General features: G+C 65.5%; 49 protein-coding genes and 1 tRNA gene (2 of these 50 cut by a window edge). 16 read left to right on the top strand and 34 right to left on the bottom strand.

Annotated features, from left to right (window positions below):
• From CFP68_RS08705 to CFP68_RS08665, 9 genes are all read right to left on the bottom strand, one after another.
• Positions 1–179: the start of a MarR family winged helix-turn-helix transcriptional regulator gene (locus CFP68_RS08705; protein ID WP_099826514.1), read on the bottom strand. 295 nt of this gene lie to the left of the window's left edge; the window shows 179 of its 474 coding nt (coding positions 1–179); it begins with the start codon at positions 177–179; its stop codon lies off the left edge, out of view.
• Positions 180–330: 151 nt separating this feature from the next.
• A complete protein-coding gene (locus CFP68_RS08700; RefSeq protein ID WP_158234149.1) occupies positions 331–1,869 on the bottom strand; it encodes a DNA recombination protein RmuC in 1,539 nt (512 codons plus the stop codon).
• A 106-nt stretch (positions 1,870–1,975) separates the two neighbouring features.
• Positions 1,976–5,026 (bottom strand): efflux RND transporter permease subunit, encoded by a 3,051-nt coding sequence (locus CFP68_RS08695; protein ID WP_099826512.1) that lies wholly within the window; start codon positions 5,024–5,026, stop codon positions 1,976–1,978.
• Positions 5,023–6,090: an efflux RND transporter periplasmic adaptor subunit gene (locus CFP68_RS08690; protein WP_099826511.1), complete on the bottom strand. Its 1,068-nt coding sequence runs from the start codon at positions 6,088–6,090 to the stop codon at positions 5,023–5,025. The genes CFP68_RS08695 and CFP68_RS08690 overlap by 4 nt, the downstream gene beginning before the upstream one ends.
• Positions 6,087–7,226, bottom strand: coding sequence for an efflux RND transporter periplasmic adaptor subunit (locus tag CFP68_RS08685; RefSeq protein WP_158234148.1), 1,140 nt, complete (start codon positions 7,224–7,226; stop codon positions 6,087–6,089). Before CFP68_RS08685 ends, CFP68_RS08690 begins: the two co-directional genes overlap by 4 nt.
• Positions 7,227–7,351: 125 nt before the next feature.
• On the bottom strand, positions 7,352–8,893 hold the full coding sequence (locus CFP68_RS08680) for a phospholipase D family protein (RefSeq protein WP_099826509.1): 1,542 nt from the start codon (positions 8,891–8,893) through the stop codon (positions 7,352–7,354).
• A 194-nt stretch (positions 8,894–9,087) separates the two neighbouring features.
• On the bottom strand, positions 9,088–10,059 hold the full coding sequence (locus CFP68_RS08675) for a DMT family transporter (protein WP_241524005.1): 972 nt from the start codon (positions 10,057–10,059) through the stop codon (positions 9,088–9,090).
• Between the two features lie 278 nt (positions 10,060–10,337).
• Positions 10,338–10,517, bottom strand: coding sequence for a hypothetical protein (locus CFP68_RS08670; protein ID WP_099826578.1), 180 nt, complete (start codon positions 10,515–10,517; stop codon positions 10,338–10,340).
• A gap of 571 nt (positions 10,518–11,088) precedes the next feature.
• A tRNA-Val gene (locus CFP68_RS08665) sits at positions 11,089–11,164 on the bottom strand.
• Between the two features lie 163 nt (positions 11,165–11,327).
• Between CFP68_RS08665 and CFP68_RS08660 the strand changes: the two genes are divergently transcribed.
• Together CFP68_RS08660 and CFP68_RS08655 are read left to right on the top strand one after the other, a co-directional pair.
• The gene (locus CFP68_RS08660; protein ID WP_099826508.1) at positions 11,328–12,230 is read left to right on the top strand and encodes a 5'-methylthioadenosine/S-adenosylhomocysteine nucleosidase; all 903 of its coding nucleotides are present in this window, start codon (positions 11,328–11,330) and stop codon (positions 12,228–12,230) included.
• 385 nt (positions 12,231–12,615) lie between these two features.
• Entirely contained in the window at positions 12,616–14,370 is a 1,755-nt protein-coding gene (locus CFP68_RS08655) for an acetolactate synthase 3 large subunit (protein ID WP_099826507.1), read from the top strand.
• A gap of 59 nt (positions 14,371–14,429) precedes the next feature.
• On the opposite strand, the gene CFP68_RS08650 is transcribed toward CFP68_RS08655, so the two are convergent.
• Positions 14,430–16,538 carry an ATP-binding protein gene (locus tag CFP68_RS08650; RefSeq protein WP_099826506.1) on the bottom strand — a complete coding sequence of 703 codons (2,109 nt, stop codon included), beginning with the start codon at positions 16,536–16,538 and terminating at the stop codon, positions 14,430–14,432.
• Between the two features lie 106 nt (positions 16,539–16,644).
• On the opposite strand from CFP68_RS08650, the gene ilvN reads away from it, so the two are divergent.
• Positions 16,645–17,208, top strand: a complete 564-nt coding sequence (gene ilvN, locus CFP68_RS08645; RefSeq protein WP_099826505.1) for an acetolactate synthase small subunit — start codon at positions 16,645–16,647, stop codon at positions 17,206–17,208.
• 58 nt (positions 17,209–17,266) lie between these two features.
• On the opposite strand, the gene CFP68_RS08640 is transcribed toward ilvN, so the two are convergent.
• Positions 17,267–17,590, bottom strand: coding sequence for a 2Fe-2S iron-sulfur cluster-binding protein (locus CFP68_RS08640; protein WP_099826504.1), 324 nt, complete (start codon positions 17,588–17,590; stop codon positions 17,267–17,269).
• Between the two features lie 235 nt (positions 17,591–17,825).
• Here CFP68_RS08640 and CFP68_RS08635 point away from each other — a divergent pair, with 235 nt between their 5' ends.
• The gene (locus tag CFP68_RS08635) at positions 17,826–18,410 is read left to right on the top strand and encodes a peptidoglycan-binding domain-containing protein (protein WP_099826503.1); all 585 of its coding nucleotides are present in this window, start codon (positions 17,826–17,828) and stop codon (positions 18,408–18,410) included.
• Positions 18,411–18,738: 328 nt separating this feature from the next.
• Here CFP68_RS08635 and CFP68_RS08630 read toward each other — a convergent pair whose 3' ends face one another.
• From CFP68_RS08630 to CFP68_RS08610, 5 genes are all read right to left on the bottom strand, one after another.
• Entirely contained in the window at positions 18,739–20,226 is a 1,488-nt protein-coding gene (locus CFP68_RS08630; RefSeq protein WP_099826502.1) for a DegQ family serine endoprotease, read from the bottom strand.
• Positions 20,227–20,566: 340 nt separating this feature from the next.
• Positions 20,567–21,337: an SH3 domain-containing protein gene (locus CFP68_RS08625; protein WP_099826501.1), complete on the bottom strand. Its 771-nt coding sequence runs from the start codon at positions 21,335–21,337 to the stop codon at positions 20,567–20,569.
• Positions 21,334–23,349: a VWA domain-containing protein gene (locus CFP68_RS08620; RefSeq protein ID WP_099826500.1), complete on the bottom strand. Its 2,016-nt coding sequence runs from the start codon at positions 23,347–23,349 to the stop codon at positions 21,334–21,336. Before CFP68_RS08620 ends, CFP68_RS08625 begins: the two co-directional genes overlap by 4 nt.
• Positions 23,350–23,449: 100 nt before the next feature.
• Positions 23,450–24,433 carry a hypothetical protein gene (locus CFP68_RS08615; RefSeq protein ID WP_099826499.1) on the bottom strand — a complete coding sequence of 328 codons (984 nt, stop codon included), beginning with the start codon at positions 24,431–24,433 and terminating at the stop codon, positions 23,450–23,452.
• 53 nt (positions 24,434–24,486) lie between these two features.
• The gene (locus tag CFP68_RS08610; RefSeq protein ID WP_145953419.1) at positions 24,487–24,870 is read right to left on the bottom strand and encodes a hypothetical protein; all 384 of its coding nucleotides are present in this window, start codon (positions 24,868–24,870) and stop codon (positions 24,487–24,489) included.
• Between the two features lie 158 nt (positions 24,871–25,028).
• Between CFP68_RS08610 and CFP68_RS08605 the strand changes: the two genes are divergently transcribed.
• From CFP68_RS08605 to CFP68_RS08595, 3 genes are read left to right on the top strand one after another with little or no spacing between them, the layout of a single operon-like run.
• The gene (locus CFP68_RS08605) at positions 25,029–25,505 is read left to right on the top strand and encodes a putative pterin-binding protein (protein ID WP_099826497.1); all 477 of its coding nucleotides are present in this window, start codon (positions 25,029–25,031) and stop codon (positions 25,503–25,505) included.
• Positions 25,502–27,268, top strand: coding sequence for a sensor histidine kinase (locus tag CFP68_RS08600; RefSeq protein WP_099826496.1), 1,767 nt, complete (start codon positions 25,502–25,504; stop codon positions 27,266–27,268). The genes CFP68_RS08605 and CFP68_RS08600 overlap by 4 nt, the downstream gene beginning before the upstream one ends.
• Positions 27,265–28,314: a response regulator gene (locus CFP68_RS08595; protein ID WP_099826495.1), complete on the top strand. Its 1,050-nt coding sequence runs from the start codon at positions 27,265–27,267 to the stop codon at positions 28,312–28,314. Before CFP68_RS08600 ends, CFP68_RS08595 begins: the two co-directional genes overlap by 4 nt.
• A gap of 267 nt (positions 28,315–28,581) precedes the next feature.
• Here CFP68_RS08595 and CFP68_RS08590 read toward each other — a convergent pair whose 3' ends face one another.
• Positions 28,582–30,045, bottom strand: coding sequence for a PRC-barrel domain-containing protein (locus CFP68_RS08590; protein WP_099826494.1), 1,464 nt, complete (start codon positions 30,043–30,045; stop codon positions 28,582–28,584).
• A 288-nt stretch (positions 30,046–30,333) separates the two neighbouring features.
• Here CFP68_RS08590 and mgtE point away from each other — a divergent pair, with 288 nt between their 5' ends.
• The gene (mgtE, locus tag CFP68_RS08585) at positions 30,334–31,662 is read left to right on the top strand and encodes a magnesium transporter (RefSeq protein WP_099826577.1); all 1,329 of its coding nucleotides are present in this window, start codon (positions 30,334–30,336) and stop codon (positions 31,660–31,662) included.
• 36 nt (positions 31,663–31,698) lie between these two features.
• Here mgtE and CFP68_RS08580 read toward each other — a convergent pair whose 3' ends face one another.
• Positions 31,699–32,544, bottom strand: a complete 846-nt coding sequence (locus tag CFP68_RS08580; RefSeq protein ID WP_099826493.1) for a universal stress protein — start codon at positions 32,542–32,544, stop codon at positions 31,699–31,701.
• A gap of 137 nt (positions 32,545–32,681) precedes the next feature.
• On the bottom strand, positions 32,682–32,996 hold the full coding sequence (locus CFP68_RS08575; protein ID WP_206601899.1) for a DUF1127 domain-containing protein: 315 nt from the start codon (positions 32,994–32,996) through the stop codon (positions 32,682–32,684).
• Between the two features lie 556 nt (positions 32,997–33,552).
• On the opposite strand from CFP68_RS08575, the gene CFP68_RS08570 reads away from it, so the two are divergent.
• Positions 33,553–33,957 carry a GreA/GreB family elongation factor gene (locus tag CFP68_RS08570; protein ID WP_099826492.1) on the top strand — a complete coding sequence of 135 codons (405 nt, stop codon included), beginning with the start codon at positions 33,553–33,555 and terminating at the stop codon, positions 33,955–33,957.
• A gap of 76 nt (positions 33,958–34,033) precedes the next feature.
• Positions 34,034–34,480 carry a nucleoside diphosphate kinase regulator gene (gene rnk / locus CFP68_RS08565; RefSeq protein WP_099826491.1) on the top strand — a complete coding sequence of 149 codons (447 nt, stop codon included), beginning with the start codon at positions 34,034–34,036 and terminating at the stop codon, positions 34,478–34,480.
• Positions 34,481–34,565: 85 nt separating this feature from the next.
• On the opposite strand, the gene CFP68_RS08560 is transcribed toward rnk, so the two are convergent.
• The 4 genes from CFP68_RS08560 to CFP68_RS08545 all read right to left on the bottom strand — a co-directional run bounded on the left by CFP68_RS08560 (position 34,566) and on the right by CFP68_RS08545 (position 39,209).
• Positions 34,566–35,324, bottom strand: coding sequence for a MauE/DoxX family redox-associated membrane protein (locus tag CFP68_RS08560; protein WP_099826490.1), 759 nt, complete (start codon positions 35,322–35,324; stop codon positions 34,566–34,568).
• A 19-nt stretch (positions 35,325–35,343) separates the two neighbouring features.
• The gene (locus CFP68_RS08555) at positions 35,344–36,219 is read right to left on the bottom strand and encodes a DUF305 domain-containing protein (protein ID WP_099826489.1); all 876 of its coding nucleotides are present in this window, start codon (positions 36,217–36,219) and stop codon (positions 35,344–35,346) included.
• 79 nt (positions 36,220–36,298) lie between these two features.
• Positions 36,299–36,694, bottom strand: coding sequence for a Cu(I)-responsive transcriptional regulator (gene cueR / locus CFP68_RS08550; protein ID WP_099826488.1), 396 nt, complete (start codon positions 36,692–36,694; stop codon positions 36,299–36,301).
• Between the two features lies 1 nt (position 36,695).
• Positions 36,696–39,209 carry a heavy metal translocating P-type ATPase gene (locus CFP68_RS08545; RefSeq protein WP_099826487.1) on the bottom strand — a complete coding sequence of 838 codons (2,514 nt, stop codon included), beginning with the start codon at positions 39,207–39,209 and terminating at the stop codon, positions 36,696–36,698.
• A gap of 169 nt (positions 39,210–39,378) precedes the next feature.
• Between CFP68_RS08545 and CFP68_RS08540 the strand changes: the two genes are divergently transcribed.
• On the top strand, positions 39,379–39,579 hold the full coding sequence (locus tag CFP68_RS08540) for a heavy-metal-associated domain-containing protein (protein ID WP_099826486.1): 201 nt from the start codon (positions 39,379–39,381) through the stop codon (positions 39,577–39,579).
• A gap of 105 nt (positions 39,580–39,684) precedes the next feature.
• Here the strand turns inward: CFP68_RS08540 and CFP68_RS08535 are convergent, their stop codons facing one another.
• From CFP68_RS08535 to deoC, 8 genes are all read right to left on the bottom strand, one after another.
• Positions 39,685–40,095 carry a putative quinol monooxygenase gene (locus CFP68_RS08535; RefSeq protein ID WP_099826485.1) on the bottom strand — a complete coding sequence of 137 codons (411 nt, stop codon included), beginning with the start codon at positions 40,093–40,095 and terminating at the stop codon, positions 39,685–39,687.
• A 13-nt stretch (positions 40,096–40,108) separates the two neighbouring features.
• Entirely contained in the window at positions 40,109–41,197 is a 1,089-nt protein-coding gene (locus tag CFP68_RS08530) for an ABC transporter ATP-binding protein (RefSeq protein WP_099826484.1), read from the bottom strand.
• Between the two features lie 83 nt (positions 41,198–41,280).
• On the bottom strand, positions 41,281–42,732 hold the full coding sequence (locus tag CFP68_RS08525; protein WP_099826483.1) for an extracellular solute-binding protein: 1,452 nt from the start codon (positions 42,730–42,732) through the stop codon (positions 41,281–41,283).
• Positions 42,733–42,781: 49 nt separating this feature from the next.
• Positions 42,782–43,810 (bottom strand): carbohydrate ABC transporter permease, encoded by a 1,029-nt coding sequence (locus tag CFP68_RS08520; RefSeq protein ID WP_099826482.1) that lies wholly within the window; start codon positions 43,808–43,810, stop codon positions 42,782–42,784.
• Entirely contained in the window at positions 43,807–44,682 is an 876-nt protein-coding gene (locus CFP68_RS08515; protein ID WP_099826481.1) for a carbohydrate ABC transporter permease, read from the bottom strand. The genes CFP68_RS08520 and CFP68_RS08515 overlap by 4 nt, the downstream gene beginning before the upstream one ends.
• On the bottom strand, positions 44,679–45,620 hold the full coding sequence (locus CFP68_RS08510) for a ribokinase (protein ID WP_099826480.1): 942 nt from the start codon (positions 45,618–45,620) through the stop codon (positions 44,679–44,681). Before CFP68_RS08510 ends, CFP68_RS08515 begins: the two co-directional genes overlap by 4 nt.
• 27 nt (positions 45,621–45,647) lie before the next feature.
• Positions 45,648–48,011: an aldehyde dehydrogenase family protein gene (locus CFP68_RS08505; RefSeq protein ID WP_099826575.1), complete on the bottom strand. Its 2,364-nt coding sequence runs from the start codon at positions 48,009–48,011 to the stop codon at positions 45,648–45,650.
• 5 nt (positions 48,012–48,016) lie between these two features.
• Positions 48,017–49,021 carry a deoxyribose-phosphate aldolase gene (gene deoC / locus CFP68_RS08500; protein WP_099826479.1) on the bottom strand — a complete coding sequence of 335 codons (1,005 nt, stop codon included), beginning with the start codon at positions 49,019–49,021 and terminating at the stop codon, positions 48,017–48,019.
• 184 nt (positions 49,022–49,205) lie between these two features.
• Here deoC and CFP68_RS08495 point away from each other — a divergent pair, with 184 nt between their 5' ends.
• Positions 49,206–49,919 carry a DeoR/GlpR family DNA-binding transcription regulator gene (locus CFP68_RS08495; protein ID WP_099826574.1) on the top strand — a complete coding sequence of 238 codons (714 nt, stop codon included), beginning with the start codon at positions 49,206–49,208 and terminating at the stop codon, positions 49,917–49,919.
• A 150-nt stretch (positions 49,920–50,069) separates the two neighbouring features.
• Here the strand turns inward: CFP68_RS08495 and CFP68_RS08490 are convergent, their stop codons facing one another.
• Together CFP68_RS08490 and CFP68_RS08485 are read right to left on the bottom strand one after the other, a co-directional pair.
• Positions 50,070–51,899 (bottom strand): ABCB family ABC transporter ATP-binding protein/permease, encoded by a 1,830-nt coding sequence (locus CFP68_RS08490; protein ID WP_099826478.1) that lies wholly within the window; start codon positions 51,897–51,899, stop codon positions 50,070–50,072.
• 87 nt (positions 51,900–51,986) lie between these two features.
• Complete coding sequence (locus CFP68_RS08485) at positions 51,987–53,744, bottom strand: LysM peptidoglycan-binding domain-containing protein (protein ID WP_145953418.1); 1,758 nt, start codon at positions 53,742–53,744, stop codon at positions 51,987–51,989.
• 341 nt (positions 53,745–54,085) lie between these two features.
• On the opposite strand from CFP68_RS08485, the gene CFP68_RS08480 reads away from it, so the two are divergent.
• From CFP68_RS08480 to argE, 4 genes are all read left to right on the top strand, one after another.
• Complete coding sequence (locus CFP68_RS08480; RefSeq protein WP_099826476.1) at positions 54,086–54,349, top strand: DUF3303 family protein; 264 nt, start codon at positions 54,086–54,088, stop codon at positions 54,347–54,349.
• 12 nt (positions 54,350–54,361) lie between these two features.
• On the top strand, positions 54,362–54,757 hold the full coding sequence (locus tag CFP68_RS08475; RefSeq protein WP_099826475.1) for an MAPEG family protein: 396 nt from the start codon (positions 54,362–54,364) through the stop codon (positions 54,755–54,757).
• Between the two features lie 70 nt (positions 54,758–54,827).
• Positions 54,828–56,216: a dihydrolipoyl dehydrogenase gene (gene lpdA, locus CFP68_RS08470; protein WP_099826474.1), complete on the top strand. Its 1,389-nt coding sequence runs from the start codon at positions 54,828–54,830 to the stop codon at positions 56,214–56,216.
• Positions 56,217–56,331: 115 nt separating this feature from the next.
• The gene (argE, locus tag CFP68_RS08465) at positions 56,332–57,504 is read left to right on the top strand and encodes an acetylornithine deacetylase (protein ID WP_241524004.1); all 1,173 of its coding nucleotides are present in this window, start codon (positions 56,332–56,334) and stop codon (positions 57,502–57,504) included.
• On the opposite strand, the gene CFP68_RS08460 is transcribed toward argE, so the two are convergent.
• Positions 57,487–57,671, bottom strand: the 3' portion of a protein-coding gene (locus CFP68_RS08460; RefSeq protein ID WP_158234147.1) for a LysR family transcriptional regulator. The gene runs 757 nt beyond the window's last position; only the last 185 of its 942 coding nucleotides appear in the window; its start codon lies off the right edge, out of view; the stop codon is at positions 57,487–57,489. The genes argE and CFP68_RS08460 overlap by 18 nt on opposite strands.

The raw sequence follows: 57,671 nt of genomic DNA, 5'->3' as shown, positions 1-57,671 counted from the left end.
GCCAGGCAGGATTGGCGTTGCGGACCGTAGAGCGACATATAGCCCAGCACCCGTGCCTCTGCGGTGGTGACGCCCAGGTCATGTTCCAGCGTCAGCTTTTCAAAGGTCGCGCGGAACAGGCGTGACAGATCGCCGACGAGAAACGCGATATGATCGGTGTCGACGCCGTTGTTGGTCATGGGTCTGCCGGTTGCTAAGTGTGACTTATAATAACGGGCACATAGCAAAATCGGCGGCGTTGTCCACCCCCTTCACGGCGGCGGGCGCACCGCGGCCGCGCCAAGGGGCGCGCAACAGGTGAGATGCGGGCGGCATTCGTCCCCGGCCAACTCAGCCGGCCGGTTCGGCAACCTCGTCGTCTGCATTGGCGAGAAGGTGTTCGGGGATGTTCTTCTTGCTCTTGGCCCCCATCACGCGAAGCTGATCGACCTGGCGCAGCACGTTCCCGGTGCCGCTGGACATGCGCCGGATCGCCTCAGCCTGGCTGTCGCTGGCTTTCCTGAGGTGTTTTCCGATGTCGTCGATGCTTTCGACCACCGACGCGAACTTGTCATGCAGCCGTCCGGCCCGGTCGACGATCTCGTCGACGTTGCGATTGCGGCTGTCGATGGTCCAGAGGTGATCGACGATCTTCAGGATGGGCATCAGGGTGCTGGGTGTCATTATGTGAATGCGCTTTTCCGCCGCTTCCAGAACAAGATCCGGCTCGCGCGAGAGGGCGGCAGACAAGGCACCTTCGACCGGCAGGAACATCATCACGCTGTCCACGCTGTCATAGCCGATCCCGTCATAGGATTTCTTTGATAGCGACTGCATGTGCGCCTTCATGGCCAGGATATGGCGCTTCAACGCCGCCTCTTCCCGGTCGCGGTCTTGCCCCGCCTGCACCATGTCCTGATAGGCCACCAGCGTCACCTTGGAATCGATGATGACGTCGCGCTGGCCGGGCAGATGCACGACAACGTCGGGGATCAGCCGCTTGCCGTGTTCGTCGGTGGTGGTGGCCTGTTTGGTGAAATGTGTGCCCTCGACAAGGCCGGCGGATTCCAGGATCCGTTCGAGGATGGTTTCACCCCAGTTGCCCTGCCGCTTCCGATCACCCCGCAACGCCAGCGTCAGACTGTTGGCCTCGGCCGACAGTTCGCTGGCCTTGGCCTGCATCAGCTGGATCTGCTGGCCCAGGGATTGGCGTTCCTTGTCGGCCTTCTCGCTCATGTCCTTGATGCCGGTCTTGAGGAACCCAAGCTCCTGCTTGAACGGGGTCAGCAGTTTTTCAAGCTCGGCCTTTTGCACCTCGGTCGTGGCGCGCCCCTGATTTTGCAGCAATTCGGACGATATCGTCTTGAACTGATTCACGAAATGGGTCCGGTTCGCTTCGATTTCGGCCTTCAGCTCCTCATGCTTGATACGCTGCGTCTCGAGCGTTTGTGAAAGAACGCGGTTTTCGGTCTGCAAAGCGCTCTTTTCATCCCGAAGCCGCTCGGCGGCCTTGCGTTCGGCGCTCAACGCTTCATCCAGCTTGGCGATGCTGTCGCGTCCGCGGCGTTCCACGGCATCAAGCGTCTGATCATGCTCGGACTTCAGCGCCTCGATACGCGCCTTCAGCGTGTCACGATCGGTTTCCAGCCGTGCGGATTGCACCTGTTCCCGCGAGAGGCTGTGTCGCAGGCTGTCGCGCTCGTCACAGGTGTCGGCCAGCGTCTTTTCCAGACGCTGCACATCGGCCTGCGCCCGCGAGACCGCATCGGCCAATTCGGGGTCCTTCTGCACTGCGGGCGGCTTGCGGAACAGCAGAACCAGAACCGCCAGACCGATGATGACCAGAACCGGCAGTATCAACTGTTCCGGATTACTCAGAAGCGTTTCCAAATCGACCCTCATTTTCAGATACAAACCATAAACACTCGAAAAAGGGACGGGCTGTCAATGGGATGGGGCACGCGCCCGAAGGCCCGATCTGAGCGTCGCTGCCGCCTCAGGGCGCGGGATCGTCGTCGCGCCGCACCCGGAAGACCGCGAGATAGAGCGCCGGCACGAACACCAGCGTCACGATCGTGCCGACGATGATGCCGCCGATCATCGCATAGGCCATGGGCCCCCAGAAGATCTGGCGCGAGATCGGGATCAACGCGAGGCTCGCCGCCGCCGCCGTCAGCAGGATCGGGCGCGCCCGGCTGTCGGCGCCTTCGAAAACCGCCGCCCAGCGGCTGCGCCCCCGGTCGTGCAGCACCTCGATCTTGTGCACCAGGATGATCGAATTGCGGATCAGGATTCCCAGCAGCGCCAGGATCCCCAGGATCGCCACAAAGCCCAGCGGCGCGCCCGACAGCAGCAGCGCCACGACCACACCGATGATTCCCAATGGTCCGGCACACAGCACGATGAAGGTCAGCCGGAAACTCTGCATCTGGATCATGGTCAGCGTCACGATCAGGAACAGCATCAGCGGCACGACGGCAGCGATCGGCCCCTGCGATTCGGCGCTGGATTCGACGGTGCCGCCGATTTCGACGCGATAGCCCGCCGGCAGGGCGTCCGAGAATGCGGCCACCCGTGCGGCGATGTCGGTGGTGATCGTGGCGGGCTGTGCATCGGTCAGGATCGCCGCCTTCAGCGTGATCGTCGGCACCCGGCTGCGTTGGCTGATCTGCGGCAGTTCGGTGCCGTAATCGAAGGTCGCAAGACTGCTGAGCGGGATCGTCCGCCCGCCCGACACCGACAGTTGCAGACCGGTCAGCGCCCGGATCGACTGGCGCGACGACGCATCGCCGCGCGCGACGATATCGACAAGATAGACGTCATCGCGCAACTGCGTCACCGTCTGCCCGTCGAAGATCGAGTTCAGCCCCGTGGCGATGATGGTGGGCGACACGCCCAACTGGCGCACCTTGTCCTGAAGGATGTTCACCCGCACCAGCCGCGCGGGTTCGTTCCAGTCCATCACCACGGTGCCGAGGCGGGCGTCGCTGGCCATCAGCGCGGCGAAATCCCGCGCCCGGTCGCGCAGGATGTCGGGGTCGGGCCCCGAGATGCGGTATTGCACCGGACGCCCCACGGGCGGCCCGACGTCCAGCAGTTTGACATAAACGTCGATACCGGGAAATTCCTCGGCGGTGCGGCGGGTCAGATCGGCGCGCAGGGCGTCGCGGGCCGCAACCGATGGTGTCACGATCACGATCTGGCCGATGTTGGCGTTCGGCGTCAGCGTGTCGAAGGCCAGGATGAACCGCGGCGCGCCGCGCCCGACATAGGACGACCAGCCGCTGACCCTGTCATCGCCGGCCAGCATTTCTTCTATGCGCTCGATCCGAGCTTCGGTCGCGGTGATCGACGCGTTCTGCGGCAGGGTCACATCGACGATCAGTTCGACCCGGTCGGACGCCGGGAAAAACTGGTTCTCGACCAGGCGCATGCCATAGACCGACACTGCGAACAGGATCAGCGTCGCGGCGATGGTCAGCCAGCGAAACCGCATGGCGACCCGCAACACCACATGGAACGCGCGCCGGAAGATGCCAGGTTTGCCGTGCGTGTGCTTCATGTTGCGCGACAGGAACGTGACCCCCAGCAGCGGCGCGAACAGCACCGCCACAACCCAGCTGAGCACCAGCGACACCGCGATCACCACGAACAGCGAGAAGGTGAATTCACCGGCAGCGGACGAGTTCAGCCCGATGGGCACGAACCCCGCCACCGTCACCAGCGTGCCGGTCAGCATTGGAAAGGCGATGGAGGTCCACGCATAGGAGGCGGATTTTTCCAGCGTCTCGCCCCGCTCCAGCCGCGAGATCATCGTCTCGATGGCGATCATCGCATCGTCCACCAGCAGGCCCAGCGCGATGATCAGCGCGCCCAGCGATATGCGCTGAAGGGTGATGCCGAAATAGGCCAGCACCACGAAGGTCATCGCAAGGACCAGAGGGATGGTCATCGACACCACCAATCCGGCGCGCACCCCGAGGCTGATGAAGCTGACGCCAAGGACGATCGCCACCGCCTCGATCAGCGCCTTGACGAAATGGTTCACGGATTCTTCGACCACCACCGGCTGGTCCGCGACCTTGTGGATTTCGATGCCCGTGGGCAATTCAGCCTCGAAATCGCGCATCAGCGCCTCGAGTTCGGCACCGAAGTCCAGGATGTTGGCACCGTCGCGCTGGCCCACGCCGATGCCGATGGCGTCCTGCCCGTTGACGCGGAACAGCGCCTCGGGCGGATCGACATACCCGCGCCGGATCTCGGCGACGTCGGACAGGCGGAAGAACCGGTCGCCGACGCGCAGGTTGATGTCCTCCAGGCTTTCGACGCCGGAAAACTGGCCGCCCACGCGCACGCTGATCCGTTCGGCGCCGGTGTCGATGGCGCCCGAAGGAACGATGGCGTTCTGGGCGGCCAGCGTGTCCTGCACCGCCTGCTGATCCAGCCCCAGGGCCGACAGGCGGGCGGTGTTGTATTCAAGGTATATCACCTCATCGCGGGTGCCGAAAATCTCGACCTTGCCGGCATCGTCCAGCCCCTGGATGCCACGCCGGATCCGTTCGGCATGATCGCGGATCTCGCGCGGGGTGAACCCGTCGGACGTCAGCGCATAGATGTTGCCGAACACGTCACCGAAACTGTCGTTGAACCCGAAGCCCTGAAATTCGCTCGGGAAATCGCCCCGGATATCGGCCATGTAGTTGCGCACCCTCTGCCAGATCTCGGGCAAGGCGGGCGCGCGCACGGTGTCGCGCAGGTTGACATAGACGACGGTGCGCCCCGGCACGGTGACCGAACGGGTGAAGTCCAGCTCGCTCAGGTCGGCCAGCTTGCGTTCGATGCGGTCGGTGACCTGCGTCACCGTTTCCTCGACCGTGGCGCCGGGCAGCGCGCCGGTGACGATCATCGTCTTGATGGCAAAGTTGGGGTCTTCCTCGCGCCCCATCGAGGTATAGGCCATGGCCCCGGCCAGCATCGACACGAGGATCAGGAACCACAGGAACGAGCGGTGGCGCAGCGCCCATTCCGACAGGTTGAACGTCTTCATTGCGCCACCTGCCGGCCGACGGCCTGTCCCTCGCTCAGCATGCCGACCCCCTTGACCACGATTTCATCGCCTTCGGAAATTCCGTCGCGGATCAGCACCCGGCCGGCGAAGGTTTCGCCGGTCTGCACCGGCACCGACCGCACGATGCCCGCGGGCCGTTCGACCCGCCAGACCGTGCCATCGTCGCGCAACGCGGTCTGCGGCACCGATACGTCGCCCGCCCCGGCGCGGGCGGCGGTGACCCGCACCAGCGCCCCCAGCCGGAATCCGACCGGCGGCGCGTCGATGCGCAGATGCACCCGGCGGGTGCGCGTGGCGCTTTCCAGCACCGGATCGACCGACGCCAGCACACCGCGCGCCACCACGTCGCGGTTCGCGTCCAGCACCAGAACAAAGGCGTCGCCTTCGGAAAACCGCGCCAGTTGCGCATCGGTCATGTCGATCAGCACCTCGCGGTCGTCGGTTCCCGACAGCCGCAAGATCGGCTGGCCCGCCGTCACCGCCGCGCCGGGTTCCTGGTAAACCATGCTGACGACGCCGTCCTGCGGCGCGCGCAGGGTCGCATCTTCCAGGGTCTTTCGGGCATCCACCCCGTCGGCGTCGGCCTGATCGACCGCCGCGCGGGCGGCTGCGACGTTCTGATCGGCGCGTTCCAGATCCTGGGCGGAATCGACGCCGCGATCGACCAGGGTACGGGTGCGTTCGCGCGCATCGGTCGCGGTCTTCAAGCGGGCCCGCGCCACCACAAGGGCGGCTTCGGCAATCCGCACGCTCGATTCGAACTCGGACGGATCCAGCATGGCCAGCACCGCGCCCGCCGTCACCAAGGCGCCGGCATCCACCGGGCGTTCGGCCAGCGTGCCGGGCACCGGAAAGGCCAGGTCGGCCTCCTTGCGCGAACTGACCTCGCCCAGGAACGTCCGGCCGAACCCGTTGGGCCCCTTGACGTTTTCCGACACCACGGGGCGCGGGGCGGTGGGGACCGGTTCGGTTTCGTCCTGGCAACCGGCCAGAAACACGGCGGCGGCACACAGGACGGCGGCGGTTGCGCGGACGGCTTTCATTGCGCGTCACCCGGTTCGACGCGCGCCGCGCGCACCTTTTGACCTTCGAACAGAAGCTGACCGCCCGCGGTCACGACGGTTTCCCCCTCGGACAACCCCTCGCGGATCAGCACCCGGTCGGTTTCGTGGCGCAACACATCGACCTGGCGCAAGGACACCGTTGCGTCGTCCGGGTCCATGATCCAGACCGCGGCACCCTGTGCCGTCGCGCCGAGGGCCGAAAACGGCAACGCGACCACCGGCGGCTCGCCCAGGTTGACGGTGCCGCGCACCGTCTCACCGATCGACACGGCGCGGGGCGGATTATGGATCGCGACCTTGACCTGCACGGTGCCGAGATCGGGATCGACCAGCGGCGACACCTCGCGGATCGTGCCGGCGAACGGCACGGTATCGACCTCCAGCAGTTCCAGGCGCACGGGTGGTGCGTCCCGCGGCACGCTCAGCAACCCTTCGGGCACGTCGATCACCGCGTCATATTCAGCCCCCAGCGCCAGTTCGATCACGGTTTCGGCGGCGCCGACGACCTGGCCGACCTCTGCCGCGCGCGCGGTCACCAGCGCATCGCCGGGACTGACCAGAACGGTATCGGCCAAATCCTTTTCGGCCAGATCCAGCGCCGCGCGCGTCTCGGCCATCGAGGCTTCGGCAGAGCGCAACGCATCGTCCGCCGCGTCGCGGGCGGCGCGCGTCGTCGCGCCACGCTCCAGCAAGGCATCCTGGCGGCGGAAATCGCTTTCGGCGCGGGTCAGGTTGGCCTTCGCGGTGGTCAGCGCCGCCTGCCGCGATCGCAGGTTCTGTTCCTGCGACACCGCATCGATGCGCGCCAGCTCCTGCCCCGCGACGACCCGGTCGCCCTCTTCGATCCGCACGGCGGCGATCCGCCCGGCGGTGGGAAACGAGGCGTTCAACGTATTGCGCGCCGCGATTTCGCCAATCAGCGACACGGTAAGCCGGCCGGGCTGCATCCGCGCCTGCACCGTTTCGACCAGAAGCCTTTCGGAATGACTCACGTCCTGCGCTGCGGCCGGGGCGGCCCCGATCAGCGCCACGGACACCGCAATCGCCGCGCCCAGCCGTCGTGCCGGACCGGCCGAGGGCGCGAATCCGCCGGGATCGAAGGGGGATATTGTCACGGTCTGCCTTCTTCGTCCGGTCACCGGTTTCGCGGACGCATGATGTCCGGCCCCGTCATTACATCGCGCTCGATCCCGGAACAATATGCTGCGGCGTTTCGTCAACCCGGCGTCCCACCCGCCGCTCAGAGCAGCCATTCCACGGGAAGCCAGCCCACAACCGTCAGCGCAATGCGCTTGGGCGCGCTGGTGCCCGGTTCGTCGATGGTTTTCTCGCCCGTTTCGGGATCGACCCAGAACAGGCGATCGGCCTGTTTTTCGATCCGCCAGGCCTGACCGCCCAGGCCACGGTCGAATGCGTCATGCAGACCCTCGGCCATTTGCGCGCTGTCGATCAGCAGGCCCATTTCCGTGTTCAGCGTTGTCGAGCGTGGATCGAAGTTGAACGATCCGACGAAAATCCGCGCGCCGTCCACGGCAAAGGTCTTGGCATGAAGGCTGGCCCCGGACGATCCGAACGGGCCCAGCGTATCGGTCGGCGCGCCGGGCGCGGCCTGACGGCGCAATTCGAACAGGCCGACCCCCGAACGCAGCATGGATTTGCGCCGCTTGGCATACCCTGCATGCACCGGCAACACGTCCGTCGCCTCAAGCGAATTGGTCAGCATACGCACGGCAACACCGTGCCGCACAAGCGTGGCGAAAGCCCGGACCCCCGCTTTGCCCGGCACGAGATAGGGCGAGACACCGTCGAATTTCGTGTGGATCTCGCCCACCGCGCCCAGCAGGCGAACGGCCAGAAGATCCTCGCGCGGGACGGCCCCCTGCCCCTTGATCGGGTCGTCACTGACCAGAACGGCCCTGGTCCATTCAAGACCCAGATCGCCGCGCCCGAGACGCCCGACGATTTCGGATCGATTGATGATCTCGCCGTATTCGCGGATCTGCGCGGTGCCGCGATAGCGTTCGATGCTGGCCTCGATCGGATCGCCGGCGGGTGCGGGGCCGACAATCGGGCCAGCCGGGTGGGCCGAGGGTGTGTTCCAATACCTGTCGAAATCGGCCGACACCGCCGGCAACACCCCGCCGACCGCCAGCACATCCAGATCGACGAACAGGGCGTTCGGCCCGGTGCCGAAGTATTCGTCGCCGATGTTGCGCCCGCCCAGAATGGTCACGTGACCATCGATCGTGAACGACTTGTTGTGCATCCGCCGGTTCAGGCGAAAAAAGTCGAAACCATAGGACAACACCTTGAGCCGCCTGAGGTTGAACGGATTGTAAAGCCGCACCTCGATGTTCTCATGGGCGTCGAGGGTCGCAAGCTCGGCGTCGATCCCCGCCGTGCCGTTGTCGTCCAGCAACAGCCGGACCCGCACCCCCCGGTCGGCCGCACGCCGCAGCGCGTCCAGCATCAGATAGCCGGTCAGATCGCCGTGCCAGATGTAATATTGCGCATCGATGGACGAGACCGCGGCATCGGCCAGGATGACCCGCGCGGCAAAGGCGTCGGCGCCGTCGCGCAACGATGCGATGCCGGTCAGCCCCTGCTGATCGGCGCCGCGGCGGCGCAGTGCATCGGCCAGCGGGCCGGTATCCACCGGCGGCAACGCCGTCGGCATCCCGGTGCCGCCCGCCGAGGGGAGTGCGAACAGAACCCGCGCCAACAGGATCGACGCGACGACAGTCACGATCACGACCGCAAGTGCGCCGAACACCCAGATCATGCGATGCGACCCATCGACCGGCCGGCGATCGGGGCGTCGAGACAACCGTGTTCAGCCATTGCCCTGCGATCCTTTCGGGATTCGGTCTTGCCATCCGTACCCGATTGTCCTGCGCGCAAAGCCCTTGCACAAGCCCATGAACCCGCGCCCGCGAAATGACCGGGGCGGCGCCCGCAGCCGGTTCGCGCGGGACGCTAGCGCGCGGCGCGCCGGCGCCGGGGGGCGCTGGTGTCGGTATCGTCGTGCCCCTCGCGGTGAAACACATAGATCCCCGAGGCCAGGATGATCGCAATGCCCAGCCAGGTCAGCGCGTCCGGAAAATTGTCGAAGACAAGGTAGCCGGCAATCGTCGCCCCCAGGATTTCGAGATACTGGAACGGCGCAAGGCTGCTGGCCTCGGCGTCACGGAACGCCTCGGCGATCAGCACGAAACTGCCGGCGGCAAGCGCGCCGGCGGCCAGGATCGCGCCCCAAACCCAGGGCGGCATCGCGGCGGGCGCCAGGGTCAAACCTCCGCCCGCGTGCATCGCCAGCGTCAGCGCCAGGACGATCACGGCGGCATAGATCGTCGCGCCGCATTGCACCGTCAACGCCGAGCGTGTCCGGCTGGCATGGCGCAGCACGATCATGTTCAGCGCATAGGCCAGCGCCGCAACAACCGGCAACAGCGTGGCCCAGCCATAAACGCCGAACCCCGGCCGGATCACCACCAATGCGCCCAACAGCCCGACACCGACGGCCACCAGACGGCGCGGACCCGGCCGCTCGCCCAGAAGCGGGCCGGCCAGAAGCGTCAGCAACAAGGGCTCGACGAAAAAGATCGCGATGGCCGTGGCGATCGGCATCACCGCAAAGGCCGAGATCAGCGATACCAGCGACGTGGCGACCAGCGCGCCGGACAGCGCGACCACGGGCGAAAACAGAGATCCGCGCAGCCGGCGGCGCATCACGAAGGCGATCGGCAGCAGGAACAGACCCTGCGCCAGCAACCGCCACAGGGTCACTTCGATCGGGTTCTGCACCGTGGTCAGGATCTTGGAAAACGTATCGCCCATCGGCAACAAGAGCATCGCGCCGATCATGCACACCATCGCGCGAACCGGCTTGTCGAACGTCGGCAGTGCCGGATCCCGCGCAGTCTGGATGGTCGTGTCGGATTGCATCATGGCGCCACCTCGTCATCTGTGGATCACGGCAGGCCGCGATCCGGGTCCGGGCGTTCAGGACGAATGAAATGCGTGGTTGCGACAGCGGGGCACGACGCCATCGTGCCTCCGGTCAACCCCTGACCTAGGGGCGACGCGCGCGCCTGTCAATCGCCGTGGCCGGGACGCGGCACCGCCACGGGGTTCGATGAGCCGGGGGGCGTTTCGCACGCTCGGGTCTCAGTTTGGATCACCTGTATTCAACAGAGAAGGGGGCGACCGAAGCCGCCCCCGATCCGTCATCTCATCTTTCGGGCGACCGCTTCGCTTCCAGTATGAAGCTTACCTGCCAGAACTTCGCTGATCCGGCCTTGGTTGACCGCGAAGTGTGGAGCAATGTCGTGCTGATACATTCCCGACCAACGCATCAACCACACATGCACGGCATCATCGAAGGTTAGTCTGATAGTTTTGCCCATATTTAATGGCTCCTTAGAGCCGTTGACGGAGCGCTTGACGAGACTCAACCCCTGTGCGAAACACATGAGGTGATATCACAACAACCGCCAGTCAACGGCGGGTTTGCTTTAACCGCAGGGTGTGCAACCACCCTGCGGTTTCTTTTTAGACCATCGATGGCGAATCGCAACAGGCTCACACAGAATGTTGTGTCAATAGTTTTCTTGACGGCGCCCGGTTCTCCTATTAGAACCCCGCGCTTCCGGATTCATGTAAGCGGACGCGCGAGGCTAGAAGTGAATGCCAAGCCGCGTTCTGAGCCGCCCCGGTTTTCGGCGGCGCTGATTAGGTACCGCTGATCAACTCCACCCCGACCCATCATAGTCGTCCGGCGGCTCAATACCTGGCCACCGTTCTGCAACCTCGCTGCAGAAATCAGTGACGTTTTACAGGAAACATGTTTGCGATACGCTCGCGTTCAAAAGACTTGTAGCCGCTGGGTCGACAGCACGGCATGGCCTACACAACGGCGCCATTTGACCACCATCCACCGCATCAGGTAGGAGGCCGGACGTCTCTGCAAGTTCTTTATGGTGGGTCGTGACGGGTTCGAACCGCCGACATTTTCGGTGTAAACGAAACGCTCTACCAACTGAGCTAACGACCCCACGGGCGGCTTTTAATCCGGGCTTGCGGGGTCTGGCAAGGGGGAAGTGACGGCGGATCGCGGCGCGAAGGTGCGCACCGGCGATCCGGCCCCGTGGCGTGCCCCATTGACAGCCACGCGCCGGCGCTTTCTGCTTGAGCGATCCCAACGAAAGGTCTTATCCATGTCCCGCATCGCACTTGTCTCAACGCTGGCGGCGCTGCTGCCGATCACTGCCCTGGCCCAGGTGGTCGACGATACGCCGCGCACCGCGTTGATGTCGGCCTTTCCGCCCGAATGGCAGGCGCTTCAGGTAGGGTTGGAGAACGCGCAGTCGCAAACCCTGAAGGGCATCACCTTCGTCACCGGCGAAATGGAGGGCGAGCCGGTCGTGCTGTTCCTGTCTGGCGTCTCCATGGTGAACGCGGCGATGAGCGCACAGATCGCGCTGGACCGTTTCACCATCGAGCGGATCGTGTTTTCCGGCATCGCCGGCGGGGTCGATCCGAGCCTGAACATCGGCGACGTCGTGGTGCCTGCCCAGTGGGGCAAGTATCTGGAAGGCGTCATGGGGCGCGAAACCGATGGCACCTTCGCGATGCCGCCATGGATGTCATCGCCCTTTCCCAATTTCGGCATGATCTTCACCCGCGACTTCGGCGTCTCGACCGACCGCTCGGACGAGGTCGAGGAGCGGTTCTGGTTCCCCGTCGATCCCGACCTTCTGGCCATCGCCGAAACGGTCGCGGGCGACGTCACCCTGCCCGATTGTTCCGCCGATGGCGCGTGCCTGTCGCAGGCACCGCAGATCGTGACCGGCGGCAACGGCGTGTCGGGCGCGTTCTTCGTCGACAATGCCGCCCTGCGCGAACACGCGTTCTCGACCTTCGACGCGCAGGTGCTGGACATGGAAAGCGCGGCCGTCGCCCACGTCGCCTATGTCAACGAGGTGCCGTTCATCGCCTTCCGCTCGCTGTCCGATCTTGCCGGCGGCGGCGAAGGGGCCAACGAGATGGGCACGTTCATGTCCATCGCCGCCTCGAATTCGGCGCAGGTCATGCGCGCCTTCGTGGCGGCGCTGAACTGAACACCTGTTCTGCCCCGGCGCACGGCGTTGCACCGGGGCAAACGGCCGCTGTTTCCTGTCGCTTGGGGTGCATTTTGTTTCTATTAGTTGCCGAGCAAGCCCCCCTGGACGAAAGAAATGGAAATCTTCTGCGACACTGCGACAGTTTTTCTTGCCATGTGCCATTGACGCCCGTGGCAGCCGTGCATAATGTCGCCGCATTGACAAGGGGATCGATGATGTTCGACCTGATCGTAATCGTGGACAAAAGGTGCATGGGCCGGTAACGGACACCCTTTCGGTTCCCCATGCGCCCCCGCTGAAAACCGGGGGTTTTTTTATGCCCGCCCGCCACAGAGACGAAAAAGACCCGGACCGACGCGGCCGGGCACAACGGAGAAAGACGATGAAGAAGTCCATGACCGGCGCAAAGATGGTTGTTCAGGCCCTCAAGGACCAGGGGGTCGAGGTGATCTTCGGCTATCCCGGTGGTGCCGTGCTGCCGATCTATGACGAAATCTTCCAGCAGTCCGATATCCGGCATATCCTGGTGCGCCATGAACAGGCGGCCGTCCATGCTGCCGAAGGCTATGCCCGTTCGACCGGCAAGCCCGGCGTGTGCCTTGTCACATCGGGCCCCGGCGCGACGAACGCCGTCACCGGTCTGACCGACGCGTTGATGGATTCGATCCCGGTGGTCGTGCTCTCGGGCCAGGTTCCGACCTTCATGATCGGCAACGACGCCTTTCAGGAGGCCGATACCGTCGGCATCACCCGCCCCTGCACCAAGCACAACTGGCTGGTGAAGGAAACCGACACCCTGCCCAAGGTCATCCACGAGGCGTTTCACGTCTGTACCTCGGGCCGCCCCGGCCCGGTTCTGGTGGACATCCCGAAGGACATCCAGTTCGCCACCGGCGCCTATACCACCAAGGACAAGGTCAAGCTGAGCCATTACCAGCCCCGTGTGAAGGGCGACATGGACGCGATCACAGAACTGGCGAACGCCATCGCCAAAGCCGAACGCCCGATCCTCTATACCGGCGGCGGCGTCATCAACTCGGGCGACCGGGCCACCGCATTGCTGCGCGAGCTGGCCGACGCCACCGGGTTTCCCGTGACCTCGACCCTGATGGGTCTGGGCGCCTATCCCGCGTCGGGCGATCAATGGCTGGGCATGCTGGGGATGCACGGGCTGTACCAGGCGAACATGGCGATGCACGGCTGCGATCTGATGATCAACATCGGCGCGCGGTTCGACGACCGGATCACCGGACGGGTGCAGGATTTCAGCCCCCATTCGATGAAGGCCCATATCGACATCGACCCCAGCTCGATCAACAAGGTCATCCACGTCGACATCCCGATCATCGGGGACGTCGCCCATGTGCTCGAGGATCTGCTGACCGTCTGGAAGGCGCAGGGATCCAAGGTGAACAGCGCGGGCCTGTCGAAGTGGTGGAAGAAGATCGACGAGTGGCGCGCGATCGACTGCCTGAAGTTCGACCAGAGCGGCCCGACGATCAAACCGCAATACGCGCTGGAACGGCTCGAGGCGCTGACCAAGGGGCACGACCGTTATGTCTGCACCGAGGTCGGCCAGCACCAGATGTGGGCGGCGCAATACCTGGGCTTTGACGCGCCGAACCGCTGGATGACGTCGGGCGGTCTGGGCACCATGGGATACGGGCATCCGGCGTCGATCGGTGTTCAGGTGGCGCATCCCGAGGCCCTGGTCATCAACATCGCCGGCGAAGCGTCGTGGTTGATGAACATGCAGGAGATGGGAACGGCGATCCAATACGGCCTGCCCGTCAAGCAGTTCATCCTGAACAACGAACGCCTGGGCATGGTGCGCCAGTGGCAGGAGCTTCTGCACGGCGAGCGGTATTCGCAATCCTGGTCCGAAGCCCTGCCCGATTTCGTGAAATTGGCCGAGGCGTTCGGCGCCAAGGGGATCAAATGCTCGGACCCCGCCGATCTGGACGATGCGATCATGGAGATGATCAATTACGACGGGCCGGTGATTTTCGACTGCCTGGTGGAAAAGCACGAGAACTGCTTCCCGATGATCCCCTCGGGCGAGGCGCACAACAAGATGCTTCTGGGCGCCGCCAGCACCAAGAACGCGATCGGATCCAAGGGCGCAGTCATGGTGTGAACCACAACACCGCCGCCGGATCATCCCGGCGGCGGTGTCACAGAGGCCCGTGCGTCTTTTCATGACGAACGTCCGCCACGGCCGCAGCGTGCGCCCGTCTGGCCATCGTCGGGCATGATTCGCGCGATTTCGCCGAACAATGCGGCCTTGCGGACGGGTTTTGACAGGAACCCGTCCATCCCCGCCGCAAGGCAATCGGCACGATCCTGCGCCAGCGCGTTCCCCGTCAACGCCAGGATCGGACAACGCGCCCCGGTTTCGATGCGGCGCATCTCGCGGGCGGCGTCGGTGCCCGACAGCCGCGGCATCGACATGTCCATGATGACCAGATCGGGGCGCGTGGCGGTGAACGCGGCAACCGCCTCGACCCCGTCGGTGGCGAACCGCAATATCGCCCCAAGCGGCGTCAACATGTGTCGTATGACAAGCTGGTTCGTGCGATTGTCTTCCGCGACGAGGATGTTCTTGCCCCGCAGGTGCACGCGGGCTTCCGATGCGCGATCCGGCACTGCACCTTGGGGCACATCCGCGGGGTGAACACGCAACAGTGGCAAGTCCACCGAAAACAACGTGCCTTCGCCCACCGTCGAACGGGCCCCCAGCGCCCCCCCCATGAGGGTGACAAGCCGCCGCGTGATCGCCAAGCCCAGGCCTGTCCCCTCGTATTGTCGATCACCGAGGTGGTCGACCTGTTCGAAGGCGTCGAAGATCAGGTTCAGCTTGTCGGGTGGAATGCCGATGCCCGAATCCTCGACCTCGATCCGAAGGCCGCCCGCCGCCTCGGACCGCAGGCGCAGCACGATATGACCCTCATGGGTGAACTTGATCGCGTTGCCGATCAGGTTCAACAGGATCTGGCGCAATCGCGTGGCGTCGCCGCACCACCAGACCGGCAGATCGGGCGCCAGATCCCGCGTCAGGCGCAAACCCGCCGCATCGGCGCGGGGTTGCAGAAGGGCGCATACCTCGGACGACAGGGCCGCAATATCGACGGGGGCCATGTTCAGCGTCATCTTCCCCGCCTCGATCTTCGAAAAGTCCAGCACATCGCCGATCACATCCAGCAAGGCCGCGCCGGATTCCAGAATCGTGCGGGCGAACAGCGCCGACTTGGGGTCCAGATCGGAATCGCACAGCAGTTCCGCCATGCCGATGATGCCGTTCATGGGGGTGCGGATTTCATGGCTCATCGCGGCCAGGAAGGCGGATTTCGCATGGCTTGCATCGATGGCGGCGATGCGGGCTTCCTCGACGCTGCGCTTGCGCCGCTCGATCGTTGTCACATCCGTAAAGGTCACGACGCCGCCGCCAAAAGACGTGGGCATCACCGCCAGGCGGATGTGGCGTTGGCCGTCACCGGGCGTCAGCAGAAACGGGACCGAGTCGCGCGCGGCCAGCCTGAGCGCGCGCAACCCCTGGTCCTGATTGCGGAAATCGCCCCGCCGCACGCAATGGCGCAGCATTTCGGTGAGGTTCGCGCCAGGCTGGCAAAGATCCGGCGGCAGATCCATCAGGCGCGCGCACCGGGCGTTGCACAACACGATGTCGTTCTGGCCGTCCGGTTGCGTATCATAGACCAGCAGACCCTGATCCATCGCCTCAAGCACTTCGGCAAGCAGCAGATACGACCGGTCCAGCGCATCGGTGCGTGCATCCACCGCCCGTTCCAGTTCGACAGACCGGCGCAACAGCCGCTCTTCCGATCTGGCGACTTCACCGGCGTTCAGTATCGACGAGGACACCGCCATGGCCGCGCCCTGATGGCCCAGATAATCGCCCCCCGGTCCGAAGATCGCATCGCCGCCCGAGGTCACCCAGTGCAGATCGTCGCCAAAGACGTGGCGATAGGTGAAGCCGCGAAACGCCTCGTGCGCCAGGATCGCGCGGCGGTGTTCATCCGCTTCGGGTGTCTGGGCGATACGGCCATCGCAGAGTGACAGCCGCGAGGCCCCCAGATACGAGTCGGGCGTCATGCCGGTTGCCTTGAACAGCCCGCGCGAGATGTCGTTCAGGCGGTGATCGCGACCTGTGGACCAGAACCAGATCGGCAGTGTCTCGAGCAGGCTGCGCAACCGCGGGTCGGCCGCGGCCAGCAACGCGTCCAGCCCCATGGCGTTGTCGCAGGCCGTTATCGTGTCGTCTTTCACCTGCACCGTCCTGTCTGTCATGCGCGTTCACTCTGGCAAAGGTCGGTTAAAACATGTTTAAGTCGGCATCGGTCCGGTCCATTCCGTGACGCCACATCAATTCTCGAAAACACGAAGGACAGTTCCCATGGCGCCCCTGAAGATCAAGAAAGGCACATCGCGTCATTCGGCCTATGACCTGCGCGACCCCCATTCCGAAGTGGTCGAACGTCATACCCTGGCCGTTGTGGTCGATAACGAAGCGGGCGTTCTGGCGCGCGTGATCGGTTTGTTTTCCGGTCGCGGCTACAACATCGAAAGCCTGACGGTGGCCGAGATCGACCACCTGGGGCACCGGTCGCGAATCACGGTCGTCACCACGGGAACACCGGCAATCATCGAACAGATCAAGGCACAGCTGGGCCGTATCGTGCCGGTGCACGAAGTCCACGACCTGACCGTGGAGGGCGCCAGCGTCGAGCGTGAGTTGGCCCTGTTCAAGGTCGCCGGCACCGGCGAGCGGCGGGTCGAGGCGCTGCGCCTCGCCGACATCTTCCGCGCCAACGTGGTGGATTCAACACTGGAGAGCTTTGTCTTCGAAATCACCGGAACGCCCGAGAAGGTCGACGCATTCGCCGACCTCATGCGCCCGCTCGGCCTGGTCGAAGTGGCCCGCACCGGCGTGGCCGCCCTGGGACGCGGCGAAAGCTGAACGCAAGGGCGATCCGGCGCACCAAGGGCGGTGCGCCTGCCCGACGCCGGCCCGTTGATCAGATCTGTTTTTCCGGCATCTGCACGACCAAGCCGTCCAGCGCGTCCGTCACCTTGAGCTGACAGGTCAGGCGCGAGCGGACGGGGTCGGGCTCGAACGCGAAGTCCAGCATGTCTTCTTCCATGCTTTCCCGCTCGGGCAGTTTGGCGACCCAATCCTCGGCGACATAGACGTGGCAGGTGGAACAGGCACAGGCGCCGCCGCAATCCGCCTCGATCCCCGGAATTCCGTTGTCGCGCGCGCCTTCCATCACGGTCAGTCCGCTGGCGACGTCAACCACGTGTTCCTTGCCGCCGTGTTCGATATAGGTGATCTTGGCCATGTCCGGTTCCTTCGTCTCGGGTGTTGGCTGTGTACCTAATGGCTGACGCAGGGCGGCACCAGCGGGTTTTCACCCCACGAAGCCGGACGAGCCGTGCGGTGAAAATCGGGGGCGGTCGCGCACGTCGGGCGCTGTGACGTAAATGGCAGATCCGCCTGCCTTTGCGCGCCACATGCTTTGCACGATGCCCGCGATACGCTAATCTGCGCCCAACCGCCCAAAGAGGCCGAGCAGAATGACCAGAACGATCCGCCGCATGCGATTTGCCGCGCGCCCGGTCCGGGTAACGGGGCCCCTGTTGCTGATCGCCGGTCTTGCCGGATGCAACGCGATGCAGATACCCGAGGTATCGCGGTTCGTCGAACCCGAGCTGGCAGTGAGCGATGCCGGCGACGCCTTGCAAACCGCGGCCGTGTCGGGTGGATGTTTCGCCACGGATTCCACGCCGGCCGTGATCGAAACCCGGACCGAACAGGTTCAGGTCACGCAACCCGTTCTGGCCGAGGACGGCGCGGTCATCACGCCGGCGACCTACAACACCGTGACCGACACCCGGATCGTCAAGGACCGCCAAGATGTCATCGTGCAGACGGTCTGTCCCGGCGAGATGTCGCCGCAGTTCATCGCCTCGCTGCAGCGCGCGCTGCACGTGCGGGGATTTTACGCGGGCGCCATCACCGCCGAGCTGGATCGACCGACCCGCGCTGCCGTGCGGAAGTTCCAGGGCGCCGAGGGTCTGCCGACCACCGCGCTGAGCCTTGCGGCCGCGAAACGTCTGGGGCTTGCGGTATATTCGCGGGAAGAGGCGACCGGCGGCTGATCAGCGGATGGTGCAGGGCCGAGAGGCCAGCGCGGGCGGCAGCGGTGGAATTGAGTATTTGAAGCAAGAAAAAGCGCAAGGTGGGATCAGCATCGATGGAGCCACTGCGGCGGGTCGGGGGTGAGGGCGCGAAGGCGACTTCCTGTGGCACGCGGCCGACGGACCTGGTTCCGACGTCAGGCACACGGGTTGTGGCGCTGGAGAGCGCTGGACCGACGCATGAAACAAAACAGCCTGTCGCGTTTCTGCGACAGGCTGGATGCCGTTTCACGCGTCGCTTGGCGGTGAGGTCAGGCGGGCTTGCGCCCGCTGACCTCGCCGTTGCGGATCAGTCGAGCGAGAGGGCCACGAAGCGCGGCTCGCCTTCTCGGCGCACCAACAGCAGAAGCGATTTGCGTCCTGCGTCGCGGGCGTCGTCAATGCGTGCTTGCAGATCCTCGGGCGACGTCACCTGTTTCTGACCGGCCTCGGTAATCACGTCGCCGGCGCGGATGTTCTTTTCATAGGCTTCGCTGTCACCATCGACATCGGTGACGACCAACCCTTGCGCGCCGTCATCCAGCCCCAGTTCGCCGCGCAGTTGATCCGTGATCGGGGATACGGTCAGGCCCAGCATTTCCTGGCGATCGGGCGCCTCTTGGGACGGCGCGGTGTCGTCCCCGGCACCGTTGGCGGATTCGCGACGCCCGAGCGTGATGCGCAGCGTTTCGGTCTTGCCGTCGCGGTAGACGACGACGCGCACCGTCTTGCCCACGGCCGTGTTGCCGACCGTGCGCACCAGCGCACGCGTGTCGGCCACATCGACGCCGTCAAAGGACATGATGACATCGCCCGCCATCATGCCGGCCTCTTTCGCCGGACCTTCGGGAACATCGGTGACCAGCGCGCCGCCGGCAGAGGTCAGGCCCATGGATTCGGCGATATCCTCGCTGACATCCTGGATCCTGACGCCGAGCCAGCCGCGCCGGGTTTCGCCGAACTGCTTGAGTTGCGCGACCACCTTGCCGACCACGTTCGACGACATGGCGAAGCCGATCCCGATCGAGCCGCCGTTGGGCGACAGGATGGCGGTGTTCACGCCGATCACCTCGCCCGACATGTTGAACAACGGGCCACCCGAATTGCCCCGGTTGATGGCCGCATCCGTCTGGATGTAATCGTCATAGGTGCCCGACAGCGCGCGGTTGCGCGCCGAGACGATGCCCGCAGATACCGAAAACCCCTGGCCCAGCGGGTTGCCCATGGCCATGACCCAGTCGCCGGTGCGCATCACGTCGCTGTCGCCGAAGGTGACGAACGGCAGCGCGACGTCCGCCTCGACCTTCAGCAGGGCGATGTCGGTGTTCGGGTCGGTGCCGACCAGCGTCGCGGGAAGCTCCTTGCCCGAGAAGAACTCGATCTGGATTTCATCCGCGCCGTCGATGACGTGGTTGTTCGTCACGATGAAGCCATCCTCGGAAATCACGAAACCCGAGCCCAGGGCCTGGCTGCGGCGCGGTCGCCCGTTCGGCCCCCCGGGGTTCATCCGGTCGTTGAATTCGCGGAAGAAATCCTCGAACGGGGATCCTTCGGGCACGATCGGCCCCGGGCCGCTGCGCGAGGCCACGGTGGTCGAGGTGGTTATGTTGACCACCGAGGGGCTGATCTTGTCGGCGAGATCGGCGAAACTTTCAGGGGCCGCGCGGGCCTCGACCGCCAGCGTTTGCGCAAGGAATAATGCGGCGCCGAGGATCAGCATCCACACGGCGCGCAGGGGATCGGTTGCAGGACGTGCCAGGGTCTTGGTCCGGGATATCACTTGATGCTCCTTCGACATTTCGGGTCAGGGAAGCGACCGTTTCGTCGCATGCCTCCTGCGCAAAGATAGGGGGGATGGCGCCCAAGACCAACAGATAAGGTGCGCCGTCACCGTGGCGTGAAGAGAAGTTTTTCCGGCATGGCTGTGGACTGCGGATCGTCGCGCCCGTGGCAGCGCCGTATTTCGAGTATTTCGGGCAAGAAAAAGCCGACGGTAACGGCAAGTCGGCGCCCGGGCGAGAGGCACAAGGTGTTTTTCCGTCTGCGGCCAGGGGGTATGTCACGGTCGATACCGAGTTGGCGTCGGCGCGCGTGGGGGGTGAGGGTCGTGAAGCGTGGCAATGCGGCGGCGGCCGCGCTTAGTCCGGAAAGGTCCAGTCAGCGTGTTCGATGCGAAAGATGCGCAGCGGCGCGCCGGGTTGCGACGTGTCGGCACACAGGCGATAGGTTACGCGCCCGTTCGCGCCGAAATTCACGAAATCCACGTGGATCGTGATCATGCCGCGCATCATCGGGCGATCGCCGTCGGGCGCGATGCGGGTTATCCGGCCCTGAAAGTCCTGCGCGCCATACAGCACGTCGTCGCCGTGCCCCGACAGATGCGGCACGATATCGGCAACGAAGTACTGCCCCCCGTTTGCGGGGGTGAACGGGTGGTCGGCGGGGCCGTGCGAGCGTGCCGCCGTGACATAGAGTGCGCGCACCACGAAGGCGGCGCCATCGATCAGCGGATCGCCGATGGTCCGGACCGCGGGCATGACATCGGCACCTGCGCCGGTATCTTCGGTGATGAAACGTTGTGCGACCCAGCCGGCCTTGCGGAAATCGGAGGTTCGCATCAGGCACCAGCGTTGTGGCAGGTCGGCGCGCTGGGCATCGGTCAGCTTGTGACGGATCATCGGGGTCAGCAGCGGCACACAGGTGATCTGTTCCAGCCCGCGGGCCGTCGGCGCAAGGCTGTCGATCACCAGGTATCTCGTGCCCGGCCCCATCCGCATGTTCAGCACGTCATCGCCCGCCACACCCGTCACCCGCCAGGCATCCGGCCCATGACCATCGATTTCCGCCTGTGCCGAGGGCGCCGCCAGCGCCCAGAGGCAAGCCGCCATGGCGATGAGGGATCGCATCATTCCACCTCGACCACCGAACGGCCAAGCACTGCGCGCCCCGTGATATCCAGAAAGCGGACCTCGTAGGTGCCGGGCTCATCCGGCAGGGCCAGCTCCATCGACGTCTGCGCGCCGATCTTGTGGACCGATATCCAGCTGAAATCGGGCTGGTCCTTGCGTGCGATGCTCAACCGCTGATCGTCGCTGTCGCTGCCGCCCGTCCAGGTCACCGTGATCGTGGCGCCCGGTGCAGCCCTCTCAGGCACCGACAGCGCGGCGCCCTGATCCAGCGGAGCGTCCGCATCGACCACCTCGAGCGGTGCACTGGCCAGCGTGCGGCGTCCGTTTTCTAGAACATAGCGGATCTCATAGATACCGGGCGTGTCGGGTGCCGTCAGGCGACCCGTGGTGGCGTCGCCCGCGCGGATATGGGTTTCTATCCGGCTTTCGTCCGTCCCCGCCGGAACGATGGTGATGAAATCACTGCTGTTGATCGTCGACGACCACGTGACATCGACCGTCTCGCCCGCGCGCACGGTGCCGGGGCTGGTGATTCCGACCTCGCTCTCGACCACCTCGATCGCGGCGCGGGCCAGCGTGCGGCGGCCGTTCTCGAGCACGTAGCGCAGCTCGTAAAGGCCGGGGGTGCCGGGGGCGGTCAGGCTGGCGGTGGTGGTGTCCCTGGCGCGCACATGGTCGCCGATCTTGTTGTCGTCGGCATCGGCCGCGACGATGGTCAAGAAGTCCTGGGCGTTGATCGTGCCGTCCCAGCCGAAATCGAACGCGGCGCCGGTGACGACCTCGGCGGGAGCGGTGACCGTCACCTCGCTCTCGACTACCTCGATCACGGCGCGGGCCAGCGTGCGGCGGCCGTTCTCGAGCACGTAGCGCAGCTCGTAAAGACCGGGGGTGCCGGGGGCGGTCAGGCTGCCGGTCGTGTTGCCCCTGGCGCGCACATGGTCGCCGATCTTGTTGTCGTCGGCGTCGGCCGCGACGATGGTCAGGAAATCCTGGGCGTTGATCGTGCCGTCCCAGCCGAAATCGAACGCGGCGCCGGTGACGACCTCGGCGGGTGCGGTGACCGTCACCTCGCTCTCGACCACTTCGATGGCAGCGCGCGCAAGGGTGCGGCGGCCGTTCTCGAGCACGTAGCGCAGCTCGTAAAGGCCGGGGGTGCCGGGAGCGGTCAGGCTGGCGGTGGTGTTGTCCCGGGCGCGCACATGGTCGCCGATCTTGTTGTCGTCGGCGTCGGCCGCGACGATGGTCAGGAAATCCTGGGCGTTGATCGTGCCGTCCCAGCCGAAATCGAACGCGGCGCCGGTGACGACCTCGGCGGGGGCGCTCAGCGTGACCTGGGGCAGTTCGGGCTCCGGCTCCGGCTCGGGTTCCGTCACCATGGCTGTCTGCACCTGCTCCAGGGCCGCGTGCAACTCGTCCGCGTTGCCGGCGGGCACGAAGACGCCGCCGGTGTTTTCGGCGATGCAGGACAGGCTGGCGTGGGCGTCATCCTTCAGATCGAAGCCGACGACATGGACGGTGAACCCGATCCCCTGCTTGGCAAGCTGCGCCGACAAGGCACAGGGATCGGCATTGCAGGTCTCGACCCCGTCCGAGATCAGCACCACCGTGGCCGGCGTATCGCGATAGGACAGCAGGTCGGCGGCGTGCTGGACGGCAGCCGAGATCGGCGTCTTTCCGACCGGCTTGATCGCGTTGACGGTGCCGATGAACCCGGCCTTGTCCAGCTGCCCGGGGGCAACCAGCGTTTCGATATCCGTGCAATCGCCCTGCCGGCGGTGACCATAGGCCACCAGCCCCAGGTTGGTCCCGCTGTCCCAGCCGTCGGCCAGGTCGGCCATGACGTCGCGGGCGATTTCGATCTTGGAGGTGCCATCGATCTGGCCCCACATGGACCCGGACGCATCATAGACGATCACCACGTCCTCGGCGGCGCGGGCCGGCGCGGTGCCGGCCAGACCTGCGGCCAGTGCAAGTGTGCCCAGAGCCGTCAATCCCGATGTGATCATCCTCATGTCCGTCGTCCTTTCATGTCGGTTCCGGCACGCGCGCCGCGTGACATCGTCTCATGGTGTGCGCGCCGAGACGGGGCGCGCCGGTCTCATGTGGCCCTGCTCAGGCGGGGCGTGGCGCCTGGGCCCCGGGGTGCGGCGCGGCGCCGTCGCCCAGCGCGCGGTCCTTCAGCTTGCGGAACTTGCCCGACATCTGCTCGAGCCGCGCATCCCATTCGGGGTTGGGCCGCTGGCCTTCGATGGTGGAAAAGAAGACCTGCATCATGCAGGCAATGGCGAAGGGTTCGAGCAACGCGGCCTTGACGCTCCAGGCGAACAGCAGCGCGAAGACGACGCCGCCCGCCGCCCAGGCCCCCGGCATCAGATAGACCACCAGCGCCGCGGGGGGGAGCATGACCAGAAACACCAGAAAGCCGATGCCATAGACGATGATCGCCAGCCACGCCGCGTTCTTCAGCATGACCTTCCAGTTCTGGCCGTAAAGCACCAGCGCCTCGCGCGCCGCGCCCCACGCGTTGTCCGAGCGGGTGCGGATCGCATGGGCCAGGATCACCTCGTCCACGAAGCCGACGGCGACGCGCAGAAACGCCGACACGACGCCGGCCAGGGGCTGTGCCCCCGGAATCGGCAGCACCGTCAGGATTCCGCGCACTAAACCGGAAATGGCCCGGATCACGCCGCGGATCAGCTGATCCATCACGAACAGGACGCTGGCCTGGGGTAAACGCTGTTTGACCACCGTCGTGGCATGGCTGATCTGTCCGCGCCCCTGGGGCATCGGTTTGCCGTCGATCAGTTCGACCAGCACAGCAATGTGGCCGGCCTTGACGATATAAAGGATGTATTCGCGCGCCCAGTACATGAAGACACCGAAAATGCCGAACCCCGCGAACCCGCCCCACATGGTGGTGGTTGCACGGAAATCGGCGTCACCGAAGCCACCGATGCCCCAGCCGACACCGGCGCCCACGCCGGTGATCAGGATGTAACCCAGGGTGATGCCGAAATAAACGGCGATGCGCATGAGAATGAATGGAAGCGTTCGCCCCATCATCCCCAGCGCACCGCCGATGCTGAAATCCCACATTGCAAATCACTTTCTGAAATTTCGGTGTTCCCGAACTGCAGCGACGCCCATGATCAAGCCTCGCATTTGCTGTTGCCGTATTTCGCCGAACAGGCCCGCGCCGCGCAGGCCCGGATCTGCGGATCTCGCTGGGCCTTGCGGATATCGACCGTCTCGAGCGCCGTATAGGGAACCGAGACCGTCTCGAAGACGGGCTGGCACAGGGTGGTGGTGCCTGTGGCCTCGCATTTCGTCTCGCCGGTCGGGCGGCGTTCGCTGCGGTATTTCGTGACCGGTTCGCGGCGATAGACCGGCGGGATCTTCAGCATCCACGCCGCTTCGCACTGCGTGCGTTCGGCACGATATTCCGGTGTGCCGCAACCGGACAGAAACAACAGCACCGCAACCCCTCCGGCAAGCGCGACCCTTGCGGTTTGAAACTGTCGGCTCTGGCGCATCCTCGGCTCCGGCTTGGTAGTCCGGCCCTTCCTTCGCACGGAACGCGCCCCCGCGCCCCGTTCGTTTGCAGGGGGTCGGGCGGATATTTGAAAGCCGGGGTGTTTGCTGCTTAGGTAAGCCGGGCCGGGCATCCCGGACTCAATCAGGAGAACCCGACATGCGGAACAGATGGGCAGCAGGGCTGGCCGTGATCCTTCTGACGGCGCCCCATGGCGCGGCCGGTGACGGCGACGCGATCCTGCGGATCACCGGGAACGTCACAGGCGGCGCCGTGGCGTTCGATCTTGATGACCTGCACGATCTGCCCCGTGTCACCCTCGAGACCTCGACGGTGGTGACCGACGGCATCCATCGGTTCACCGGCGTTCTGATGCGCGATCTGCTGGCGGGGGTCGAGGCGGACGGAGACACCGTCACGGCCACGGCGCTGAACGATTACGCGGTGGACATTCCGGTCGCCGATTTCCGCGACTACGATGTGATCGTCGCCTATGCCATGGATGGAACGCCGCTTGACCGGGCCGACAAGGGGCCGCTTTGGATCGTCTATCCACGGGACGATCACACCGCCCTTCAGGATATCCGCTATGATTATCGGTGGGTCTGGCAGCTTGCGCGGCTTGATATCCGATGACACGCCTGCCCCGCCCCGCCATCCGGCTTGTGCTGCCGTTTCTTGCCGTGGTGATCTTCGCGGGGTTGCTGGCGTTTTCGCTGGTGCGGATGACGCGGGTCGAATCCGACATGCGGGTCGATGCCGAACAGAACATGCTGTGGGTCATGCACCAGGCCGCGTCGGCCGCGCGGCGCGTGACCGAAACGACACTGCGCGCCGAACTTGGCGAGGCGGAGCCGGCAGAGATCGCCCTGCGCCTTGATATCCTGCGCAGCCGCGTCGCGCTGCTGAACGCCGGTCCCCAGCGCCGTTTCGTCGAACGCATCGGGCTGGGCAAGGAGCTGGACCGGCTGACCGACACATTGGCCGAGATCGCACCGATGGTGGAGGATCCGGGCGACGGCCGGCTGGCCGAATTGCGCGCGGCACTAGCCCCCTTCCCTCCCTTTTTCGCGCGGGCCGCCAACAAGACGATGATCGCGGAATGGGATGACCTTGGCGCGCGACTGGGGACGTATCGCGCCGAATTGCAGACGACCATCGTCGCACTGATCGGGATCCTCGCCGCGGGCGGTGTCCTGGCGGCGACACTGGTGGTGGCCCTGCGCGATTCGCGGCACCGCAACCGGATGCTGCGCCAGGCCCGCGACTTCTCGGGGCTTCTGATTGCCTCAAGCGGCGAAGGCATCGCGGCGGTGGACCGGACCGGACGCTGCACCCTTTGGAACGGCGCCATGGCCGACATGGTCGGGCGACCGGCCGAACACGCGGTGGGCCGCCCCCTTAACGAGGTTTCGGGGTTCTTCGCCGTCACCGCCATTCGCGACGGAATCGCCCGCGCGCTGGCAGGCGAAAACGCCCGGTTCCGGCTTCAGCCGCTGTTCCGCAACCAGGACGACACACCGCTGCACGTCGATCTGCGGCTTTTCCCGATGCGCGATGAAACCGGCATCGTGGGCGCCATCGCTTTCATGCATGACGCAAGCGACCGCCACGCCGCCGAACGCAAGGACGCGGAAAACCGCGCGCGGCTGGAACAGCTGGTGGCGGAACGCACCCGGAAACTGGACGATGCGCTGCGCCGCGAACGCTCGGCCGCCGATCTCTATCGCAACTTCGCCGCGATGATCTCGCACCAGTTCCGCACGCCGCTGGCGGTGGCGGATTCGGCGCTGCAACGGCTGATCCGGCGCGCCGGCCGTGCCGACACACGCGAGGTGGGCGAACGCGCCGCCCGCGCCCGGGACGCCATCGCCGGGCTGACACGGCTGGTGGACAGCACGCTGGACGCGGCCCGGATCGAGACCGGGCAAATGGACGCCCGCCGCGAAAGATGCGATCTGGCCGCCATGCTGCACGATATCCGCGAACAACAGCGCGCCGCCGCACCCGATGCCCAAATCGAAATCACGACCAGCGGCGACACGGTCGCGCTCTGCGATCCGGCACATGCCGAACAGGTGCTGAAAAACCTTGTGGCCAACGCCGTGACCTACGGCGCGCCGGGATCGCCGATCACGGTGGCCCTGAGCGACCACGGCGACACCCTGCGTTGCGACATCAGCAATATCGGACCGGGCATTGCCGACGCCGAACGCGCGCGCATCTTCGAGCGCAACGTTCGCGGCACCAACAGCGTCGGCAAACCCGGCACCGGCGTCGGCCTGTTCATCGGCCGCACCCTTGCGCGGATGCAGGGCGGCGACATCGCGCTCTTGACGGGCGACGGCACCACGACCTTCCGCCTGTCGCTGCCGCGCCCCACGGAGGCGACGCCATGACCCCTGCTGAAGCCCCCCTGATCCTGGTGGTCGAGGACGAATCGGCGCTGCGGACCGACATCGCCGATGAATTGCACGAAGCCGGGTATCGCACGGCGGTTGCCGCGGACGGTCGTCAGGCACTGAACCTGCTGGCGGGAATAACGCCCGACATGGTGCTTTGCGACATCACGATGCCGGGGCTCGACGGCTATGGCCTGTTGCAGACCCTGCGCGACAAGCGCCCCGATCTTGCCACCACGCCTTTCGTCTTTCTCACCGCGCTGTCCGAGCCGCGCCATGTGGTCGAAGGCAAGCTGATGGGCGCCGACGATTACCTTGTGAAACCGGTGGATTACGACCTGATGCTGGCCACCGTTGCCGCGCGCCTGCGTCAGGTCGACCGGATCCGCCAGCATCACGGTGGCGAAATCCGCGATCTGCGCCACGCCCTGACCAATCTGTCCGATGGCGGGGCCGCGCAGGCGCTGGATCTGATCGCGCTGGGTGTCGTGCTGCTGGACGATCGCCTGTGCCTGCTGCACGCCAATCGCGCGGCGCGCGCCATGGCCGCCGAGGGCCAGTTCATCGCCTGGCACCGCAACACCATCTCGGCCTCCGAGCCGACCTGTGATCGCGCGCTGCGGCGTGCGGTGGCCGACGCGGCTGCGGCGGCGGCAACGGGCGCGGAACGGGTGATCGGTGTGACGTTGCAGCGCGCAACCGACACGCTGAGCGTTTCGGCCCTTGTGTGTGCCTTGCCACGCCCGCCCGACAATCCCGCGGTGCCGCCCCGCGTTGCCGTTTTCCTGTCGCCGCCCGCCCACAACAGGCGGGTGTCGGAACCCTTGTTGGCGGACCTGTTCGGCCTGACGCCGACAGAAACCCGCGTTGCCGCCGCCCTTGCGGGGGGCGCACGCCCGGCCGACGTGGCACGCGACCTTGGCATCTCGCAAACCACCATCGCCTTTCACATGCGCAACCTGTTCCAGAAAACTGGCACCAACCGCCAGACCGACCTTGTTGCGCTGATCCTTGCGGGGCCGATGATGATCGACGCAAGATAACGCGGGCCAAGCCGGCGGTGGCGGGCGATCGCATCGGTCACGGCCGCGACGCGATCATTGCAGGAAGTTGTCGCGCAGCAGCGACACCGGTTCTTTCACGCGACTGCTGGCGGCGGCCGTCCCGGTGCCGGCGTCAGCGGACTCACCGGGCAGGGACCGATCCGTCAATCACCGAAAAACAGGACACGCCACACATCTGGCCCCCACCGTCGTATCGGACGGTGGGGGCCAGGTCGTGATCAGATCGAAATGCGGCGTAACGCGCGATCAGTTGCCGATCAGTGTGATCTGCTCTTCATCATCCAACACGACGTTGCGGTCGAACTCGAAGTCGTTGGCCGCTTCGATGTCCTGCTCGGTCATCGCGTCCAGGATCAGCTGGTCGTTCTGGACCGTGACACGCGACATGGCGACAGGCACTTCCTTTTCACCGATGCCCAGGAAACCACCGCTGGCCAGAACCACATGCGGTTCGCCATTGATGCGGATGAAGGCCGAGGGCGAGCCCAGATCTTCACCGTCCGCCGTCACGACGTCCATGTTTCTCAGGTCGGCTACGGTCATGGTCATGCCATTGCCGGCGGTCGAAGTCGCAGCCTGATCGCCAACGATCGACTCGTTTTCGACCTGGTCGGTCGCAACCTCATCGGTCGCAACCTCATCGGTCGCCACCTCTTCCGTCGTCAGCACGCCTTCGGTCTGGGGCGCCTCCGCAGTGGTGCGCGGCGCTTCCTCGGCTGCGGGTGCGTTGGCCTGCATGCGCTCGGCTTCCTCGGCGCGGCGCTGACGGCGCTGTTCACGTTCCTCGACGGTTTCGATCGTGACGCTCGGCTCACCGGACTGGTTGACTTCGATCGTCGGACGCTCGGCCATCATGACGGTCACGTTCGGCTCGACGCTGTCGAACGAAACGGTCGGATCGCTGGTGCGCAGATCGACCACCGGCTCGCCTTCGGCCTGCACGTATTCCACGACCGGTTGATCGTCGGCAATCGCGACATCACCATCGACGGATTTCACGCCATCGTCATCGGTTTCACGGGCCATAGCCTGATCGGTGCCTTCGGCATCGGCATCGACATCAAGATCGATGGCCAGTTCCGGGTCGGCTTGGGTGACGCTGACCCGTGGTTCGCCCTGCTCGACCTCGACCTGGGGGTCGTCCGCGCTGACGCTGACCTGCATCTCGGAGTTCAGCACATAAACCTTGGGGGCCGGAATATCGACACGCACGATGATCTCGGGGATCTCGACCGAGATGGTCGGCTGCGCCTGCTCAAGCTCGATCTGGGCCGGCTCCTGCGACACGGTCACCTGCGGCTGCTGGCTGGTCACGCGGACGTTGGGGGCTGGAACCTGCACATCGACGTTCGGTTCCGGCACCGTGACGCGCGCCTGACCTTCGATGGTGGCGTCCTGTGACAGTTCGACCTCTTCGGTGACTTCTTCGCGCTCGGTGCGGTCGGTCTCGACGACCATGACTTCGCGGCGCAGTGTCACGCAGCGCTCGACGTCATCTTCGTTGATCGCCATGACAACGTCATCGGCGGATACGGTCAGTGCCGAGGCGTCGACACCCTCGGCGGCTTCTGCAAGGGCGACGCATTCCGTGCTCTTGCCGGCCAGCTGGCTTTCGTCGATCACGATTTCCTGGGCAAAGGCGACGCCACCCAAGGGCAGGGTCAGCGCGGTGCCGAGAAGAAGATTGCGGGTTCTGTTGCGGTTCATCATGTGATACCTCCATCTTACGACGACAGTGTCTTGCCGGGCAAAACCCGCGACGTCGTTGTTGCGTTCATGGAAAACGTCGACCTGACGGCCCCGGACTTTCCCTTGTCAGACCTGCGCCGCGTCTGGCGTTGGCCTGTTGCAGGGAACAACGCACCTTTGTGTGATCGGTTCAAAAAAACTTTATAATGTCGGCACGCGGTTTGCCGGCGGGCGTTTCCAAACGTGATATCAGACGTGCGACCACGGGCGTCAGACGCCAAGTGGCGCGCGAAAAAGGAGAACGACAAGGTGACTTCCGGTCCGATCATCCAGCCGGCCAATGCCAGCCCCGGCGAAGTCCGCGCCTTCATCGCGCATGCCCATGTCATCGATGTGGCGTCGTGGCTGGGCCAGTTATCGGCAGAGCAGGTGTGGAACCACCTGGATCGGGTCGAACCCGCGCGGCAAGCCGCGGTGTTCGGCAATCTGGCGATGCCGCTTCAGGTCGATCTGGTTCACCACGTGCCGCGCCGCGATCTGGCGCGCATCGTCGCCGCCATGGATGCGGACGACCGCGTGGATTTCTTCAACCAGCTTTCAGAGGCGCAGCAGGATCGGCTGGCCCAGGATCTGACGCCCGAAGACCGCGACGACATCCGCCGCCTGTCGGACCACGCCGACGAATGTGCCGGCGCGATCATGACGTCGGATTACGCCACGCTTGCCATCGACATGACCGCGGAAGATGCCATCGCGGCGCTGCGCGAACAGGCGCCGGGCACCGAGACGATCTATCGCTCCTACGTCGTCGATGGCGATCACCGGCTGACCGGATCGGTCCGGCTGCACGCGCTGATCCTGGCCGCGAAGGACACGCCGATCCGGGATCTGATGGAACCGACGCCGGTGTCTGTCATGCTCGACACCGATCAGGAGGACGTGGGCAAGATGATCGCGCGCTACGATCTGCTTGCGATCCCGGTTCTCGACGCCGAGGGCCGGCTGGTGGGCATCGTCACCCATGACGACGCCGCCGACGTGATGCAGGCGGAGGCGACCGAGGACTTCCAGAAGATCTCGACCGTCCTGCCCTTCAAGCAGAGCCTGCGAGAAGCCGGCATCGGCATGCTGTATTCGAAACGCATCGTGTGGCTGGCATTGCTGGTGTTCGGCAACCTGTTTTCGGGGGCGGGCATCGCCTATTTCGAGGACATGATCCTTGCCTATGTCTCGCTGGTGTTTTTCCTGCCGCTTCTGATCGACAGCAGCGGCAACGCCGGGTCGCAATCGGCCACGCTGATGGTGCGCGCGCTTGCCACGGGGGATGTGGCGCTGAAGGATTGGCGCGACCTGATCGTGCGCGAACTTGCCATCGCCGCCGCACTGGGCGCCACGATGGCCGCGGTGGTGTTCCCCCTTGGCGCATGGCGGGGCGGCATTGACGTTGCCATGACGGTCGGGCTGACGATGTTCGTCGTCGTCATCATCGGCAGTCTGGTCGGCATGTCGCTGCCGTTCCTGCTGAGCCGGCTCAGGTTCGATCCGGCGACGGCCAGCGGCCCGTTGGTGACGACGATATCGGACGGCGTGGGTGTTCTGATCTATTTCTCGATCGCCTCGGCGATCCTCAGCCTGTGACGGGCTGACCGCGCATCGGTGCTGTCGGCAGGCGCGTCATCCGTTCGGACGGGTGATCAGGATGTCGCAGGCGGCATCCTGCACAAGGCGCCGGGTCACGCTGCCGACGAAGGCGCGCCGGATCAGGCTGGTGTGGCCGGGCCCGGCGGCGATGAGGTCTACCTTGGCAAGGCGCGACGCCCGGATCAGCGCCGCCGCCGGATCGCCGCGCAACACGTGAGTCGCGAGCTTTCGGCCAAAACGCGATGCCACCGTCGACAGTTGCTGGTTCGCTGCGCGGGCCAGCGCGTTGCGCTGGGCCCGCAGGCCGGCCTGATCCGTTCCCGTGCGCAGCATCGCCTCTTCCTGCTGCGGGACGATCCGAACGACCTGGACCAGATGCAACGCGGCATCGGGCAGGATGTGGGCCACGCAAGCCAAGCTGCCCTCGGGATCGTCGGTGCCGTCGGTTGCGACCAGAACGACACCATAGGGCAACCCGGGCGCACGCTTCACGATCAGGACCGACTGTCGGATCGCCGCAATCACCCGGTCGGTGGTCGAACCGAGGATTTTCTCGGCGATCCCCTTTCGCTGGTGCGCCCGCATCACCACCAGGTCGGGCGCCAGCGTATCGCAGAGGTCGATCAGACACGCCGGGGCCGATCCCGCTTCGATCCGGATATCACAGATCACGCGCCCCCTGCCCAGCCGGTCCAGTGCGGCACCGATTGCATCCCGCGTCGCCTGCCCCGCCTGCCCCGCGGGGGTCGCTTCGCATTCCAGAACATGCACGATCGTCAGCGTCGCATCCCGTGCCGCGGCGATTTCCAGCGCGCGGGCCAGCACGGCATCGTCTTTTGGCAAGTCGGCCACCGCGGCAAGGATGCGGGTCTTCGTCACGGTGTTCCCCTTGCGATCATGCGTTGATCATACACGCATCCGAAGGCGGGCCAAGGCACCGTCTTCGCACCCCGGTGCCAAGATCGCCGTCACGCGCGCCCACAAGGTCGGGGCGCGCCGATCCGAAGACGCGTCGGTCAGGCCGGCCGGAACGAGGCATCCGGCGCGGTCCGTTCCGGGGCGGGGGCCGAGGCGAACGGGGTCATCCCCAGTTCGCGATCATCGAACCCGTAGACCACGTTCAGAATATCGCCGCGATAAATGCCGATGTCGCGCAGCGTCGCGTCGTCCAGCGACCGCAGCGTCGCGACCATCCTGCGTCGATGCCAATTGCGGGCCAGCGCGGCCGCCCAACGGCGGAGGGCGCCGCCGGCCTGGGTCCGGCCATCGGATACCATCGTGTCGCGGGATGCGCCGTAAGCGGGGTTATAGGGTGCCATGTTGGTGTGCATATCATTCTCCATATCGGACACTGCTGAAGCCATCACATCCGCATCGCCGGAAAACACACCGCGTTTGCACACGACGTCTTTTCCGAACGGCACCGGCCGTCGCGAATGTGATTGAACGTTGAGAGATCAGGAAAAACCCCAGGACCGGACACAGGCCCAAGGCCCGTCCGCCCGGGGTTACCGGCGGTTCAGTAGCTTTCCTGCGTTAAGCAGGAACCTCTTATGAAAGCTGAACATCCTCATGGTTCTGATATGGCCATCGCGCCCTGACCTTTCAAGTCCGACGCGCCCGCCGGCGTCAACGCTGAGCGCGAAAGCGCCGATCGATCCATGGTTCCGCCCGCCCGATCATCGGTGTCGCATCGAACGATTGACGAACGGCCCTGCGGTGCCTACCTTTCAATCATGTTGGTACATGCAGATCATTTTCGATTCATCCTGCTGAACCGCCCGTATCCCCGGGTGGTGTAGACGCGTCTGCGTCTCGACAACTCCCCGGGGTCTCCTCACCATCCTGACATGAACATGTGACGACCTTGTCGTCCGAGGAGAAGCAATGACCGGCATTCACAACAAACTCCTGTCCGACGCCCTTGGTCCCCTGACGCCCGCACGGCGATCGGTGACGGGGTCGCACACGGACCATCGGCACAGCAAGACCCGCCAACAGCCGCGGTTCTTTGCCAAGGTCGCACCGGGGAACGAACCGCGCGATGCGACGGTGGTCAGTCCGGGATGCCGCGTGGTTTATTCCATCGGTTCAGGTGCGGTGCGGACCGGTCTGCTGGTCGATGGGGCCAGAACCGGATCGGACATCGGCGTGATCGCGGTGTCTTCCATATTGGGTGCCACGTTGATCGGGATGCATGTCGGTGAACGGGCCACCTCGGCTTGCGAAGACGGCACGACCACATCGCTGAAGGTGCTGGCGATCGAGAACGCCGGCCCGCGCCCGGCCTGATCGCCCCCACGGCATGCGGCTGCGCACCTTGTGCAAGCCCCCGGCAGTCCACTTCAACACATCAGGAGATTACCAAATGATAACAGATATTACGCCGAGCGCGAAACGACCCGGCAAACGGGCGCCGAGGATCGTCATCGATGCCGATCACCTCGCCCATATCGAAGCCCTCGCCGAGGGCGCGATGCAGCGCAATCCGGCCCTGGCCGATCGCCTGCTGGATGAGATCGGGCGCGCCCGGATCGTACCGTCCGCCAAGATGCCGGCGAACGTCGTGTCGATCGGCAGCGCCGTGACCTATCGCGACGAAAGCACCGGCCTGGAAAAGACCGTGACACTGACCTATCCGGAAGACGCTGACATCGCCCGCCAGCGCGTGTCGCTTCTCACGCCGATCGGTGTTGCCCTTCTTGGCCTGGCGGAAGGAGCGGCGTTCCATTGGGACACGCGGGCACAGCAGCGTCGGATGCTGACCGTTATCCGGGTCGAACAAGACGCGGCCACCCCGACCCATGATGCCTGAACGGGCGCCGGGCCCTGCACGGATGGCGGACCGGCGGTGATCCGAAAGGACCACCGCCCGGCCGCATCCACCCGGCCGCCAAGTGTCACGTGCCGCTGAACGCGCGCGCCAACACCCAGATGCCCATGCCCATCATCACCAGGTTTTCGGTCAGCGACACGAACCCCAACGGGACATTCGAAGACCCGCCGGCACAGGCGCATTTCAGCTCCCTCTTGTCGATATAGACCGCCTTGAACACCGAAAATGCCCCGACCGTGCCGATGAACAGGGCCACCGGGCCCGACACCCATGGCAAGATGCGACCCACCATCAATATCCCGGCCAGCGCCTCGCCGAACGGATAGATCTTGCCGTATGGCACCCATCTTTGGGCCAGAAGATCATAGTTCAGGAACATGGTCGAAAAGCTTTCGACATCCTGCAACTTCTGCACCGCAAGAAGGCACATCGACAGGGCGAAGAACCACTCGACCGTGCGCAGCGAGATCAGCGTTCCGAAGCTGTACCAGCTCAGCGCCAGTGCCAGAAGTGCCGCGACCGAAAAGATCGCGATGATCGGGCGATAGCTGGTCTCGTCCTCGTCCGGCACGGGCTTGCCGAAGTATTCGCGCAGCGCGTCATAACCGCCGATGCGCACACCACCGATGAAGGTCTGCGGCGTTGTGTCGACACCGTGCTTGGCCATGAAGGCGTCGGTTTCCTCGCGCGTGGTCAGGGGGGTGTCATCGACGTCGTATCCCTGCCGCTTCAGCAGATCCCTTGATTTCAGGCCGAAGGGGCAGATGTGATCGGGCATCACCATCCGATAAAGTTCGGCCGTTTTCTTGCTGTCGTCGGGCATCGCGTGTTCCCTTCCTGTCTCAGCCTGCACAATCATACCAGCCGCGGAACCCGGCCTTCAGGCCCGCATCCAGCGTCACGATCATGTCGGCTTCCTGCGGCTCGGCCGTTTCTGTGAAACCCACATCGTCGGGCGATGCGATCTGCACCCCGATTCCGTCAGCCCCCAGAACCGCGGGCGCATTGACCGGCCCGTCGGACGCAAGGCGCACCAAATCGCCGCTGATCTTCACCAGGCCGGTGGTCACACCGTTCACCGTCCCGACGGCCAGCGCCGGCTTGGATTCAGTGGTGTAATCAAAGGTGCAGCTGGCGCCTTGCGGGAACACCATCGCGATGTCCTCGGCGCTCAGGAACCCCGGATCCACCGTGGCCACATTGGCCGAGCCAAGCGCCTCGGCGATGCTGACAACCTGACGCGTCCTGTCGGGTTCGACCAGGGCCGCATCACCGCCCGCTTCGATATCGGCAATCAGATACCGCATCTCGGCGATTTCCTTGTCCTGGGCATAAATGATCTCGTCGGCCAGCTTGCGCACCCGGGGGTCCGACAGGTTGGCGCGGGTCGAGGTCATGATCGCGATCGAATGATGCGGGATCATCGCGCGCATATAGCTGGTGTCGGCGACGGTGACCTGGCTGCGCACCAGCCAGAGCGAGCCGCCAAAGGCAATGACCGCACCCGCGAAGATCGCGGCGTTCACCGTCTTGTTCGAATACATCGACAGCATGAAGGCCAGCATGATGATGGCCATCGTCGCCCCCATCAGCACCGCCATGTAGGCCCGCGTTTCGGACCAGAACACATGCCCGATCAGATAGGTGTTCAGATACATCAGACCGAACATCACCACGGTCGATGTCGCGATCATCGCGAAAAAGCGTCCGTATCCCATTCTCTCCTCCAGCGCATTGATTTGAAGGAAAACGAAGTTCCAGCGCTGGAGGGTTCCGAGGTTTTTCGCGCCGCCGGTCTCAGCGCAGCGCGCCCTTTGCCAGATCGCCGAGGATCGGACAATCGGGCCGGTCGTCGCCGTGGCAGGCATGCACCAGGTGGGCCAGGGTCGCGCGCATCGATTGCAGTTGCGCGATCTTGTCGTCGATGGCGTGCAGGTGTTCCTGGGCCAGCGCCTTGACCTGCGCGCTTTCACGCTCGGAGTCCTCGTAGAGGGCCAAAAGCGTCCGGCAATCCTCGATCGTGAAGCCCAGCGCGCGGGCGCGCCCGAGGAACGTCAGCTTGTGCAGATCGCTTTCGCGGAACGCGCGATAGCCGTTTTCGGCGCGCTGCGGCGTGACAAGGTCGATATCCTCGTAATATCGGATCGTCTTGGCCGGCAGGCCGGTACGTTGCGACACCTCACCGATGTTCATCTCAGGCTCCCTGTTCTGCCGGTGCCGCGCGGGGGTGCGGCGCGGCGGGGCGCGGTGTCGCCCCCTCGTCCATGGCGGGCGCGATCCGGCGCAGGCGCAGCGCATTGCTGAGCACGAAGACCGACGACAGCGCCATCGCCCCCGCCGCCAGAACCGGCGACAGCAGCACACCGAACACCGGATACAGCACCCCCGCCGCCACCGGGATCAGCGCCACGTTATAGCCGAACGCCCAGCCGAGGTTCTGCTTGATGTTGCGCATGGTCGCGCGCGATACGGTCAGCGCATTGACCACCCCCCGCAGGTCGCCCGACATCAACACCACGTCGGCGGATTCGATGGCAACGTCCGTGCCGGTGCCGATGGCGATCCCGACATCCGCATGGGCCAGCGCAGGCGCATCGTTGATCCCGTCGCCGACAAAGGCCACCTTGCCGTATTTGCGCAGATCGTCCAGCGCCGCGACCTTGCCATCGGGCAGCACCCCGGCGATCACGTGGTCGATGCCGATCTCGGCGGCGATGGCGGCGGCGGTTTCGCGTTTGTCGCCGGTGATCATCGCCACGGTCAGACCTTGGTCATGCAGCGCCGCGATGGCCGCCTTGCTGGCCGGTTTCACCGGATCGGCCACACCGATCACAGCGGCGATGCGTCCGTCGATGGCGGCGAACAGCGCCGTGCGCCCCTTCTTCGCCAGATCGGTTTCGACCTGCGCCAGCGCGCCGGTGTCGATGCCTTCGCGCGCCATCAACCGGTCGGCGCCCACCAGAACGTCGCGCCCCGCAACCGTCGCGCGCACGCCGTAGCCGGTGATCGAGGTGAAGCCTTCGACGTCAGGCAGGCTCACGCCCTCGGCGCGCGCACCGCGCACCACCGCGTCGGCGATGGGATGTTCCGAGCGGTCCTCGACCGCCGCCACAAGCCCCAGAACCTCGGGGCGCGAAAACCCGTCGGCCAGAACCAGGTCGGTCAGTTCGGGCCGCCCTTCGGTCACCGTGCCGGTCTTGTCCAGCGCCACGACCTGCACCGCGCCCAAGCCCTGCAACGCGTCGCCCTTGCGAAACAGCACGCCCATCCCGGCGGCCCGCCCGGTGCCCACCATGATCGAGGTCGGTGTGGCCAGACCCATGGCGCAGGGGCAGGCGATGATCAACACCGAAACACCGGCCACCAGCGCATAGGTCAGCGTCGGATCGGGACCGACCACCAGCCAGACCGCCACCGTCAGCGCGGCGATTGCCATGACGGCGGGCACGAACCACAGGGTGATGCGGTCGACCAACCCCTGGATCGGCAGTTTCGCACCCTGGGCCTGTTCGACCATGCGGATGATCTGGGCCAGCGTGGTATCGGCGCCCACACGGGTCGCGCGATAGGTCAGGCTGCCCGCGCCGTTCACCGTGCCGCCCGTCACCTCGGCCCCTGCCCCCTTGGTCACCGGCACCGGTTCGCCCGAGATCATGCTTTCGTCGACGTGGCTTTCGCCCTCGGTCACCTTACCGTCGACGGCGATGCGTTCGCCGGGACGCACAAGGATCAGATCACCTGTGTTCAGGCTGTCGATATCGACCTCAACCGTTTCACCATCCCGCAGGACCCGGGCCGTGCGCGCCTGTAACCCCAACAGTTTCTGGATCGCGGCCCCGGTGCGGCCCTTGGCCCGCGCCTCGAGCCAGCGACCGATCAGGATCAGCACGACGATCACCGCCGCCGCCTCGTAATACACCGCGCGCACGGCGTCGGGCAGCAGACCGGGCAGGAAGGTGGCGACCAGCGAATAAAGGTAAGCGGCGCCGGTTCCGACCGCCACGAGGCTGTTCATGTCGGGCGCACCGCGAAACAGCGCCGGGAACCCCTTGAGATAGAACTGCCGCCCCGGCCCGATCAGGACGGCGGTGGTCAGCGCGAACTGGATCAGCCAGCTTGCCTGCCGCCCGATGGTGTTCTCGATCGCCATGTGCACGGCGGGGATCATGTGACCGCCCATTTCCAACAGGAACACCGGCAGGGCCAGCGCCGTGGCAATCGCCACCCGGCGCGACAGGTCGCGCGCCTCGTCCGCCTTGCGCGCGGCGCGATCCTGCGACGCCCCCGCGTCGGCGCGGGTCGCGGGATAGCCGGCGTCGGTGGCCGCACGGATCAGGGTGGCGATGTCGACAGCCCCTTCGAAATAGGTCACCGTCGCCGTTTCCGCCGCAAGGTTCACGTTGACGTCGATGACCCCCGGCACCTGCGCCAGCGCCTTGTCCACCCGCCCGACGCAGGATGCGCAGGACATGGACTCGATCTCCAGCGTCACGCTCGCCCGCCGTGCGGGATATCCGAGATCGTCGAGGGCCTGCGCCGCGTCGGCAATGCCGGCGGGCGATTCGACCGTGAAATGCGCCGTCTCGGAGGCGAGGTTCACCGAAACGTCCGAGACACCGGGCACCGCGCCAAGCCCCCGCTCGACACGCCCCACACACGAGGCGCAGGACATGCCATCGACGGCAAGGTTCATGGATCGTGCGGGCATGGCGGGGCTCCGGGCTTGGGAATGTCCCGCATCAAATAGTGCTTCCAGCTACTGGAAGGTCAAGGGGTCCTCCCACCGGATTTTCGCCGGGGCGCGCACGGAACTTCTTGACCCTCCAGCAACTGGAAGGCCCATGTCGCCACTGGAGTCACACACAAGGAGCAGAGTGATGAAATTCAACGTCCCGGAAATGAGCTGCGGTCACTGCACCGGCACGATCGAGAAGGCCGTGACAGCGGCCGATGCCAACGCCACGGTGACCTGCGAGCTGTCGTCGCGGACCGTGACCGTCGAAAGCGGATTGCCGCCCGAACAGATCGCGGACGTGATCCGGACCGCGGGATACGAGCCGCAGATGATCGCGGCCTGACGCGACCCCGAGGCCACGCCTTCGGCCAACGGTCTGCCCTTGCGGATCGGGCGGCACACCGGCGGCGGGTTGCACGACCCGCCGCCCGTAGCCGTGGGCGCCCGTTCAGCGGGTAAGGTAAAATCCGGCGCGCACCGGCGCAAAGGCGATGTTGCCGCCCAACCGCTGGTTCCAGTGGTCTTTTTCCGCGTCCGACCATCCCGTGTAAAGCACGATATCGGTCGGCGCGACCAGAAGGCCATCGTTCAGCTTGGCGATATGGTCCTTGACCACCGGGTTGGCGAAATGGTTTTCCACCGCCTCGGCCCCGTCGAAGATCTCAAGCCAGCGATAGGTCACGGCTTGGGGCGTTTCGGCGACCCGGGTCAGGGCATGCACCAGCATCTTCGGCTCGGTTTCCTTGCATTTCCTGTCGATCTCGACGCCCGCGGCCTCGTATTCGGCGCAGCGGTCGGGATGGACGTGTTCGAAGGCTTCCAGAACCACAAGGGCGGCGGCGTTCGGGGTGTCGGTCATGTCTGCTCCTGTTTCAGCGGATGGCACGCCCGTCGGACGCGCGGAAGAAATGCAACTTGTCCAGATCGAAATGGATCTGGCGCCGCTCGCCCGGTTCGGCGCGGGTGCCCGCGGCCACCTGGCCGGTGAACTTGGCATCGCCCGCCTGCCCGATCAAAAGGGTGTGGGGGCCCAGCGGTTCGATATCCAGCACCTCGATTTCGACAGAGGCACCCGATCCACCCCGGTCGTGGGTATGTTCGGGACGGATGCCCATGACGCACGCCTCGCCCGCGTGAGGCCTCAGCACATCGACGCGATCGGCGGGAATGGCGAAATCGGCACCGGCGGGGCCGCGGAAGAACAGCTCATCACCGACCTGTTCCAGCCGTCCTTCCAGCATGTTCATGCTGGGCGCACCGATGAAACCGGCGACGAACAGGTTGGCGGGCCGTTCATAGAGCGTGATCGGATCGGCGGCCTGTTCGACCACCCCCGCGCGCAGCACGACGACACGGTCGGCCATGGTCATCGCCTCGACCTGATCGTGGGTGACATAGACCATCGTGGTCTTCAGACGGCGGTGCAACTGCTTGATCTCGACTCGCATCTCGACCCTGAGCTTGGCATCGAGGTTCGACAACGGCTCGTCGAACAGGAACACGTCGGGGTCACGCACGATGGCACGCCCGATGGCCACGCGCTGACGCTGACCGCCCGACAGCGCGCCGGGCTTGCGATCGAGGTATTCGGTCAGGTTCAGGATACGGGCCGCATCGTCGATGGCCTTGGCGGCCTCGGCCTTGGGGACGCCGCGCACCTTCATGCCATAGCCGATGTTGTCGCGCACGCTCATGTGCGGATAGAGCGCGTAGGACTGGAACACCATGGCGCAGTTGCGCAGACCGGGGCGCAGGGTGGTGACATCGCGCTTGCCGATGGTCATCTTGCCGCCCGACTGGGTTTCCAGACCCGCGATCATGCGCAGGGTCGTCGACTTGCCGCACCCCGAAGGGCCGACCAGGACGACGAATTCACCCTCTTCGATCTCGAGGTCCATGGGCGGGATCACCTCAACCGATCCATAGGATTTCGTGACGCCGCTGAGGGTAATGTTTGCCATTCGGGTCTCTCTTCTTGACGGGGCGAAGACGTGTGGGGGGCACCGCCCGCCGGGGCGGGCAGTGCCGATGGTCAGATGATGCGTTACTTCGCGGGCAGGCCCATGGACGCACGATAGGCGGCCAGTTGGGTGTCACGACCGAACTGTTCGGTCAGATCGTCCCAGCCTGCGGCCACGGTATCCAGCGCCTCTTGCGGGGTCACCTCGCCGGCCAGCGCACGCGACAGCTCGATCTCCAGGATCTCGGTATACGAGAAATAGCCCGGCAGACGCATGTCCAGCGCCACGTTGTCGGCCGTCACGGCGTCACGCTGGGCGCCGAGGTATTCGTCGGCCTCACGCTCGGAGAACAGCTTGGACCACAGCTCCTTGTTGGTGGTGTGCGAGATCCGATAGGGGTTCACGCCTGTCCCACCCGTCACCGTGGCCTGGCCCGACACTTCGGGGCTGGACAGATACGAGATGAAATCCCAGGCCGCTTCCTGGTTTTCCGAGCTTTGCGGCACCGCAGCCTGCCAGCCGCCGAACGCCATGAACGAGGTGTCGACGGGTTCGTCGAAGGTGTCCCATTCGCCGGTCTTGTAGTTGTAGACCTCGGTCGACGAGGGCAGCGTGGCCGACCCGACATTGCCCGCAACGGTCGATTGCTCGGGGTCGGCGGCGATCACGCCGGTGTCGCCCCAGCCGATGGATTGCGCCACCTGGCCACCCGCGAAGGCGGCGTTGACCTCGCCGAACGAGAAGTTCAGCGCCGAGGGCGGTGCCAGCTTGGACGCGCGGATGTATTCCTCGAGCCCGCGCAACCACGCCGGATTGTTGACCTGGGCGTCCATGGTTTCGGGATCGAAGAACATCGCGCCCGGCAGGTCGGGGTGGGATGCATAGGCGGCGACGTGGCTGAACAGGAACCAGAACTGCTGGCCGCCGCGGCGGAACGCCTCGGCCGTGCCATAGACGCCGTCAACCTCGTTCTGGAAGAACTCAGCAATGTCCAGGTATTCCGTCCAGGTCTTGGGCACGGCCAGATCGCGGCCGTATTTCTCCTTGAACGCGGTCTTGTTCGCCTCGTCCTCGAACAGGTCGATGCGATAGGTATAGGTGTGAACGTCGCCGTCCATGGTCTGCGACAGCACCTTGTCGTTCCAGACCATCAGTGCCTCGCGATACACGGGCGCGATGTCCATCCAGTCATCGCCCTCCTGATACTTGGCGGGCATTTCGGTCAGGAACGGGGTGAAGTCCGGCGCCCAAGCGGGGGCGAAGGCGATCAGGTCGAACGAATTGTCACCCGCCGACAGGGTCGTGACGATCTTCGGATACAGCTCGGACCACGGAAATTCGACCACCTTGACCGTGCCGCATGTCTTTTCCGCCCAACCTTCGGCCGCCAGCGACAGCGCCGACGCGATATAGGGGCCGGTCTGCGTGGTGGCCGTGATCTCGACGCCCGTATAGTCGGGCGAACAGGCCATCGCCGTTCCCGCCGCGATGGACAGTGCCGCGGCACCTACCGTCGTTCTCAACCTAAGGGTCATGTTATTCCTCCCAGAAATTGGCCCCGTTTTTCGGTGACCGTTGCAAAAACTACTTGACCGCGCCACTCAGCAGGCCGGACTTCATCAGCCGTCCCAGCAATGCGGCAACGACAACCATCGGAATGATCGCCACCAGCGCGGCGGCGGAAATCGCCCACCATTCATCGCCCCGCTGGCTGTTCTGCCCGGCAATCAGCACCGGCAGGGTCTGCCATTCGGAATTGGTCAGGAACAGCGCGAACAGGAATTCATTCCAGGTGAAGGCCAGCGTGATCACGAAGGTCGCGATCAGACCCGGCCGGCACATCGGCAGCACGATGCCGAAGAAGATCCGCCAGTGCGGCACGTTGTCGACCATCGCCGCCTCTTCCACCTCAAGCGGCAGCGCCGAGATGAAATCACGCATCAGCCAGACGACAATCGGCAGCGAAAAGGCGACATAGGCCAGCGTCAGGCCCAGATAGGTATCGGTCATCTTGAAGCCCAGCTTGCCCATCTCGGTATAGAGCAGGAACAGCGCAAAGGCGACGACGATGGGCGGGAACAGGCGCTGGCTGACGAACCAGAAGACGATGTCGTCGTTGCCCATCACCTTGCCGGGCAACGGAAAGCGGTTGATGAACACCGACAGGGCCAACGCGACGCAGAACGCCAGGATCGAGGCGCTCGCGGGCGCGATGCCCATCACGTCGCGCCCCAGAAGAAAGCCGCCCATGGCGACGACCACGAACGCCACCCCCGACAACAGCCGCACCCGGAACGGAAACCGCACCAGCGCATAGGCCGCCATCGCCCCCAACAGCGTGGCGAACACCGAAGACGACAGAGCGACGATGGACGACGACCAGAAGTTGGAAAAGAATTCGCCCCGCGTGCCCGACAACAGTTCGCGCCACGCCTTCAGCGTCGGCTGAAAATCGACGAACGGCAGATAGGTCGGCCCGCCGACCACGTCGGGCGGTGTCTTCAGCGATGTGATCGCCACCCAGTAGAGGGGGAAGATCGTGAAAAGGAACCACGCGCAGCAGCAGACGAAGGCCAGCCAGCGGCGCGATCCCGACAGGTCGCGAACGCTCATTTGTACTTCTCCAGATAGGGCTTCAGCAGCGCGAGATAGACAAGGCTGAGGATCAGCACCACGGCCAGGAACAGGAAGCTGAGCGCCGAGGTATAGCCCAGGTTGAACTTCTTGAACCCCTCCTGATAGGCGAACAGCGTCAGAGTTTCCGTCGCGATGCCCGGCCCGCCACCCGTCATGACGAACACGGTGTCGATGATCTTGAAGCTTTCGACGATGCGGATGAAGATCACCGCGGCCGAAATGGGCAGCATCATCGGAAAGGTGATGCTCCAGAACTGCTGCCAAGGCGATGCGCCCTCAAGCTCGGCCGCCTCGTAGACGTCATCGGGCAAACCCTGAAGGCCGGCCAAAAGCAGCAGGATCACGAAGGGCGTCCATTGCCAGATCTCGACCGCGATCAGCGACCCCAGCGCCCAGTTGGCATCGGTCAGATACGGCAGGTTGGGAAACCCGAGGAAACTGGCGACCTGGTTCAGCGGCCCCATGGACGGGTTCAGGATCTGGCGCGCCATCAGGGCGACGGCGACCGGGGCCACCAGCATCGGCATCAGAAACGAGGTGCGGAAGAAATCGGCGCCGCGCACCCGCTTGGCCAGCGCCAGCGCCAGCGCGAAACCGATGATGAACTGGATGGCCACGGCCGTGAACGCGATGATGGATGTCGTCTTGACCGTCTGCCAGAATCGCGGATTTTGCAGAAGGTCGGCGTAATTGTCCAAACCGACAAAGCGCGCGGGCATCGGCGGCACAAGGCGCAGCGACATGAAACTGTTGGCCAGCGAAAAGATCAGCGGAAAGATCGCCATGGCCAGCACGACCAGGAAGGCAGGCCAGAGGAAGAAATACTTTACCGGATCGTCGCGCGTCATTGCATTGCTCCGACCCGACGCAACAGCGCATCGATATCCGCCCGTTCGGGCATCGCCGGGGCCGTGCCGCGCCGCGACACCGCAATGCCCGCCGTCGCACAGCCGAAGCGCACGGCGTCCTGCACCGCGCGGCCTTCCGACAGGGCCGTGGCAAAACCGCCGATGAAGGCATCGCCGGCGCCCGACGTGTCGATGACCGGCGCGTCCGATATCGCCGGAACCAGAACGCTGATGTCGGCGGAATGGATATAGACGCCCTTTTCGCCAAGCGTGATCAGCGCGGTCCCGACGCCGCGTTTAAGGAAATCGGCTCCGGCGCGGCGCGCGTCGTCTTCGGTTTCGATCTCGAACCCGACAATGGCCGCGGCTTCGCTTTCGTTGGGCACGAAATAATCCGACAGGCCATAACAGGCGTCGTCGAACGGATTGGCCGGGGCGGGGTTGAAGACCGTCGTCACCCCTGCCCCGCGCGCGATGCGCAAGGCTTCCAGCGCGGCATCGGCGGGCTGTTCCAGCTGGGTGACGAACACCCGTGCGCCTTCGATCACGTCGCGGCGGGCGCGCACATCCTCGACCGAGATGGTGCCGGCGGCACCGGGATAGACGATGATCGCGTTGTCGCCGGTCGTGTCGTTGACGAAGATGAACGCGGCCCCCGTCGGCATGTCGTCCATCACGTCGAGTTCGGGCGTCACGCCGGATTGCTCATAGATCTCAAGCGCCATCTTGCCGAACGGATCGTTGCCGATCTTGGACATGAAACGCACCGGCGCCCCGGCACGCGCCGCCGCGACGGCCTGGTTGGATCCCTTGCCGCCCGGCCCCAGGGTAAATCCGCTGCCCGAGATCGTCTCGCCGATCTTCGGCATCCGGCTGGCCAGATAGGCCGTGTCCGCAACATAGATCCCGAGGATCGCAATCCCCTCGCCCTGTGCCATCCTTCGTTCCTCCCTGTCGCGGTTCGATCATGCGCCGTAGGGCACCCAGATATTCTTGACCTGCGTCGCCTGACGCAGGAACGTCTCGCCTTCGGCGGTGGGCGCCGTCCAGTCCCACGCCCGCCCGTTGTCGGTGAACGTGCGCTTGAGGTTGCCCGCCGACAGCCGCTCGACCGTCTCGCCCAGTTCCGCCGTGCCGAACGCCCAGAGTGCATTCACGTCGTTGTGTTTGGCAAGTTCTTTGCCCAGCGCGAGGCCATCGCCCGTGACGATGTTCAGAACCCCCGCCGGCAGGTCCGACGTTTCGGCCACCTGGTAGAAATCCGTCACCGACAGCGGGTGCGCCTCTGACGGCACCGCGACCACGCGGTTGCCGGTGGCGATCAGCGGCGCAACGGTCGACACAAAGCCCAGAAGCGGCGCCTCGGGCGGGCAGATCACGCCGACGACACCGATCGCCTCGGGCACGGCCAGCGCCAGACCGCGCATGGGCGGCATGTGCACGACACCTTCGTATTTGTCGGCCCAGGCACCATAGGTGAACAGCCGCGCCACAGATGCGGCCACTTCGGCCCGGGCCTTGTCGGCCTTCACGCCGGTCATATCGCGCAGGCGGGCGGCAAACTCGTCAGCCCGGGCCGACAGGTTTTCGCCCAGATAATACAGGATCTGCGCGCGGTTGTGCTGGCTCTTGCCGCCCCAGCTTGCAGCGGCGCGCGCCGCCTCGACCGCGTTGCGGATGTCCTTGCGGTTGCCGACGCCGACCTCGCCCAGGATCTGGCCGTCGGCGCCGATCACCGGGGCCGAATGGTTGCCGTCCGGGCGCGCCTGCTTGCCACCGATGAACAGCTTGGCCGTCCGATCCACCGTCTGCGGTGCGAACCCCTTCGGTTTGGCGGGCGTGATGACCTTGCGAACCGGCGCCTTGTCGAAGGCGCGGGGGCGCAGGTAATCGTAACACCCCTCGCGCCCACCTTCGCGGCCGAACCCGCTTTCCTTGACGCCGCCGAAACCCACGCCCGCGTCCATCACGTTGGTGCAGTTCACCCAGACGATCCCGGCCTCGACCCCGGCGGCGATCTCCAGCGCCTGGTTGATGTCCTCGCTCCAGATGCTTGCGGCCAGGCCATAGCGCGAGTGGTTGGCCAGTTGCAGCGCCTCGTCGGGGGTGCGGAAGGTCATCGAAACCGCGACGGGGCCGAAGATCTCCTCGGTCGCCGCTTCGCAGGTCGCGGGCACGTTGCACAGCACGGTCGGCGGATAGAAGGTGCCGCCATCGGGCATTTCCATGTCGGCCTGCACCAGTTCGGCCCCTTCGGCCACGGCGCGATCCACCATGCCGGCGATGCGCGCGCGTTGATCGGCGTCGATCACCGCACCCATGTCGATCGTCTTGTCCAGCGAGGTGCCGATCCGCAGCCCCTGGATCCGCGCCGCCAGACGGGTGTGGAAATCGCGCGCCACGCCCTCCTGCACCAGGATGCGTGAGCCGGCACAGCAGACCTGGCCCTGGTTGAACCAGATCGCATCGACCACGCCCTCGACGGCGGCGTCCAGATCCGCATCCTCGAACACCACGAAGGGCGACTTGCCGCCAAGTTCCAGCGTCAGCGACTTGCCGCTGCCCGCCGTCATCTGGCGGATCTTGCGCCCCACCTCGGTCGAGCCGGTGAACGCCACCTTGTCCACCCCGTCATGGCCCGCGATCAGCGCGCCGGTGTCGCCCGCGCCCGTCACGATGTTCAGCACACCGTCGGGCAGACCCGCGGCCTGCGCCAGTTCGGCAAACAACAGCGCGCTCAGCGGCGTCGCCTCGGCGGGTTTCAGCACCACCGCATTGCCCAGCGCCAGCGCCGGCGCGATCTTCCACGACAGCATCAGGAAGGGGAAGTTCCACGGAATGATCTGGCCGATCACGCCCAGCGGCGCGTGGTCGGGGAACTGGCTGTCCTGCAACTGTGCCCAGCCGGCGTGGTGATAGAAGTGGCGCGCGGCCAGCGGGATGTCGATATCGCGCGTCTCGCGGATCGGCTTGCCGTTGTCCAGCGCCTCGACCACCGCGATCAGGCGCGCGTTGCGCTGGATGATCCGCGCCAGGGCATACAGCTTCAGCGCGCGTTCATGGCCGGGCAGCGCGGCCCATGCCTTCTGCGCCTTGCGCGCGGCGGTCACGGCGCTGTCGACGTCGCCCTGCGTGCCTTCGGAAATGCGCGCCAGCACCTTGCCGGTGGCCGGCTCCACGGTGTCGAACCCGTCGCCCGGATCGGTGAACCGACCGGCGATGAAATGGCCGAACCGGTTGTGATACGATGCCAACCACGCACGCGCGGCGGAATCGTCTTCGTTGCTGGGTGCGTAATCCATGCTGTCGAAAAAGCTCGCTACATTCATGCCGGTCATCCGATCGGGTGGCGGTTGTGGGCGCTGTAGGCGCCGGTGACGCGGTGTTCCAGCTGGCGTTCGATATCGGCCAGCAGCGATGAGGCGCCGATGCGGAACAGGTCGGGCTCCAGCCATTCCCGGCCCAGTTCTTCCTTCATCAGGGCGAAATAGGTCAGCACGTCCTTGGCCTTCGACACACCGCCTGCGGGCTTATAGCCCACCTTGACGCCGGTCATCGCCTGATACTGGCGGATCGCCCGCACCATGGTCAGCGATACCGGCAGGGTGGCGTTGACGCTTTCCTTGCCGGTGGATGTCTTGATGAAATCGGCCCCCGCCATCATGCAGACCAAGCTGGCCTTGGCGACATTGCGCAGGGTCTTGAGATCGCCGGTGGCCAGGATCGCCTTGACGTGGGCGTCGCCACAGGCCGCGCGATACTCCTGCATCTCGCGATACAGCGCCTCCCAGTTGCCCGTCAGCACATGTTCGCGGGTGATGACGATGTCGATCTCGGCGGCGCCATCGGCCACCGATGCCTCGATCTCGGCCAGCTTGGTGGCGTGCGGGCTGAGGCCGGCGGGAAATCCGGTCGACACGGCAGCCACCGGGATCCCGGTGCCCTTCAGGGCATCAACCGCAGTGGCCACGAACCGGTGATAGACGCAGACGGCGCCGGTGGTGATGCGTCGATCCCCCATGCCCAGTGCGGCCAGCAGGTCGGGGCGCACGGGGCGTGCGGCCTTGGCGCACAGGCGGCGCACGCGGCCTTCGGTATCGTCGCCATTCAGGGTGGTCAGGTCGATGCAGGTCACCGCCTTCAGCAGCCACGCGCTCTGCGCATCCCCCTTGACCGCGCGCCGGCCCGGCAAGGCGGCGGTGCGCCGTTCGCTGGCCGAGCGGTTGACCCGCACCGCCTCGATCAACGCCAGGTCCAGCGGCATGCCAGTATTGCGGTGGGCGTCGGACGGCTGCACCGTCAGGGATGCGGAAGGCCGGGACAAGGCTGCGTCGGGCATCGGATCCTCGTTTCATCTTGTGCGCGGCACAGACACGCCGCGTTCAGCACAATCCAAGTGTATCGGGCAAAAATGTTGCAAAGGCAACTCTTTTTTGTTAATTTCCTATCACACCCGCCGGAGGCGAAACCCCATGCCGAACCAACGCAATACCGCCCGCCCTGCGGGCAAGAAAGAAGCGCGGATGCGACAGCTTCACCAGGCGGTCGCGCAGGCCAAGAGCCTGCATGTCCGTGAGGCGGCCGAGCTTCTGGACGTGTCGGAAATGACCGTGCGCCGCGACATCCGCGAGAATGAAGACATCCTTCAATTCCTGGGGGGACATATCGTTCTTGCCGATGACGGATCACACCGTGCGCCCTATGACCTGGCCGACGCGGCAGACCGAAAGCGACCGGCCAAGCAGGCCGCCTGCGCCGCCTGCGCGCCCCTGCTGCGGCCCCAGCAGACGGTGTTCCTCGATTGCGGCACCACGGTGGCCCACCTGGTCGACCTGATCCCGACCGATATGGACCTGACCGTGATCTGCTATGCCCTCAACATCGCCGACATGGCGGTGCGCCGCCCGAACATCAGGCTGGTGATGCTGGGCGGAATCTACGACGGGCCCACGGCATCGTTCTATCCGGTCCACGAAGACGCAACCCTCGAGGCCTTCGCCATCAACTGCGCCTTCATGAGCGCGGCCGGCGTCGCGCCACAGCTTGGCGCAACCTGCACGACATTCCGCGAAGCGGCGGTCAAACGCGCCGCCATGGCGCGGGCGCAGACCTCGGTCCTGGTGGTCGACCGCTCGAAGTTCGGCCAGGTCGCGGCGGCGGCCTTCGCCCCCCTCAAAAATTTCGCCAGGATCGCGACCGAAGATGGCTTGGCACCGCCTGAAACCTTGTTCGGCTAGACCCGCCGCCTGCGCCCCCGCTCATTACCGGCGACGGCTCGTCTCCACGCCCGTTGCCGCCCGACGCGGCGCCCGGCGCGTCCCACGGGCGCCAAACCGCCCGCAGGGCAAATCGCGTGCGCCGCAGGCGCGCCGTTCGGTCACTTCGGGTCAGGCGGCGTTGTCGGTGTCCTGACGCGACCACAGGTCGGCATAGCGACCGGCGCGGCGCAACAGCGCGGCGTGGGTGCCACGCTCGACGATCTCGCCGTTTTCCAGCACCACGATCTCGTCCGCGTCGGCGATGGTCGACAGGCGGTGCGCGATCACCAGCACGGTCCGCCCCTGCCCCAGCCCCTTCAATTGTCCCTGGATCTCGCCTTCGGTCGCGGTGTCCAGCGCACTGGTCGCCTCGTCCAGCAGCAGGATCGGCGGATCCTTCAGCAGGGTCCGGGCGATGCCCACCCGCTGCTTTTCACCGCCCGACAGCTTCAGGCCACGCTCGCCCACCGCGGTATCGTATCCTTCGGGCAGCGCCGTGATGAAATCGTGGATCCGGGCCGCCCGCGCCACCGCCTCGATCTCGGCGAAACTGGCGTCGGGGCGCGCGTAGGCGATGTTATAGCGGATCGTATCGTTGAACAGCACCGTATCCTGCGGCACCACCCCGATCGCCGCGTGCAGCGAATCCTGCGTCACATCCCGCACGTCCTGTCCGTCGATGGTGACGCGGCCCGCGGTCACGTCATAGAACCGGAACAGCAAGCGGCCCAGCGTCGACTTGCCCGACCCCGACGACCCCACGATCGCCAGCGTCCGACCCGGCGGGATCGTCAGATCGACCCCCCGCAGGATCGGGCGCGCGGCGTCATAGCCGAACACGACACCCTCGAAGCGCACCTCGCCGCCGTCCACGCGCAAAGCCTTCGCGCCGGGCTTGTCCTGCACCTCGGACGGCTGTTCGAGAAGGCCGAACATCTGCGCCATATCCACCAGCGCCTGGCGGATCTCGCGATAGACGGTCCCGAGAAAGTTCAGCGGCATGGTGATCTGGATCATGTAGGCATTGACCATGACGAAATCCCCCACGGTCAGCGTGCCGGCCGACACACCCTGCGCCGCCATGACCATGACCACCACCAGCCCGGTGGTGATCAACAGGGACTGCCCGAAGTTCAGGAACGCCAGCGAATACGACGTGCGCAGCGCCGCGGCCACGTATCGGCCCATGGCCCCGTCATAGCGTTCGGCCTCGCGCGCCTCGGCACCGAAATACTTCACCGTCTCGAAATTCAACAGCGAATCGATGGCCTTCTGGTTGGCGTCGGTGTCCTCGGCGTTCATCTCGCGGCGGATCTTGACCCGCAGCTCGGTCACCACGAAGGTGAACCAGATATAAAGGCCGATGGTCACGCAGACGACCACCAGGTACCAGATGTCGAAGGCCACCGCCAAGACCACCGCGATCATCAGCAGTTCCAGAAGCAGCGGGCCGATGGAAAACAGCAGGAACCGCAACAGGAACTCGACCCCCTTCACGCCGCGTTCGATGATCCGGCTCAGCCCGCCGGTCTTGCGCGTGATGTGATAGCGCATGGACATGCGGTGGATGTGTGTGAAGGTCTCCAGCGCCAACTGGCGCAGCGCGCGCTGGCCGACGCGCGCAAACACCGCATCGCGCAGTTGTTGGAACCCGACGTTCATCAGCCGCGCCACGCCGTATGCGACGGTCAGACCGACCGCCCCCGCGCCCAGGGTCCACGCCGCATCCGCCGACGCTTCACCCGAAAGCGCATCGACGGCGGCCTTGTAGAAGAACGGCGTGCCCACCGCGATGATCTTGGCCACCAGCAGCAGCAGCAACGAGATGACGACGCGCCGCTTCACCCATCCCTGGCCCGCGGGCCAGAGATAGGGCGCGACGCGCCGGATGACGGCGGCGCCGGAACTGTCGATGGTGTCCCCCGCCGGGGTTTGCGCAGCGGCAGCTTTTCGGGACATCTGGACCTCGGGTTGGACGAACGTCAGAACCTAGGCTCGCGGGCCGCCATTGACCAGAGCGCACCGCCCGGACCCGCCAGCCGACAATCAGTCGGGAATGGCGAACACCTGCCCGGGATAGATCAGGTCGGGATCACGGATCTTGTCGGCGTTCGCCTCGAACACCCGGACATAGAGAACCCCCTGGCCATACCGCTCGCGCGCGATCCGCCACAGGGTGAACCCCGGCTGGACGGTAACGGCCGAGACCTCGTCGCGTTGTGCGGCGTCGGGCAGTTCGGCAAGCTCCGCCGCGCTGGCGGGTTTGAACGGCGTCTCGGCGCGCGAGGTGACATCGCCGTCCTCGTCCACCTCGTCGACCCGCAGGGTATAGACCCGCGAATCGACGGCCGGCAGGTCGGCGCGCCATTGTCCGTTCGGTGCCACAGGCACCGTCATGATCGCCCGATTGTCGAGATAGAGACGCACGAAACCGGCGCCGGTGCCGCGTCCGCCCAGCACCACGTCGCCCGACCGGTCGTATCCGATGGAATCGATCACGACGTTGCTCAGCGCGCGGGGCGCGGGGCCGGGATCCTGAAGCACGCGCACCCCGTCGGCATCCGCCACCAGAAGGCGCGGCGCGGCATCGGGCATGGCCGGACCGTCGGCCGCCGTGGCCGGCGCATCCGGGGCGTCCGCCCCGGCGGGCGTCGCCGGCGCGTCGCCACCACGCATCTGGGCGGCGACCTCGGCCGGCGGCTGGCGCAGGTCCGACGGGGGCGACGCGCCTTCCACTGGCCCCGCGGCCGGATCCGGCGCGCGGCCGGCATCCTGCAACGCGGTGCTGGCACCGGCCGGAAGCGCGGGTGGCGAGACATCATTCTCGGCCAGCGCGGCGATGCGCGGCGCGGCCGCCACCCCGGCATCGGGCCTGCTGCCCGGCGCGGGCGATCCGCCGGCGTGCGGTGACGGCCCGGCCCCTGTCGGTTCAGCCGGCGGCGTGGCAGTCGCACCAGTGCCGGGCTGCGGATGTCGCGCGGCCACCTGCGGATCGGCAACGGAATCGGCCACGGGATCCTGCGGCACCACGATCACGGTGTTGGCCGAGACCACGGGCGCGAAATCGCCAACAGCACTTTCCAGCGACAGCGTGCGCGTCGCCTGTGACGGCGGAATCTCCAGCAACGCCACGAAGCCGCCATCGGCTCCGGCACGCACCGCGGCGATGTCCGTGCGGTCCAACAGCACCGACACTTCGGATCCCGGGGCGGCGCGACCGGCGATCAGGGCATTGCCGTCGGCTTCGATCCGCACGACATCGATCTGGGGCGCCATGACCTGTGGGTCGGCAGGCGGGATGTTGTCGGCCGGTGCGGCGGGGGAACGGTCGTCGGCAGCGGTTTCGTCCGACGGCGCAGCGGCCTCGGAGACATCGGTCGATGCAACGGAGTCCGGCGCAGCGGCCGCAGGCGCGTCAGCCGCTTCGATGACCGCCGGCTTGGCACCCGGGTCGGTGACGGGCGGTGGGGGCGCGTCCTGATCCGGCCGATCGCCTGCCACGTCCGTTGCTCCGGCTTCGCGATCCGGGGTCGGCGCGACTTTTGCGGGGTCGGCGCGCGCAGCGTCCTCCGGTTCGCGGGGGGCTGGCTTTTGCTCCTCGACCGGGGCGATTGCCAGCGACGGCCCATCGGTGCTGGGGTCTTTGGCCAACGTGACGGTCGGATCGGCGGCGCTGAGGGCGTCGCGCGGCGCCGGGGTGCGGGCGGCGAAAAACAGATACGCCCCGCCGACGACAAGCACGCCCGAGACCACCCCCGCGACCATCGCCCCTGCCCTTGTCGGTTTCGCAAACGCAAACGCCATGCGACACTCCTCAATCCTGCGACCGGACAGGCCGGGTCGCGCGACCATAGCAACCGACATCCAGACGGTCAAAAGCCGCAATTCCACCGACAGCGCCCCCCGTCAAGCCGAACCGGATATCGCCACAGTATCCGCGACGCCGTGTTGCGCGGCCATTTCCGACGTGGGGGCCTGTGGTGGATCGTGGGCGAATAGCGGTCGACAAACCCGGGGCGTCATGACGATACTCGGGACAAGGCGACCGCCGTCGGCTTGGCCACGCCGGTCCACGCCGCCCGCGGTCGGGCTGAACCAATGCGAAGGCTCGCGCGTTTGGCCGTGAATCCAAGGGGAGACCAGGAATGCAACTGCTGATCAGTCACACGACATCCGATCCCGCCGCATGGCGACGCTGGTTCTCGGAGGACCGCGAAAACCAGGGCAAGGCCGGGCTGACGATGCTGCAGCTCTGGGTGGAGACCGGCAATCCGAACACCATGTGGGCCCTGTTCGAGGTCAGCGACCGCGACGATGCCCAGCCCTGGGTCGACAACCTGACCGCCGGGATGGCCACGAAACGGGCGCAGGTGACCGATATGGCGTATCATTTCCTTGAAACCGCCTAGATCGGGATTGTGATGACCACCGAACTTACCGTCCTGACGCTGGCTGCGCTGTTGCAGGCGGTGCAGTTCGTTCTTTTCGCCGTGCCCGCGAACCGCGATCTCGGGCCCGGCTATACCATGTCGGCCCGCGACCGCCCGCCCAGCCGCGATCTTTCGCCCGTCGCGGGCCGTCTCGGGCGGGCGCTGGCGAACCACTTCGAAGGGTTGATCTTGTTCGCGGTCGCGGTGGGCGTGATCCAGATGTCGGGGCAGAACTCGGCCCTGACCGGCGGCTGTGCGTGGGTCTATCTGATCGCCCGCATCGCGTATGTCCCGGCCTACGCCTTCGGGTGGAACCCCGGCAGGTCGGTGATCTGGGGCGTCGGATTTCTTGCGACGGTGGTCATGTTGCTGGCCGCGCTTGTCTGATCGTTGTATGACGTGGCCGTGCCGTTCCGGTGCCTGACCATTCCAATTCCGTGACCCCGAAGGAGACCCCATGTCCAGCTATGACGTCATCGTTATCGGTTCCGGCCCCGGCGGCTATGTCTGTGCCATCCGCTGTGCGCAGCTGGGCCTGAAGACCGCTTGTGTCGAGGGGCGCGAAACCTTGGGCGGCACCTGTCTGAACGTTGGCTGCATCCCGTCCAAGGCGCTGCTGCACGCCACCCACATGCTGCACGAGGCCGAGCATAATTTCGCGGCCATGGGATTGAAGGGCAAATCGCCGTCCGTCGACTGGAACCAGATGCTGTCCTACAAGGATGACACCATCGCCCAAAACACGAAGGGTATCGAATTCCTGTTCGAGAAGAACAAGATCGACTGGATCAAGGGCTGGGCGTCGATCCCCGAGGCGGGCCGCGTCAAGGTCGGCGACGAGGTGCACGAGGCCAAGAACATCGTCATCGCATCAGGATCCGAGGTTGCGTCGCTGAAGGGCGTCGAGGTGGACGAGAAGACCGTGGTGTCGTCCACCGGCGCGCTGAAACTGAACAAGATCCCGAAAACCATGGTGGTCATCGGCGCCGGGGTGATCGGGCTTGAAATGGGATCCGTCTATTCGCGGCTGGGCGCCGAGGTCACCGTGGTCGAATACCTGGACGCAATCACGCCGGGCATGGACGCCGAGGTGCAGAAAAGCTTCAAGCGGTTGCTGGAAAAGCAGGGGTTGAAGTTCGTCATGGGCGCCGCCGTCTCGGGCGTCGAGACCGGCAAGGGCAAGGCGAAAACCACCTATAAACTGCGCAAGGACGACAGCGAACACACCGTCGAGTCCGACGTCGTGCTGCTGGCCACGGGGCGCAAGCCGTTCACCGACGGTCTGGGCCTGTCAGACCTTGGCGTGAAGGTATCCGACCGCGGCATGATCGAAACCGACGATCACTGGGCCACGTCGGTCAAGGGCATTTATGCCATCGGCGACGCAATCAAGGGTCCGATGCTGGCCCACAAGGCCGAAGACGAAGGCATGGCCGTGGCCGAGGTTCTGGCCGGCAAGTCGGGCCATGTGAATTACGGCGTGATTCCGTCGGTCATCTATACCCATCCCGAGGTGGCCAGTGTCGGGCAGACCGAAGAACAGCTGAAAGAGGCCGGAACCCCCTACAAGGTCGGCAAATTCTCGTTCATGGGCAATGGCCGGGCCAAGGCGAACTTTGCCGCCGACGGTTTCGTCAAGATCCTGGCTCACAAGGACACCGACCGCATTCTGGGCGCCCATATCATCGGCCCGATGGCGGGCGATCTGATCCACGAGGTCTGTGTGGCAATGGAATTCGGCGCCGCCGCGCAGGATCTGGCGATGACCTGTCACGCCCACCCCACCTATTCCGAAGCGGTGCGCGAAGCGGCGCTGGCCTGTGGCGACGGCGCGATCCACGCCTGACCCTGTGCCGGGCCGCCCCACCGGCGGTCCGGCCTGTCACATCCTCGGTTGACGCAAGCGTGCGCACGGGGAACCCTGTGATGGATCATTGCGCAACCAGCGAAGGATGCCGTTTGTGAGCGATTCCCCGACCATCGACATTCTGGACAAACTCGTCGCCTTCCCGACGGTCAGCCGCGACAGCAACCTGGGGCTGATCGACTGGGTGCAGGATTATCTGGCCCGGCGCGGTTTCGATTGTCACCGCGTGACCGATCCGACCGGGCAGAAGGCCGGCCTGTTCGCGCGCATCGGGCCCGCCGGCGATGGTGGCATCATGCTTTCGGCCCACACCGATGTCGTTCCCATCGACGGTCAGACATGGACCAGCGATCCGTTCCGCTTGGCCGCGCGTGACGGGCGGCTTTACGGCCGCGGCACCTGTGACATGAAGGGATTTCTGGCCTGCATGCTGGCGGTGGCCGACAAGGCCGCGGGAAAGACGCTGCGCGAACCGCTGAAACTGGCAATTTCCTATGACGAGGAAATCGGCTGTATCGGGATCAGCCACATGATCGACCAACTGGCACCGACCATCGGCCTGCCCCGTTATTGCATCGTGGGCGAGCCGACGGACCTGACCCTGATCACGGGCCACAAGGGCAAATCCACCATGCGCGCGACCTGTCACGGCACCGCCGGCCATTCATCCCTGGCGCCGCAGTTCCTGAACGCCTTGCATCTGGCGACGGATTTTATCGGAGCGATCCGCGCCGCACAGGACGATTGCCGTCACAACGGACCGCAGGATGCGGCCTACAGCGTGCCCTTTTCCACGCTGCATGTCGGCAAGCTGGAAGGCGGCGCCGCGCTGAACATGGTGCCCGAGACCGCCGTGATCGATTTCGAGTTGCGGCACCTGGCGCAGGATCCGGCCGATCCGATTCTCGGGCGGTTGCGCGACGACGCCGCGGCAATCGTCGCCGAGGCCGCGAAACAGCACCCCGAAGCCGCCATCGACATCACCGCGATCAGTTCGTATCCCGGCCTGGAAACGCCGTCGGAATCCCCCATCGTCGGCTGGATTTCAAAGTTCATGGATCTTCCCGACGGCCGCACGCCCGACACCGGCAAGGTCAGCTTCGGCACCGAGGCCGGGTGCTTTGCGCAGGTCGGCATCCCCAGTGTTGTCTGCGGCCCCGGTTCGATCCTTCAGGCGCACAAGCCCGATGAATTCATCGCCGTGTCCGAACTGGCGCGGTGTGATGCGATGCTGGCCGCGATTCTTGCGTCAATCGCCGACGACTGAGGCGCCCGTGCCGGGTGCCGCCACCTGCGTCACCGGGCGCTGCAACGCGTTCCACAGGGTTTCGGCGGCGTCGTCGGCGGCCTTCGTCGGGGCGAACAGCGCGATCCGCATCTCGCGGCTCCAATCGCCATCGTCCAGACGCGCCAGCCGCCCCCGGTTCAGATCGT

The sequence above is a fragment of the Oceaniglobus indicus genome (assembly GCF_002751875.1).
In the GTDB taxonomy this organism is placed as follows: domain Bacteria; phylum Pseudomonadota; class Alphaproteobacteria; order Rhodobacterales; family Rhodobacteraceae; genus Oceaniglobus; species Oceaniglobus indicus.
The sequence above is the reverse complement of the archived record's forward strand: the minus strand, read 5'-3'. Positions and strand labels throughout refer to the sequence as shown.

Coding starts and splice junctions, on each gene's coding strand:
- CFP68_RS08510 (WP_099826480.1), bottom strand. CDS start 45,620: ATGGCACAGGGCGAGGGGATTGCGATCCTCGGGATCTATGTTGCGGAC.
- CFP68_RS08690 (WP_099826511.1), bottom strand. CDS start 6,090: ATGAAAGCCGTCCGCGCAACCGCCGCCGTCCTGTGTGCCGCCGCCGTG.
- deoC (WP_099826479.1), bottom strand. CDS start 49,021: ATGCCCGACGCAGCCTTGTCCCGGCCTTCCGCATCCCTGACGGTGCAG.
- CFP68_RS08600 (WP_099826496.1), top strand. CDS start 25,502: ATGACACGCCTGCCCCGCCCCGCCATCCGGCTTGTGCTGCCGTTTCTT.
- CFP68_RS08655 (WP_099826507.1), top strand. CDS start 12,616: ATGAAGAAGTCCATGACCGGCGCAAAGATGGTTGTTCAGGCCCTCAAG.
- CFP68_RS08545 (WP_099826487.1), bottom strand. CDS start 39,209: ATGCCCGCACGATCCATGAACCTTGCCGTCGATGGCATGTCCTGCGCC.
- CFP68_RS08620 (WP_099826500.1), bottom strand. CDS start 23,349: ATGAGGATGATCACATCGGGATTGACGGCTCTGGGCACACTTGCACTG.
- CFP68_RS08555 (WP_099826489.1), bottom strand. CDS start 36,219: ATGGGATACGGACGCTTTTTCGCGATGATCGCGACATCGACCGTGGTG.
- CFP68_RS08660 (WP_099826508.1), top strand. CDS start 11,328: ATGTCCCGCATCGCACTTGTCTCAACGCTGGCGGCGCTGCTGCCGATC.
- CFP68_RS08540 (WP_099826486.1), top strand. CDS start 39,379: ATGAAATTCAACGTCCCGGAAATGAGCTGCGGTCACTGCACCGGCACG.
- CFP68_RS08520 (WP_099826482.1), bottom strand. CDS start 43,810: ATGAGCGTTCGCGACCTGTCGGGATCGCGCCGCTGGCTGGCCTTCGTC.
- CFP68_RS08675 (WP_241524005.1), bottom strand. CDS start 10,059: ATGATGCAATCCGACACGACCATCCAGACTGCGCGGGATCCGGCACTG.
- CFP68_RS08525 (WP_099826483.1), bottom strand. CDS start 42,732: ATGACCCTTAGGTTGAGAACGACGGTAGGTGCCGCGGCACTGTCCATC.
- cueR (WP_099826488.1), bottom strand. CDS start 36,694: ATGAACATCGGTGAGGTGTCGCAACGTACCGGCCTGCCGGCCAAGACG.
- CFP68_RS08490 (WP_099826478.1), bottom strand. CDS start 51,899: ATGTCCCGAAAAGCTGCCGCTGCGCAAACCCCGGCGGGGGACACCATC.
- CFP68_RS08560 (WP_099826490.1), bottom strand. CDS start 35,324: ATGCCCGACGACAGCAAGAAAACGGCCGAACTTTATCGGATGGTGATG.
- CFP68_RS08630 (WP_099826502.1), bottom strand. CDS start 20,226: ATGTCGAAGGAGCATCAAGTGATATCCCGGACCAAGACCCTGGCACGT.
- CFP68_RS08535 (WP_099826485.1), bottom strand. CDS start 40,095: ATGACCGACACCCCGAACGCCGCCGCCCTTGTGGTTCTGGAAGCCTTC.
- CFP68_RS08635 (WP_099826503.1), top strand. CDS start 17,826: ATGACCAGAACGATCCGCCGCATGCGATTTGCCGCGCGCCCGGTCCGG.
- CFP68_RS08650 (WP_099826506.1), bottom strand. CDS start 16,538: ATGACAGACAGGACGGTGCAGGTGAAAGACGACACGATAACGGCCTGC.
- CFP68_RS08615 (WP_099826499.1), bottom strand. CDS start 24,433: ATGTGGGATTTCAGCATCGGCGGTGCGCTGGGGATGATGGGGCGAACG.
- CFP68_RS08575 (WP_206601899.1), bottom strand. CDS start 32,996: ATGCACACCAACATGGCACCCTATAACCCCGCTTACGGCGCATCCCGC.
- CFP68_RS08485 (WP_145953418.1), bottom strand. CDS start 53,744: ATGGCGTTTGCGTTTGCGAAACCGACAAGGGCAGGGGCGATGGTCGCG.
- ilvN (WP_099826505.1), top strand. CDS start 16,645: ATGGCGCCCCTGAAGATCAAGAAAGGCACATCGCGTCATTCGGCCTAT.
- CFP68_RS08505 (WP_099826575.1), bottom strand. CDS start 48,011: ATGAATGTAGCGAGCTTTTTCGACAGCATGGATTACGCACCCAGCAAC.
- CFP68_RS08640 (WP_099826504.1), bottom strand. CDS start 17,590: ATGGCCAAGATCACCTATATCGAACACGGCGGCAAGGAACACGTGGTT.
- CFP68_RS08475 (WP_099826475.1), top strand. CDS start 54,362: ATGACCACCGAACTTACCGTCCTGACGCTGGCTGCGCTGTTGCAGGCG.
- CFP68_RS08495 (WP_099826574.1), top strand. CDS start 49,206: ATGCGACAGCTTCACCAGGCGGTCGCGCAGGCCAAGAGCCTGCATGTC.
- CFP68_RS08680 (WP_099826509.1), bottom strand. CDS start 8,893: ATGATCTGGGTGTTCGGCGCACTTGCGGTCGTGATCGTGACTGTCGTC.
- lpdA (WP_099826474.1), top strand. CDS start 54,828: ATGTCCAGCTATGACGTCATCGTTATCGGTTCCGGCCCCGGCGGCTAT.
- CFP68_RS08695 (WP_099826512.1), bottom strand. CDS start 5,026: ATGAAGACGTTCAACCTGTCGGAATGGGCGCTGCGCCACCGCTCGTTC.
- CFP68_RS08595 (WP_099826495.1), top strand. CDS start 27,265: ATGACCCCTGCTGAAGCCCCCCTGATCCTGGTGGTCGAGGACGAATCG.
- CFP68_RS08530 (WP_099826484.1), bottom strand. CDS start 41,197: ATGGCAAACATTACCCTCAGCGGCGTCACGAAATCCTATGGATCGGTT.
- CFP68_RS08515 (WP_099826481.1), bottom strand. CDS start 44,682: ATGACGCGCGACGATCCGGTAAAGTATTTCTTCCTCTGGCCTGCCTTC.
- CFP68_RS08605 (WP_099826497.1), top strand. CDS start 25,029: ATGCGGAACAGATGGGCAGCAGGGCTGGCCGTGATCCTTCTGACGGCG.
- CFP68_RS08625 (WP_099826501.1), bottom strand. CDS start 21,337: ATGATGCGATCCCTCATCGCCATGGCGGCTTGCCTCTGGGCGCTGGCG.
- rnk (WP_099826491.1), top strand. CDS start 34,034: ATGATAACAGATATTACGCCGAGCGCGAAACGACCCGGCAAACGGGCG.
- CFP68_RS08480 (WP_099826476.1), top strand. CDS start 54,086: ATGCAACTGCTGATCAGTCACACGACATCCGATCCCGCCGCATGGCGA.
- CFP68_RS08590 (WP_099826494.1), bottom strand. CDS start 30,045: ATGATGAACCGCAACAGAACCCGCAATCTTCTTCTCGGCACCGCGCTG.
- CFP68_RS08670 (WP_099826578.1), bottom strand. CDS start 10,517: ATGGGCAAAACTATCAGACTAACCTTCGATGATGCCGTGCATGTGTGG.
- CFP68_RS08610 (WP_145953419.1), bottom strand. CDS start 24,870: ATGCGCCAGAGCCGACAGTTTCAAACCGCAAGGGTCGCGCTTGCCGGA.
- CFP68_RS08570 (WP_099826492.1), top strand. CDS start 33,553: ATGACCGGCATTCACAACAAACTCCTGTCCGACGCCCTTGGTCCCCTG.